The organism is Chromobacterium sp. S0633 (genome assembly GCF_024158805.1).
In the GTDB taxonomy this organism is placed as follows: domain Bacteria; phylum Pseudomonadota; class Gammaproteobacteria; order Burkholderiales; family Chromobacteriaceae; genus Chromobacterium.
Map to the genome: position 1 here is coordinate 1 of NZ_JAMZGH010000027.1, position 54,557 is coordinate 54,557.

Sequence of the window (54,557 nt, forward strand, 5' to 3'; positions counted from 1 at the left end):
GCTCAACACCCTGGCGCCGTTGCCGGCCAAGCCGGCCGCGGCCGGCGAGGCTCAGGCCGGCCGCGAAACGCCGGCGCCGGCGCAAGCCGCCGCGCCCTTATTGGCCGCCATCGCGCCGCAGCCGCAGGACAAGGCCGGCGCGCCGCTGCCGGAATGGGCGCCGATCAAGCTGCCCGCGGAACAAGCGGCCAAATGGGGCGACAAGCTCAGCGCCGCGCTGGGCGAGCGCCTGCAAGTGCAAAGCAGCCACGGCATGGACCGCGCGCTGATCCGGCTGGACCCGCCCTCGCTGGGCTCGCTGGAAATCTCCATCCGCCACGAAGCCGGCGCGCTGCAAGTGCAACTGACCGCCTCGCACGGCGAAGTGGTGCGCCAGTTGCAAGCCATCGGCGACGCGCTGCGCCAGGACCTGTCCAACCGCCAATACACCCAGGTGGCGGTGGAGGTGCGCGAAGGCGCGCCGGGGCAGGGCGGCCAGCAGCGTCAGGAACGCCAGGGGCAACAGCAGCCGCAACGCGCGCCGGGACGGGCGCTGGCGGAAGCGGGGCAGGGTGATGGACAAGGCTTCTGGCTGGGCCAGGGCTGAGCAGCGGAAGCACAAGAATGAATCGAAACATCGTAGTGATTTTGATCGTGGCCATCGTGACGGCGCTGGCCGCAGGCGGCGGCGCCTGGTGGTGGCTGAGTTCGCGCGCGCCGCAGGCCGCGGAAGCGCCCAAGCCGGCGGCGGCGCTGGACGCGCGCTTCGTCAGCATGGACAAGGTGATCGTGATGCTGCGCGGCGGGGAATCCGCCACCCGCTTCATGGCGGTGGACCTGGTGTTCCGCAGCAATGAAAAGCAGGAGGCCGAGGTCAAGTCCCAGCTGCCCTTCCTGAAGAGCATCGCCGTGCGCGCGCTGTCGGAGCTGCCGGCGGACAAGGCGCTGACGATGAGCATAGACGACTACCAGCGCTTGCTGGCCAAGGCCTATGCCGGCGGTTTTCTGCGCGAGCGACGCGACGCGCCGTTCAGCGAGGTGATGGTCAGCAAATTGATCATCGAGTAAGCCGCCATGTACGCCAGTTACGCCGAAGCCCCGGCCAGCGCCGGCGGCGAAGCCGAGGCGCTGCGTCAGTACGCCCATCTGGTCAAGCGGGTGGCGCGCCAGCTGTCGTCTCAGGCCGGCGGCGTGTTCGACCGCGAAGACATGGAGCAGGTGGGGCTGATGGCCTTGCTGGAAAGCCTGCGCCGCTACGGCGAGCCGGACGACAAGTTCGCCGGCTTCGCCATTTTGCGCATTCGCGGCGCCATCCTGGACGAATTGCGCCGGCTGGACTGGCGGCCGCGCTCGGTGCGCCAGGAAGCCCACCGCGTGCGCGACGGCCTGCGCCTGCTCAGCCGCAAGCTGGGGCGCGAACCCAGCGAAGCCGAGGCGATGCAGCTGCTGGGCCTCAGCGCCGAGGCCTATCAGGAGGCGCTGCTGGCCGACAACGCGGAAGCGCTGTCCAGCTTCGACGAACTGATGGCCCAGGGCCTGGAGCCGGCGGCGGAAGACAATCCGGAACAGCGGCTGGCGCTGAAAAGCGCCTTGACCGTGGCCTTGCAGGCGCTGAACCCGCGCGAACAGCAAGTGATCCAGCTGTATTACGAATTTGAACTGAGTCTCAAGGAGATCGCGGCGGTGCTGGCGCTGACCGAAGCGCGCGTCTGCCAGATCAACAAGAGCGCTCTCAAAAAAATGCAGGCCTGCCTACAAGCGGCCTGAGCCCGAGGAAAGAAAACATGCAGCAATTATTCGGCATTCTGATCGTGCTGGTTTGTGTCTTTGGCGGCTTCATGCTGCATGGCGGCATCCTGTCCGTGATCTGGCAGCCGGTGGAGCTGCTGATCATCTGCGGCGCCGCCGTCGGCGCCATCGTGCTGGGCAACCCGCAGCACGTGCTGACGGAAATGGGCGGCCAGATCAAGCGCGTCGGCATGCGCAAGAAGTACGACGCGGAATTTCAGCGCCAGCTGCTGCTGCTGATGTACGAACTGCTGATCACCGCCAGCCAGGGCCTGAAGGCGCTGGACGAACACGTGGAGGCCCCGCGTCAGAGCGCCTTGTTCAACCGCTACCCGCTGGTGCTGGAAGAACCCAAGCTGCTGGCCTTCATCGTCGACAACTTCCGCCTGATGGCCATGGGCAAGATCAGCGCCCATGAACTGGAGGGCGTGCTGGACCAGGAGTTGGACGCCATTCACGAAGAATTGAACCAGCCGTCCAAATCGCTGCACAAGATCGCCGAGGCGATGCCGGGCTTCGGCATTCTGGCCGCGGTGCTGGGCATCGTGATGGCGATGAACAGCGTCAGCCAGGGCGCCACCGCCGGCGAGATCAGCGAGAAAGTGGCCGCCGCCATGGTGGGCACCTTCATCGGCATCTTCTTCTGCTACGGCGTGCTGGACCCGCTGTCCAATATGATGCACCAGCTGGTCAAGCAGGAGCTGTCCAACTACGAATCGGTGAAAGTGGTGTTGACCACCCATGTGTCCGGCAAGCCGCCGCTGCTGGCCATCGACGCCGGCCGCCGCCTGGTGCAGCTGAACACCAAGCCCAGCTTCTCCCAGCTGGAAACCTGGATCAACGCGCTGGAAGGCGTGAACTGAGCGGATGGCCGGCATGGCGAATAAACCCAATCGCGAGCATGAAGCCGCGGTGATCAAGAAGGTGTCGCGTCGTCAGGATTCCGAAGGACACGGCGGCGCGTGGAAAGTGGCGTTCGCCGACTTCGTGCTGGCGCTGATGTGCTTGTTCCTGGTGCTATGGGTGCTGGCCGCGCGCGACCAGGAAAACCTGCAGCAATTGCTGACCGCCGGCGGCGGCAGCCCGCTGAAGGCCGGCGGCTCGCGCAGCATCGAGCATACCGGCACCCCGCCGGGCAGCCTGATCCCGCGCGATCCGATTCCGGGCCAGCCCACCACCACCACCAAGGCCGACTCCCTGCTGCAGGAGAGCAACAAGGTGGCCAAGAAAATCTTCGACGGACAGGGCCAGCGCAGCCTGGACAGCGTGGCGGATCTGGAAAAGCTGGCCGGCCTGCTGGCCAAGATGAGCCGCGACGCCGGCCTGGCCAGCAATCTGCAGACCGTGGTCACGCCTTACGGCTTGCGGGTGATGCTGCACGACACCGACAACCAGGGCATGTTCGAGCGCGGCAGCGCCATCGTCGAGCCGCGCTTCAAGCGGCTGTTGCACGATATGGGCGAGATGTTCGGCCATATCGACAATCAATTGCTGATTGTCGGACACACTGACGCCGCGCAATACCGGACCGCCGGCTTCGGTTCGTTTTCGAACTGGGGCCTGTCCAGCAACCGCGCGATGGCGGCGCGGCTGCATCTGCTGGAAGGCGGCATGAACGCCGCCGGCATTTTGCAAGTGGTGGGCATGGCGGACCGGGCGCCGCTGGACGCCGAGCACCCGCTGGCCGCCTACAACCGCCGCATCGAGCTCTTGGTGATGACCAGCAAGCAGGCGCAGGCGGTGGTGGCCATGTTCGGACCGCCGGGGCAGAGCGGCAATCGCGAGACCAGTGTTGTAAGTTCGCCACTACAGAAATCCGATCTGGATAGCGCGCTGCAAGATGGCCTAACTCCCCGCTGAACTTTTATTTTTTTGGGTTCAAAACAAAAGCCTGATTCGTTTCAGGCTTTTTTTATGTGTGTTTTTTCACACTTTTGTTAACCGCTAATATTATAATCCGCACCTGATTAATAAAAATCCGAGCGAAAGACTCGGATGATGTTGACAAAAAAAGACGCCAAAAGGCGGCAAACATCTGCGGGAAAGTCGATTCAATCGCAAGACTATCGGGGACGACGTGGTCATGAATGAAAACCACAATATCAAAGCCTTGTTAAGAGGCACACATCTGTTCGGACATCTGGACAACGACAAACTGGACAAAGCGCTGGAACTGGCCGAAAGCCGCCGCCTGAACAAGGGCGAGGTGCTGTACAACGAGGGCGATAGCGCCAACGAGGTCTATCTGCTGGCCAGCGGTTGCATGCAAGTCTTTGTTTCGGATGGACTCAGCAAGAAATACATTCTGCAAATCTGCGCTTCCGGGGAGCTGATCGGCATGGTCGGCTTCATCGACAGCGGCGAGCGCAGCTCCAATTGCGCGGCGGACGAGGACAGCCACCTGCTGGTGTTCAGCCGCGACAGCCTGATGCAGTTGTTCGATACCGAAGACGGCCTGCCGCACAGCCCGGAGGCCCGCACCCGCATCATGTGCCATCTGGTGCAAGTGGTGCGCCGCATGTCCACCAAGGCCAAGAACCTGGCGCTGATGGACGTGTACGGCCGCGTGCGCATCCTGATCAATCAAATGCTGGAAGAGCAGGACGGCGAGGAAATGGTGCTGAAAAAGCAGCTGACCCAGCAGGAAATCGCCGACCAGATCGGCTCCTCCCGCGAGATGGTGGCGCGCATCCTGAAGGAGCTGGTGTTCGGCCGCTATATCCGTCTGGAAAACCGGCGCATTGTCGTTCTGAAAATGTTACCGGTAAATTTTTAAGTTTTTTTTCAGACTGTCGCCTTGAAAGGGTAAGGGCGGGCCGCAGGGCCCGCTCCGAGCGGCCGCGCCGCTCGCACAGCCTAACCAGACGGATTCCAAACTATGCAAATCAATTCGACCTCGTCGCAACGCCGCGAACTGGCGGTCGGCGGCCAGAGCGCCGCCGCGGAAACGCCGGCCCGCGCGCCCGCCGCCGTCGCCGCGCCCGCCGCGAGCCAGGACATGGCGCCGGCGGTGGCGGAACTGCGCGCGCTGCCGGACATCGACATGAAGCGGGTGGAAGAAGTGCGCGCCGCCTTGGCGCGCGGCGAAGTGCGCTTCGACGCCGCCCGCCTGGCCGATCTGGTGGAGCAATACCACCGGAGCCGCTGAATGAATCGCGAGCAAGCCTTCAAACAACTGCTGGCCACCGTGCAGCAGGATCTGCAAGGCTACGGCCGCTTGGAGCAACTGCTGGAACAGCAGTTCGCCGCCGCGCTGGCGCATCAGGCCGACGAGCTGCGGCAGCTGGGGGCCGACATCGTCGCCCAATGCGACGCCTTGCAGGCCAGCCGCGACCAGCGCCTGCAACTGGCCGGCCAATTGCTGGGCCGCGGCCGCGCCGCCTCGATGGACGCGGTGCTCAAGCTTTTGCCCGCCGCTGCGGAACAAGCCTGCCGCCAGCGCTGGAACGCGCTGGTGGAGCAGATCCGTTTGTGCCAGACCCTGAACCTGCGCAATGGCCAGCTGCTGCAACAGCAGCAGGACCTGATGAACCGCGTGCTGAATGGAGACAGCGATGTTTACTGTGCGCAATGACATCGGCGCCGGGCCGGACTTCGGCGCCGACGCCGTCGCCTTGCCGTTGATCGGCCAGGGCGGCGGGGACGGCGAGCGTTTCGCCGACCAATGGAGCGGTCAGCTGCGCAGCGAAGTGCGCGACTTCATCGAAAACGGCTCGGAGAGCTGGTCCAGCCTGTCGCCGGAAGGCGCTTGGGCGCGTCAGCGCGTCCAGGACGCCACCCTGGGCGGCAGCATGCCCTACGGCGCGGACCAGCAAGCCTTTCTCGACAGCATCGCGCCCTACGCGCAACAGGCCGCCGCCAAATTGGGCGTGGCGCCGGAACTGGTGGCCGCTCACGCGGCGCTGGAGTCCGGCTGGGGCCAGCGTCCGCTGACCCGCGCCGACGGCGGCAGCAACCACAATCTGTTCGGCATCAAGGCTGGCAAGGGCTGGCAGGGCGAAGTCAGCCGCGCCTTGACCACCGAGCATGTGGACGGCCGCGACGTGAAGCGGACGGAAAGCTTCCGCGCCTACTCCGGCCTGCAAGACGCCTTCGCCGATTACGCGCAGCTGCTGGCCGGCAATCCGCGTTATCGCGGCGCGCTGGGCGTGGGCGGTAACGCCCAGGCCTTCGCTCAGGCGCTGGCGCAGGGCGGCTACGCCACCGATCCGGGCTATGCGGACAAGCTGCAAAAGGTGGCGGCGGGCATTCAGGCTCGCAGACAGCCTTGAACGCGGACTCACGCGACACAAGCCCTGAAGGCGCTGTCCGCTTCAGGGGTTTTTTATATCCGCCGCGCGCGGCCGCCGGCGCGGCGAATAAGCGTCATTGACGATATTTAATACCAATTCAATGCCAGTTTGAATTTCGGCATTTGCTCCAAACGGTTGTTTGAATTAACGCGATTAGGGCGGGCGGATTAAACCCCCTATTATCGAAGCGGTTTAGACTAGAGTATTTATGTCTAAATAAAAAAATCAAAACCAGTAATATTTAAAACCGCCAGACCCAGTTTGCCGGAGCGGCCTGTGAGCCGGCGCTTAGCGCCGAAAGACGCCGCTCACGACGGGCGCGGCGACGCCGGGTTCAACAGCGGTTTGGGGTTTTGGAGCTCAGGCCTTGCGGCCGCGGAGGCGGCTCAGAGGGCCGAAGCGGCGCTCGCCGCGCCGTCAGGAAGCGCGGCAGGCATTGAACAGGTTCTATGGTATCGCCGCAGCGCAGCAGATCGTAAACAGCTTCTAAGGGGAGGGCGGGCCTTTCAGCTCCACGACATTGCCCTCCGGGTCCTGCAAGTACAAGGAGGGGCCGTCGCCCTCGGCGCCGTAGCGCTGGGCGGTTTCCCCGGCGCTGAGGCCGTGGCTTGCGAGGTGGGCGCGTATCGCCTCCTCGTCGAAAGGCTCGACGCGGAAACAGAAGTGATCCAGATTGCGGCCTTCCGCGGCCGGCGCGCGGCCGCCGGCCCGGCCCAGCGGGCCGTCCACCGGCACCAGGTCCAGCAGCGAATGCCCGGCGCGCAACTGCAACAGCCCCAAGTCCTCTCGCCGGCGCTCCACCGTGCAGCCCAGCACCTCGCGGTAAAAGCGCTCCATCTTGGCCAGGTCGCTGACCCGCAGCACGATATGGTCGATCTCCCGAATGGCAATCATGACGTTTCCTTAGTTGCATGGCACTTTGTTTTGTATTTGTCATGATGCGTCCGACGCGCGGATTTGCAAGCCGATGCCGGAATTGTATTTCTTAATGCCAACGATAGCCTTCGAACAGCTTCTTAGGCCTGTTTGGCGTCCGCCGGCCGCAAGCCCGGCCCGAAGGGCAGCAGCAAGAGCGCGCCGGCCAGGGTCAACAGCCCGGCCGCGGCGCAGAACCAGGCCACCGGTCTTGGCTCGCTGCTCAGGCCCAGCAACAGGGCGGCGGAAAAAATGCCCAGGTTCAACAAGCTGGCGTGATAGGAATTGAGGGTGCCGCGATAGCGTTCGGACAGGGTGCTCAAGCGGGCGTGGTGCAAGGGCCCGGCGCAGCCGTAGCCGAAGGCCCACAGACAGCCGGCCAGCGCCAGTTGCCACAGCGCGCTCAGGGGCAGCAGGAAGGCCAGGATGCCCAGCGCCGCCGCCAGCGCCGCGGCCGGCAGGGCGGCCTCGCCCAGCCGCCTTTGCAACGGCGGACCGCAGAGATTGCCCGCGATGACCACCAGGCCCAAGCCGCCGGCCAGCAGGCCGCCGCCGGTGGAGCTGAGCGCCAGCTTGCGCGCGGCCACCTCGGCCACCACCGCGCCGAAGCCGGCGACCCAACCCAGCCACAGATAGCTGACGCATAGCCGGCGCCGCGCGCCGGGCGTGCGCCAGGCGCCGGCCAGGGTGGCCAGGAAGCCGCCGCCCGCCGTCAGGCGGCCGCCGTCGGCGCGGAACCAGCGCCGCACCGCGGCCCAGGCCAGCAGGCCGGCCGCCGCCAGCGCGTAATAACTGGCCTGCCAGCCGGCGGTGTCCGCCAGCCGTCCGGCCAGCGCCGGCGTCAGCACGAAGGCCAGCATCAGCCCGATGAAGACCTGGCCCAGCCTTTGGCCCAGCTGGGCGCGCGGGGCCAGGTCCGCCACCAGCGCCAGCGCATTGGGCTGGATCACCGCCGCGCACAGCCCGCTCAGCGCGGACAGCGCGACGGCCGCGTTCAGGCCGGGGGCGGAGGGCAGCAGCGCGCAGCACAGGGCGAAGCCGAGCAGGCCCAGCTGCAAGGGCGGTCTGCGGCCAAAGCGGTCGGACAGCGGGCCGGCCAGCAGCGCGAACACGCCGTAGCACAGGCCGTAAGCGGCGGGCAGATAGGCGATGGCGCTGGAGGGCACGCCGAAATGGCGGCCCATCATGGCCATCATCGGGCCGGCCGCCACTTCGGCCGATCCGATGATGAACATGCAGCAGAACAGGGCGGCCAGCTGGCGGCGGCTTATGCCGCCCATGCGCGGCCGGAAGAATCAGAAGAAATGGATCTCAAGCCGGATATCCTCGATATGTTGCCAATCTATGCCGTCCCGGCGGTAGGCGTCCGGATCGTAGACGCCGTCATCGTAAGCGTCGTCGGGGTCTATGGACAAGCCGGCGCAGATGTAGCGGCGCAGATAGTCGTGATCGCTGGGCACGATGGCGGCCTTGCCGCCGCGCGACACGTCGAGGATGTAGTTGATGTCGCCCACCTGATAGCGCTGAATCAGCGCCGCCGCCTGGCCGAAGCCGATGTCGGCCAGCAGATCGGCGGCAAAGCGGTTGGCGCCCACTTCGAAGGACACCCGGTCCTTGCGTTTCTGCTCCGTCATCGGCGGCGGCTGATCCAGGCCGCTGCCCTGGCCGGCGGTTTCGTAATAGTGCAGCGCCGTCTGCACCCCGCGCAGGTCGTAAATATAGTCATAACGCTCGATGTTCTTGCGCCTGGCCGCGCAGATGAAAAAATAATGTCCCAGGCTGTGCAGAATCATGAAGGCGCGGGAAGCCGGGGACACCCCGCGCGCAAAGCGGATGTCGCGTCCCTTGATGATGGTCTTGATATTGAAGGGATGCGCGTCGGTTTCGGAATACTCCAATTGATACAGCTGCCGCAGCTTGGCTTGCAGCTGCTGCAGGTCCCGGGCGGACATCATGGCCAGCACTTTTTCGATCTGAGCGTCGATGTCTTCGACAACGGGGCTGTCCAATACGGCTTGGTCTAGGCTCATGGCGAGACTCCTTCCAAGTTAGGGTCAATCAAAGAGCGAGCCGGACCGCCGCTCGGCCCATGGGCGCGGCGGCTTGTTGATATGGAGCGGGCATGAAGGCGGATGGCCGCCGCGGCGGCCGTCTTGAAACAGGCGACGGAATGCTTCTGCGGCGGCGGAGCGCTTATCCTTCCGTATTATGGCCAAGCCCGGCGGAGAAGGCGCCGGCCTAAAGACTAGCTTTCACGCCAGGAGAGCGAGGCAAGGCGAAGACAGCTAAGAGCGCGGAATGTACAAGGGTATATGAGCATTTCGAAGGGGTTTTCAACGCGGTATCGCTGACGCGCAGTAGGCTTTAGAACGGGTTCTAAGTGTTTTCCGGTTTTGCCGGCCCTTGGCCGCGGCGCTATATCGCTAAATAGCAGGCGGCCTGCCCGCCGGTTCAACGGGAAAGGATGGAAGATGAAGGTTTCTGAATTCTTGCAGGATGGTTTCGGCAGCTTTTCCGCCACGCGGCTGGCTTTCCTGCTGTGGGCGCTGGGCGTGCTGCTGGTCTGGGCCTACACCTCGATCCAGAAAGGCTCGCCGTCCTTGCCGATAGACAATTCGGTGATCGTGGTGCTGGGCATTCTGATGACCGGCAAAGTGACGCAAAGCTTCAGCCCCGGCGATAGCCCGCAAATCCAGGCCGCCAACGCGCAGGCCCAGGCCCCCCAGCCTGCGCCCGCCGCGCCGGCCGGCAGCCCGGCCTTGACCGCCTGATCCGCTTCTTCAGCCGTTTGCGCCTTGTCCCGCTCTTGTTCGCGAGACCTTGAGCGGGCCTAGATAGGCTTTCTATTGGCGAGCTATCTTCTAGAATGGAGTGCGGTCTCCCGCTGTACACAATAAAGCGCGGCCGGGTCCACTCGCTTGCAAGCGCGGGGGCCGGCCGCCTCATTCTGGTGCTCGTGATGAATGTGATAACCCCGCCGTCTATCGATCTGCAGGGTTTCAGCCTGCGTCCCATGGAAATGCTGGATATTCCGGACTGGTACGACTATCTGCGCCTGCCCGAGGTGGCGCAGCATCTGCGCTGGGAGCTGCAATCGGCGGCGGATCTGGCGCCGCTGGTGCAGGCCTATCGCTCCGACGAGCCGGGCGCGCCGTTGCGGCTGGCCATTGTGGACGACGAATCGGGGAATCTGGCCGGTTCGGTTGGTTTCGACGCCGTCTGGCCGGAGGATCGCAAGGCGGAGATCGATTTCGACCTGGCGCCGGCCTATTGGGGGCGCGGGCTGGGGCAGGCCGCCTGCAAGGCGGTCACGGTCTGGGCCTTTGTCGGTTGCGGCTTGTACCGGGTACAGGCGGTGGCGCGCGACGGCAACCGGCGCGCCGAGCAATTGCTGCGCGGCAGCGGTTTTCAATACGAGGGTTTGCTGCGCGGCTATCGCCAGGTGCGCGGCGAGCCGGGCAATTTCAAGATGTTCTCGCGGCTGGTCACCGATCCGGACGCTGAAGCTTGAGCGGCGCGCGAGCGCCCTGGTCACGCCGCCGCAAGGCGGCTTGTTTTTTTGCGCGCCCCGGCATTTTGGCCACCGGGGGGCGGTAGGTGTTTTTACGGTTTGACATTGGCATGGCCGGCTTTGTAAATAAAGAGTGGAAGAGGAGCGCTGACGGCAAGGACGATGACTCGAGCGGAAAGGTTGCTGCATGTTCAATATGGCGTTGAAACGCAAATTGCGGGATACGGTGGCGGAGCTGCATAAACAGCAGGGCGTGTTGCAGGCGATAGACCGCTCGATGGCGGTGATCGAGTTTTCGCCGGACGGCGTGGTGCGTTCCGCCAACGCCAATTTCGAAGAAGTGATGGGCTACCGCGCCAGCGAGGTGATAGGCCAGCATCACCGGCTGTTTTGTCCGGCCGACTACGTGAGCAGCGCCGAGTACGCCACCTTCTGGAGCCGGCTGAAGCAGGGGCATTTCGTCAGCGACCGCTTCAAGCGAGTGACCAAGGACGGCGAGATCGTGTGGCTGGAGGCCAGTTACAATCCGGTGCGCGACGAAGCCGGCCAGGTGACGGCGGTGGTCAAGTTCGCGCTGGACGTGACCAAGTCGGTGCAAGCCGAGCTGGAGGCCCGCAACACCATGAAGGCGGTCAGCCGCTCCATGGCGGTGATCGAATTCTCCATCGACGGCATTGTGCTGCGCGCCAACGGCAACTTCCTGAGCACGGTGGGCTACACCGAGCAGGAAATCATCGGCCAGCATCACCGGATCTTCTGTTCTCCCGATTATGTGCACAGCCCGGCCTACGCCGAGCTGTGGCAGCGGCTGAACCAGGGCACCTTCATCGCCGGCAAGTTCGAGCGCCGCGACAAGCAGGGCCGGCCCATCTGGCTGGAGGCCAGCTACAACCCCATCGTCAACGACGAGGGCGAGGTCTACAAAGTGATCAAGTTCGCGCTGGACATCACCGAGGAAGAAGAAGCGGCGCAGCACGACCTGCATCTGGTGAAGGAGGCGCACCGCTTGTCCGCCGCGTCCGACGCGGCCTCGTCGGACGGCCTGGCGGTGATCAAGGACACCATAGGCGAGATGAGCCTGATCGCGGACAGCGCCGAGCGTTCGGTCAAGATCATCGAGGACCTGGACTCCAAAACCCTGCGCATCACCTCCATCGTCAACACCATTCACGAGATCGCCGATCAAACCAATCTCTTGGCGCTGAACGCGGCGATCGAGGCGGCGCGGGCCGGTGAACAGGGCCGCGGCTTCGCGGTGGTGGCGGACGAGGTGCGCAAGCTGGCCGAGCGCACCAACGCCTCCACCAAGGAAGTGGCCGGCATGATAGACGACATCCGCAACGGCACCTCGTCCGCCAGCGAGAGCATCCATGAGATGCAGGTCAAGGCGCGAATGGGCGAGGAGCACGCCGGCGTGGCCAGCACCTCCATCGACCAGATCCGCAGCAGCACCGCCCAGCTGAGCGAGGTGGTTAGCCATTTTTCGGCGGTGCAGGCGCAGAAAACGCCTTAAGAACCTATTCAATGTCTGCTGCGCGTCGTCGATGCGGCGTTGAAAACGGCTTCGAAGCGCTCATGTACTACGTGTACATTCCGCTTTCTCAGCTGTTTTCGCCTTGCCTCGTCTTAGCTCGCGAGGCTTTGAACAGCTTCTAAAAACCTGCTCGAAACCGCGCGCCGCGCCCTGCGCCCATCCCCCGTCCGGAGGATGGGCGTTCGTCTTCAGGCCATGCCGCTTATTCCGCGTCGTCCGCGATGGACCACAGGAAGTCGGTTTGCAGATTGCCCTTGAACATGGGCGCATTGCGCGGGATGTAGAAATTGGTGGCGTAGCCTATCGGCTTGACCGTGCTGTCCATCTTCACCGAGGCGCCGGAGTGGCAGGTCATGCAATTGCTCTGTATGCCCAGGGTGCCCTTGAAGGTGGTCTTGGTCTTGGAGTTGTAAATGCCCACGTTCACCGGCGGCGGGGGCTGGAAGACGCTGCTGCCGAAGCTGGCCTCCAAGTAGGGGTTGTACACCGTGACCGGCGAGCCGACGCTCTTGCCGCCGTTCACTGGCTGGTTGGGCGCCACCATCTGGTAGCCGATGGACATCGCGTAATGCGCCGCCGGCCAGGGCAGTTGCGCCGGACGCGCCTGGGCCACGGCGACGGAGCTGGGCAGCGGCGGCTTGGCCGGGGCCGGGGTCCAGAAGAAGGTTTGCCAGGTCCATTCCGTCATCTCGCGCGAGGTGACGTGCATCGCCATCAGGATCAGGGTGTCGCCGGGTTCCACCGGCTGTTTCAACTGGTTTTGCGCCAGGCTGGAAAACAGGGCGGCGTTGGCGGCGGTGATCGGGATGCGGATGAAGTCGCCCAGGCCGAAGGTATTGGCGGCGCTGGGGCTGCTACAGGAAGCATCCACGCTCTGAGCCGCGGAGCGGCCCGGGTTCTTGGCGTCGATGTAGACGCAGCCGGGCCAGGCCTCCTCCGGAAAGCCGCCGCTTTGCATCGCCGGCGTCGGCTTGGGCGTGCCGGGCCAGGCCGGCATCACATACAAGGAGGTGCCCGGAATCATATTGGCCTTGTTGACCAGCTTGTATACCGGCTTGATGGTGACGGCGGTGCTTGGGAAGGCCGGAATCGACGCGTTGCCGGCCTGGTAGAGCTTGTTCAGCGCCGCCTTGGAAAACAGCTGGTTCTTGCTGGCGAAGGCGGCGGCGCTCGGATCGTAGCCCACCATTTCAAACGAGGAGGTGTCGCGCACGCCGCGGGCGGATTGGTCCTGGCTTTGGCTCAGCGCCGCCAGTCGCGCCTGCAGCTTTTCCATGAAGCCGGGAATGCGCATGAACTGGCGCGGCACGCGCAGCCGCATCTGGCGCGGAGCCGCCGCCAAGGCCGACGTCACGTTGGCGGCCGCGTCCGCGGGCAGGGCGGCCACCTCGTTCGGCGTCAGCCAGGTCAGATAGACCGGCGCGTTGGCGAGCCCGTATTCGGTCTGGCCGCTGGGCATGGTCAGCGCGGCCCACATGCCCCAGCCGTGGCGGTGGATATTGCGGGCATGGGCGGCGCTGGGCTGATTGATCCACTGCATCAGCGTGGATTCCGGTTCCGGGAACTGGTAGCCGGGGATGCCGGGATTGGGCAGCGGCACCGGCTGCGCGGCGGCGTAGCCTGTCAGCAGCAGGCCGGCGAGCAGGGACAATTCATGGCGTTTCATCACAAGATCTCCAAACGGGGTCTTCAACTGGGCGGGAAGGCCGCGGGCCTCTGCCCTGGTATTGGCGTCAATTGGGCATGCGCAAGCCGCATGCTGCCCAGTTATAGCCATACGGAATATCATGGTTAGCCGTTATTAAGGTCAGTGGAGCAGGCTGGAGGGCTTGAAAATAGTTGGTTTTCAATGCCAATGGTCTGTTTTGAAATCGTTATGATCCGGACTTGATCAAGGTCTATTAGCCGATGCTGTTAATCCCCTATAACAGCGAAAAACAATGGCTAATAGGGACAAGATCATGTGGGTTTTCTGGATACAATTCGCGCTGCTGCTGACGGCGATACTGATGGGCATACGCCGCGGCGGCGTGGCCCTGGGCATGATAGGCGGGCTGGGCGTGGCGGTGCTGTGCTTCGTGTTCCGCGTGGCGCCGGCGGAGCCGCCCATCACCGTGATGCTGATCATCCTGGCGGTGGTCACCGCCTCGGCCACGCTGCAAGTGGCCGGCGGCCTGGACTTCCTGGTGCAGCAGGCGGAGCGGCTGATGCGCCGCCATCCGCAGCAAATCACCTTCCTGGCACCGCTGTCCACCTTCCTGCTCACCATGTGCGTGGGCACCGGCCATGCGGTGTATTCGCTGCTGCCGGTGATCGCCGACGTTTCTCTGAAAACCCGCATCCGCCCGGAACGGCCGATGGCCATGGCCAGCGTGGCCTCGCAAATGGGCATCACCGCCAGCCCGGCGGCGGCGGCGGTGACCTCGCTGCTGGCGATGACCGCCCACAGCGGCCAGCCGCTGACCCTGTGGCAAATCCTGATGGTGACCGCGCCGTCCGGCCTGCTGGGCGTGCTGGCCGCCGCCTGCTGGAGCCTGCGCCGCGGCGTGGAACTGGACCGCGATCCGGAATTCCTGGCCCGGATGCAAGACCCGGACTTCCGCGCCTCGGTGGAAAAATCCGTCACCACCCTGGACAAGACCCTGCCGGCGGCGGCGCGGCAATCGGTGGCGCTGTTCTTCTCCGGCATCCTCGTCATCGTGCTGCTGGCCTTGTTTCCGCAATGGCTGCCGGTCAGCCAGGGCAAGCCGGTGCCGATGACCACGGTGGTGCAGTTCGTGATGCTGGCCTTCGGCGCCTTCATCCTGTTCCGTTCCAACGCCAAGGCCGCGGTGATCGCCCGTTCCGAGGTGTTCACCGCCGGCATGATCGCCGTGGTGTCCATCTTCGGCATCGCCTGGATGAGCGACACCTTCGTCAAGGCCAACGAGCCGCTGCTGGTGGCCAATATCAAGGCCATGGTGGCCTACGCGCCGTGGACCTTCGCGCTGGCGATGTTCGCCGTGTCCGCCTTCGTCAAGAGCCAGGCCGCCACGCTCACCATCATGGTGCCCTTCGGCCTGGCCCTGGGCCTGAGCCCGCACCAGCTGCTGGCCATCATGCCCTCTTGCTACGCCTATTTCTTCTTCGCCTTTTATCCCAGCGACCTGGCGGCCATCAATATGGACCGCAGCGGCACCACCCGCATCGGCAAATACCTGCTCAACCACAGCTTCATGATGCCGGGGCTGATAGGGGTGGGGGTGTCCACGCTGGCGGCGTACGGATTGACGCATTTGTACTTCTAAGTGAGGAAAGCTTGTGGAAACTTACCAAGCAGACATCGTGATCGTGGGAGCGGGGGGCGCGGGCTTGCGCGCCGCCATCGCCGCCGCCCAGGCGGACCCGGCCTTGCGCATCGCGCTGGTGTCCAAGGTCTACCCGATGCGCAGCCACACCGTGGCGGCCGAGGGCGGCTCCGCCGGGGTCAAGCAGGCGCACGACAGCTTTGACGCCCATTTCAACGACACCGTGTCTGGCGGCGACTGGCTGTGCGAGCAGGACGTGGTGGAATATTTCGTTAGCCAGTGCCCGGAGGAAATGGTGCAGCTGGAACGCTGGGGCTGCCCGTGGAGCCGCAAGGAGGACGGCAGCGTCAATGTGCGCGCCTTTGGCGGCATGAAGATTGAACGCACCTGGTTCGCCGCCGACAAGACCGGCTTCCACATGCTGCATACCCTGTTCCAGACCTCGATCCGCTTCCCGTCCATTCGTCGTTTCGACGAATACTTCTGCGCGGATCTGATCGTGGAAGACGGCGAGGCGCGCGGCGTGCTGGCGATAGACATCGCCAGCGGCGACAGCTTGTTGATCGAGGCCGGCGCGGTGGTGATGGCCACCGGCGGCGCCGGCCGGGTGTTCCGCGAAAACACCAACGGCGGCATCGTCACCGGCGACGGCATGGCCCTGGCTTACCGTCACGGCGTGCCGCTGCGCGATATGGAGTTCGTCCAATATCACCCCACCTGCATGCCCGGCACCGGCCTGTTGTTCACCGAGGCCTGCCGCGGCGAAGGCGGCCTGCTGGTCAACAAGGACGGCTACCGCTATCTGCAGGATTACGGCCTGGGCCCGGCCGAGGACAAGCCGCGCAATAAATTCATGGAACTGGGTCCGCGCGACCGGCTGAGCCAGGCCTTCTGGTACGAGCAGCAACAGGGCCGCACCGTGGAAGGCCCATGGGGCTCCGCGGTGTACCTGGACCTGCGCCATCTGGGCCACGCCAAGCTGCGCGAACGGCTGCCGCAAATCTGCGAGCTGGCCGAGGAATTCCTGGGCATAGACCCGGCCAAGGCGCCGATTCCGGTGCGGCCGGCGGTGCACTACACCATGGGCGGCATCCTGGTGGACGGCCGCTGCGCCGCGCCCATGCCCGGCCTGTTCGCCGCCGGCGAATGCTCCAGCGTCGGCATCCACGGCGCCAACCGCCTGGGCTCCAACTCGCTGGCGGAACTGTCGGTGTTCGGCAAAGTGGCCGGCGAAGAAGCCGCCCGCTGCGCGCGATCGCGCCGTCCGGCGCGGCGCGAGGCGCTGCAACAGCAGGCCGAGGCCGCCGAGGCGCGCCTGCACGCGCTGCGCGCGCGCGAAGGCGGCGAACGCATCGCCGAACTGCGCCGCGAAATGGCGGAAACCATGGAAGCCGGCTGCGGCATCTACCGCTTGGAAGCCTCGATGCAGGCCACCTGCGACAAGCTGGCGGAACTGAAGCAGCGCTTCCGCAATGTGCATGTGGAAGACAAATCCAGCGTCTGGAACAGCGACTGGCTGCTGGCCATCGAGCTGGGCTACCAGCTGGACGTGGCCGAGGCGATGGCGCATTCCGCGCTGCAACGCCGCGAATCGCGCGGCGCCCATCAGCGGCTGGACGGCTGCGAGCAGCGCGACGACGCCAACTTCCTCAAACACAGCCTCGCCGTCTACCAGGGCGCGGACGCGCCGCGCATAGATTACGGCGCGGTGAAGATCACCAAATCGCAGCCGGCGGTGCGCGCCTACGGCGCGGCCGGACTGGCGGCGGAAGCCGCGGCCAAGGAGGGCAAGGCATGAGCGAACAGACCAAGACCATAGCCGTGATGCGCTACCGTCCGGAGCAGGACAGCGAGCCGTGGCTGCAAAGCTTTGAAGTGCCGTACCGCGACGACATGTCGGTGCTGCAGGCGCTGCAATACATCCGCGATTATCTGGACGGCGGCCTGGCTTTCCGCTGGTCCTGTCGGCAGGCGATTTGCGGCAGCTGCGGCATGATGGTGGACGGCGTGCCCAAGCTGGCCTGCAAGACCTTCCTGCGCGATTACCCCGGCGTGGTGCGCATCGAGGCGCTGAATCACTTCCCGATAGAACGCGATCTGGTGGTGGTGCTGGACGACTTCATCGCCAAGCTGGAAAGCATCCAGCCCTATATCGTGCCCAAGGAAGACAAGCCCTTGTCCGAGGGCGAAACCCTGCAAACCCCGGCGCAGATGGACTGGTACGCCCAGTTCAGCAGCTGCATCAACTGCCTGCTGTGCTACGCCGCCTGCCCGCAGTACGGCCTGGACGACACGTTCCTGGGGCCCGGCGCCATCGCGCTGCTGCACCGCTACAATATGGACACGCGCGACAGCGCGGCCGAAGAGCGGATGGAGCTGCTGGCCGCGCAGGAAGGCGTGTTCAACTGCACCGCGGTGGGCTACTGCTCCGAGGTCTGCCCCAAAATGGTGGACCCGGCCAATGCGGTCAACCTCAACAAGACGGCGGTGGCCAGGGATTACTTCCTGCGCTTCGCCCGGCCCAAGGGGACGTGCAAATGAGCAAGCGCAAACCGTATGTCCGGCCAATGGAGGGCTGGTGGCGCAAGAACCCTTACTTCATCGAGTACATGGTGCACGAAGGCACGGCGCTGTTCGTCGCCGGCTACGCGCTGACCCTGCTGTGCGGGCTGTGGCGGCTGAGCCAGGGGGAGGCGGCCTGGAACGGTTTCATCGCCGCCTTGCAAAGCGCGCCGGCCTTGCTGCTGCACGCGGCGGCGCTGGCCATGATCGCCTACCACAGCTACACCTGGTTCAAGATCATGCCGCGCACATTGCCGCCGCTGACGCTGGCCGGGCGGCGGGTGTCCGCGCTGGCCATCACCGCCGGCGGCTTGGCCGCCGCCGCGGTGTGCAGCGCCGCGCTCTTGATGCTGGTATGGGGGATGACGGCATGAAACCGGAACTGAAACGCTCTCACGCGCCCATTTTCTGGGGCTTGTTCGGCGCGGGCGGCATGCTGGCCGCCTTGTTCGGCCCCATGCTGGTGTTCATCACCGGCATCGCCGGGCCGCTGGGCTGGCTGCCGGACGGCGCCGCCGATTACGCCACGCTGCAGGCGCTGGCGCAAAGCCTGATCGGCAAGGCGCTGCTGTTCGGCCTGATCGCCCTGCTGTTGTGGCACGCGGCGCACCGCATCTACCACAGCCTGCACGATGTCGGCGTCCGCGGCGGGCCGCTGGCCAAGGCCTGCACCTATGGGGTGGCGGCGCTGGGCACGCTGGCGGCGGGGTTGTTGCTGGCGGTGGGCTTCTGAACGGCTTGTGGCCGGGAGTGACACGATAGGCTAGGACGGCGCTTTGCGGCGCCGTCCTTTCTTTGCCCGTAGCAGGCGGATCAGCGCCCCATGCTCACCACCCACAAAAGGGGCAGCAGCAGAAACAATAGGGTGAAGCCGAACTGGGCTCCGGCCGTGTGCCGGCGCAGCTTCCAGAACACCAAGCAAGTCAGCGCCAGCCAGCCTACGATGCCAAACAGCGCCAGATTGACCATGAAGGCGCCCATGCTGCCCATATCGGCTAGACAGCATTCGGACAAGAGCAAGAGGGCGGGCAGGAGCGAGGCGGCGCGGAGATAGGACATTTGAGTGGCTTATTGGGAGTGAAGCTCACATTTTGCATCAAGGCCGCGGCTTTGCCCACCGTTCAGCGCAGGCCTGCGTGGACGCGGCGTCCGCGCCGCTGGCAATGACCGGGACAATCGCGGGCGGCCCGCTAGCCCGCCGTCTCGCGCTCGCGCAAAAAATCGATGAAGGCCCGCACCTTGGCCGGCACATGGCGGGTGCGCGGGTAGAGCGCGTGGATGCCTTGCTGCGGGAAGCCGTGATCGGGCAGCAGCCGGCAAAGCCGGCCGGCTTGCAGATCGGCCTTGACCAGCCAGTCCGGCAGCAGGGCCACGCCTAGGCCGGCCAGCGCGTAGGCGCGCAGAATGGACGCGCTGTCCGAACTCAGCCGCGGCTGGCCATGCTGGCGCCAGGCTTCTTGGCCGCCGTCCGGCGTGTCCACCAACCAGGGCTGGGCGTGCTTGAGCCGGCTGTGTCCCAGCCAGGGCAGCCGGCTCAGCGCGGCCAGGTCGCGGACGTCTCCGTCCGGCCGCTGCGCCAGCAGGGCCGGCGCCGCCACCGGGAAAATATCGAACTGGGCCAGCGGCACCGCGTGCAGATCGGTTTCCGGCAGGCGGCCCAGGCGGATGGCGACGTCGAAGCGTTCGGCGATCAGATCGGCGTGCAGCGAGGAGGTGGACAACTGCAGTTGCAGCGCCGGGTGGCGCAGGGCGAAGCGCTCGATCGCCGGCGCTATCCTGGCCAGGCCGTATTCCAGCGTGGCGGTGACGCGCAGCGCGCCGCTGAGCTCGCCGTGTTCGGCGCGGGCGTCGTCTATCGCCAGCCGCGCCTGCTCCAGCATGTCGGCGCAGCGCTGGTAAAAACGCGCGCCGGCGTCCGTCAGCGCCAGACTGCGGGTATTGCGGATCAAGAGCGCGACGCCGATTTCCTGCTCCAGGCGCTTGATGTTGAAGCTGACCACCGCGCGGGTCTGCCCCAGCGCGGCGGCGGCGGCGGTGAAGGAGCCGGCGTCCGCCACGGCCTTGAAGGTTTCAAAACGATCCAGACTGACCACGGCACCGCCTGTTATTGTCAAAAATATTTTGACAGTTTAGCCGGCGGCGGCCGCTATTTCCAGCGCCTCCCCCTGTCTATACTCGGCCGCTTTACCGTGGAGAGCGCCGATGTCGCTTCGTTCGAAACTGACCCTGGTGTACCTGCTCGGCTTTGCGCTGGACCTGATCAATATGTTCATCGCCAGCGTCGCCTATCCGGACATCGGCCACGGCCTGGGCGCGTCGCTGGCGCAGCTGGCCTGGGTGGGCAACGCCTATATGCTGGGCCTGACCTTGGTGATCCCGTTCAGCGCGTGGCTGGCCGGCGCTTACGGCGAGCGGCGGGTGCTGCTGGGATCGCTGGCGCTGTTTCTCGCCGGGGCCGCGCTGGCGGGTGCGGCCCCGTCCATCGAAGCCCTGATAGGCTGGCGCGCGCTGCAGGGCCTGGGCGGCGGCCTGCTGATCCCGGTGGGCCAGGCCATGGTTTACCGGCATTATCCGCCGGCGCTCCGCGCCCGGCTCACCGCCCTGATCATGGGCGTGGCGCTGATCGTGCCGGCGCTGTCGCCGGCGCTGGGCGGGCTGATCGTGGACGCCTTGTCCTGGCGTTGGGTCTTGCTGGCCAGCGTGCCGCTGGCCCTGCTGACGTTGTGGCTGGCGGCGCGCTGGCTGCCGGAAGACCGGACCCCGGCGCGGCGCGGCGCGCTGGACCTGTCCGGCCTGGCTTTGCTGGCCGTCGGCATGGCCTCGTTGCTGCTGGGCTTGACCTGGCTGGGCGAAAGCGGCCATCTGGCGTGGGGGCTCGCCGCGCTGTTATTGGCCGCCGCCGCGCTGGCCGGCTACGCGCGGGCGGCCGCCGGCAAGGCCGAGCCGGCGCTGAAGCTGACGCTGTTGCGCGGGCGCCTGCTGCGCACCGCCATGCTGGTGTATCTGTTCGTCCCCGGCGTGTTCATGGGCGTCAGCCTGGCGGCCATGCTCTATCTGCAAGAGGTGCTCAAGCTGAGCGCCGCCGCCGCCGGCGGCCTGATGCTGCCCTGGGCGCTGGCCTCCGCGCTGGCGATCAGCCTGACCCGCGGCCGCTTCAACCATGGCGGCCCCAAGCCCCTGCTGCTGCTGGGCATGCTGTTCCAGAGCGCCGGCATCGTTGCGCTGGCCCTCGGGGCCAGCGCGCCGGGGCCGCTGATCGCCGCTTACGCCCTGATGGGCTTCGGCGGCAGCCTGTGCAGCAGCGCGGCGCAGAGCGCGGCCTTCCTGGATATCGCCGAGGCCGAACTGCGGCAGGCCAGCGCGCTGTGGAACATCAACCGCCAGTTCAGTTTCGGCCTGGGCGTGGCTGCGATCAGCCTGCTGCTGAACGCGCTGACTCATTACAGCGGCGCGCCGGCGGCCACCGCCCAGGTCTACCAAGCCTGTTTCTTCATCGCCGCCGGCCTGACCCTGGCGCCGGCGGTTTTCGTGCTGCGCATCCACACCCCGACGGTGCTGGCCCTGCTGCGGCCCAGCCACTAACAGAGAGAAAGTCCGATGACCAAGCCCAATCCCTATTTCGACGAAGTGATCTCCGCGCATATCGCCATCCGGCAATGGTTCGCCGGCCCGGCGGACGCCGCCGCGCTGGAGGCCCTGATGGCGCGCTTCTCGCCGCGCTTCACCATGGTGGCGCCCAGCGGCGCGCAGCTGGATCTGGACGGACTGCGGCAGCTGTTCGCTCGGACCGGCGGCGGCAAGCCGGGTTTGGAGATCGCCGTGGATCAACTGGCCTTGCTGGATGAACACGCCGGCGGCGCGACGGTGGCTTATCGCGAAGCGCAATACCTGGGCGGCCGGCCGAGCAGCCTGCGGCTGGCCACCGTGGTGTTTGAGCGCGACGCGGCCGGCGCGCCGCGCTGGCGGCATTTGCAGGAAACCTTCTGCCTTGAGTGAGCTCGCGCTGCGCGGCGCCGGCCTTCAGTCCGCGGCGACAGACTGAACGAAACCGTCAACCAATGCGGAGTCCTGCTGCTTGCGCCAGATGAAGTGGATGTCGCTGATCGCCAAATCCGGCAGCGCGAAGCCGCGGTAGCCGTCTTGCGGCCGGCACAGGCTCTCCGGCACGCAGGAAAAGCCCGCGCCGGCGGCGACGCAGGCGAAGATGGCCGGATAGGATTCGATCTCCAGCACCGCGCGCGGCCGCACGCCGGAGGCTTGCAACCATTGATCCACCAGCCGGCGGTAATGGCAGGCCGCGCCGAAGGTGTACAGCTCCAGCCCGGCCAAGGCCTCCGCCGTCGCCGCGGCGGTGTCCGGCGGCGCGATCAGCGTCAGCTTCTCCCGGAAAGCCAGCCGGCTGGTCAGCAGCGGATGCTCCACCGGTCCGTCGCTGAGAATCAGATCCAGCTCACCATCCTGCAGCTGGCGCTCCAGTTCCAGCGAATGGCCGGCGCGCAGATGCAGCTCCACCTCGGCGTGCTGGCGGCGGTAGCGGGCGATGCGGGCGGGCAGATGGGTGGCCAGAGCGCCGTCCAGCGCGCCCACTCTCAGCAAGCCGCGCGCGGGCGCGCCGTCGAACAGGCCGCGCACCTCCTCGGCCTGTTGCAGCAGGCCGCGGGCGTGGCGGTAGAGCAGATGGCCTTCCGGCGTGGTCAGCAGGCGACGGTTTTCGCGGCTGAACAGCTTGACGCCCAGTTCTGCCTCCAATTCCTGCAAGCGGGCGGTGAGATTGGACGGCACCCGGTGCAATTGCTCGGCGGCGGCGGCGATGCTGCCTTGCTCCACCACCGCGCAGAAGAAATTCAGTTGCGAGAGTTTCATGTTTCGCTTTTTGTGATTGATCCGTACATTATAAGTCGCTTTTTATGGGTAATGAGCGCGGCTAAGATGACCGCGATCTAAGAAGCTGTTCAAAGTCTGCTGCGCTTCAGCGATACGGCGTTGAAACCCGTTTTGGAATGCTCATCTACCACCGGCACATTCCGCTTTTTCGCTCGCTTTCGCCTTGTCTCGTTCAGGCTCGCGAGACATTGAACAGGCTCTTCATCTCAACCATCAGGAAAAAGCGCATGAGAATTCTGCACACCATGTTGCGCGTGGCCGATCTGGACGCCGCGCTGGCCTTCTACACCCGGGCGCTGGGCATGCGCCTGCTGCGCCGCAACGACTTCCCGGACGGCCGCTTCACCCTGGCCTTTGTCGGCTATCGAGACGAAACCGAGGCCGCCGCCATCGAGCTCACCCATAACTGGGATCAGGGCGATTACCAGCTGGGCAACGGCTATGGCCATGTGGCGATAGAAGTGGACGACGCCGCCGCCGTCTGCGAGCAGGCGCGCGCGCTGGGCTACACCGTGGCGCGCGAAGCGGGGCCGATGAAGCACGGCCGCACCGTGATCGCCTTTTTGCAGGACCCGGACGGCTACAAGGTGGAATTGATCCAGAAGGGCACCCAGTACGACTGAGCGCGGGGAAGGGCGGGCCCGCGCTTGCCGGACCCGCCTCGTTTGAAACCCGTTTTTAGAGACGGAAGCGCGCGGTCACGCCCTGCAGGTTCTGCGCCAGCGCATTGAGCTGGCTGGAGGTGGTGGCCAGTTCTTCCACCGTGGCGCTGTTTTCCTCCGCCATCTGCGACACCCGTTCCATGCTCTGCGCCAGGTTCAGGCTGGCGGTGCGCTGCTCGCTCAGCGCGCTGGTGATGTTGCCGATGGATTGCACGATGGAGTGGGTGCTGCCCTCGATCTCCTGCATGGAGTCGGTGGCCTGGCCGGCGCCGTCGGACACCGTGCCCACGCTGGTCAGGCTCTGCTCCATGCTGCCCACCACCCGGTTGGCGCTGCCCTGGATGGAACCGATCATCTGAGTGATTTCCTGAGCGGAACTGGCGGTGCGTTCCGCCAGCTTGCGCACCTCGTCCGCCACCACGGCGAAGCCGCGGCCCATCTCGCCGGCGCGCGCCGCCTCAATCGCCGCGTTCAAGGCCAGCAGGTTGGTCTGGTCCGCCACGTCGCGGATCACCGTGACGATATTGCCTATCTTCTGCACTTCCTGAGTCAGGCCCTTCATCTGGTCCGAAGTGGCCGCCACCGAAGACGACACCGATTCGATATTGCCCACCGACGCCTTCACCGCATGGCCGCCGCGGCTGGCCAGATCGCCGGCCATCGCCGCTTGGCGGGAAGCCTCGTTGGAGTTGTCCGCCACGTGGTTGATGCTGACCGTCAGCTCCTCAATGGTGGCGGCGGCCTCCGAGGTGGCCTCGGACTGGCGCTGAGCGCCGTGGGCCACCTGTTCGGACATGCTGGCCAACTCATGGGCGGAGTCCGACACCTCGTTGGCGTTTTTCTGGATGCTGGCCACCACCTCGCGCAGGCCCTGGCGCATCTCCTGAATATCCTTGGCCATGGCGATGGCCTCGTCGCGCGCCTCCGGAATCGGCTCATCGTGGCCGGACAAATCGCCCTGCTTGATATTGCGCACCAGCTGCGCGGATTTCTTCAGCGGCACCGTCACCAGATTGGCGATGAACATCGCAATCGCCACCGCGGCGATCAGGGCGATCACCGCCACGGTGATCAACACCGTCACCGCCTCGCTCTGCGCGGCCTTGCTGCCCTCGATAGACTTTTGCATCAAGTCTTCCTGAAAGTCAGACATCTCTTTCAGCGCCTTTAAAAACGCATTGTTGGCCGGCGCAAAAGTCTTCATCAGAAAGGTTTTGGCTTCCTCGTTCTTGTTGGCGCGCGCCAAGGCGTACAAGGGCTCGAACTGACCGCCCAGATTGGCGCTGGCCGTCTTGAGCTTGTCGAACAGCTCCTTCCCTTTGGGCGTGGACAACAGCTTTTCCATCTGATCCATATTGACGGCGTTGGCGGCGCGGAACTCCTCCACCTTCTTGATATGGGTCTCGGTCTCCTCCGGCGTCTGCACGATGATGGCGTTGCGGATGGAGCGGCCCACGTCCAGCGTGGTGACGCTGATCTTGTTGGCCAACACGATCTTGGGATAACGGTCCTCGGTCACATCGCGGATCTTGTCCCCAATGGTGTTCAACTTCATCATCGCCACCGCCACGATGATGGCGATCAGAATGATCAGCAGGCCAAAGCCGGCCAACAGTTTTTGCTTGACGGTCAACTGGTGCAGCATGGAGCGCTCCCCCGGACAGATATTGTGCCTATAGTGCCGCGACGCGCCCTGCCAGAGCCGCGGCCTCTTGATGAAACATAGTTGCCGGATTGGGCTAGATCAAATCATGCTTATCGCGCTTATCAATTTTTTGCTGGGGAAGAATGGGGGAGGCTGCAGTGGGCGAGTGGGCGGCGACGGTATGTCATATGAATGGTGTTGGCGGAGGTTTTTGGACTACCCCCGCCGTTGAGAAATTAGCGGTTTTTTATCAAGTAAATAGGCTGAAAAACGAGGCTGATAAAAGTCAAATGCGCAATGAAATAGAACATCATTACATGACATGACGCCAAGATTGAATAAAGTATCGGATTGGTGGCGGCTATTCTAATGATATACCTGCCAGACTCAAGGTTGGAACCGTCAAAATAAGTAATGTACACCATGAAGGCAAGCATTCCGCCGATGGCGAATAGCGAAAGAGTCACTCGTTTCCAGCTGAAATGGCTTAAATCTAAGTTGCTGGAAGCAAAAGCCCGACGAAATAGAAAAATAATTGCGATAAAGTAAATTGGAATGCTGAAACGAATGTACGAGAAAGTCACGGCAGCCGTGTTTTTCAGCGTCTCAGATTGCATGCCGCCAGAATCCGTTAAATGCTTGAGAGGCAAGAAATTGAAGATTGGCGCTAGGGATGAATCCCCCATTAGCTGAGATGCGATTCCGATAAGCAGAATGGGCGTTATACTGACAAATATGAAAAAATAAAGCAAAGGAGATTTTTTTAATGTGTTTTCTATGGTTGGCATGATGGTTTTTATTGTGTGGTTTAAAAGAAGTCCTCCTGAAAGAGGGGGCTACAGGATGTTTGATTTGTTTGAGTGGATTTCATTGTTCAATTCCTGATTGTTTATTAAGTTTTGATGATTGGGCTGCTTTTGGGCGGAGGGCCAGGTTTCGTCAGAAGGAAGGCCGGCTCTTCTTGAGGGAATTAAAGTCATTGGTGTCCCCTATGCCACAACGCATGCTAGCACCATCTTACAAGTGGGTAAATGAGGGGGCTTTCAAAAGAGTTGTTGTCTGAAGGTTATATTGTTGATTTTGCCCATTCTTTCAGGGGTGAAGAAGGCGGTGGCTACAAGATCCGCAGCAATAAGAGCATCAGTGCCAGTTATTGATAAAGCAAAAGCGCCTAATGCCAACTGATACGCAAAGGTATGCAAATGCCTGTGGCAGGGGAGTGTTTATTTCAGCCGTTATTCGTGGGCTGACGCTATTTGCAATGCCTTGCCTGCAAAGCCAAACCCTTTGGATATTCTTCGCATGCTATCGCCAATGCCTTTATGGTCAATAGCATGCTGGAAGCGCGGGACGTTGAACCCGTTCTTAGGCCTTGCCACCCGCGGCTAATCGCGCCGGCCGGCCGTCGCCATGGCGGGAAGCATGACGTTTGCCGCCGCGCTCCGCCCAATCGCCCGGGCAACCAGGGCCGCGCCGGCGGCCAGCGCCAGGCCGAACAGCAGCAGGGCGGCGGGCGCGCCCAGGCGGTCCACCAGCAGGCCGGTGAAGATCACCGGCAAGCTGAAGCCGATATAGGCCAACAGAAAGAAACCGGCGCTGGCGCGCGGCTTCTCCGCACCGGCCAGCGCGTTCACCGCGGACAAACCGCCCAGATAAGTGAAGCCGTAGCAGGAGCTGCTCGCGCCCAGCGCGCCGAGCAACACCGCCGCCAGCGAACCCTGGGTCGCGCCCCAGGCCAGCAGCGCGTAGCTGGGCGGCAGCACCAGCATGCCCAGACGGGCGGCGCGGCTGGGCGGCATCGCGCGGGCCAGCGGCTGGAACAGCAGGCCGCAGCTGATCACGGTGAAGGTGGAAAACCCGGACCAGCGCGCCAGCCCATGCGCGGCCAGCACCGAGGGCAGCAGCGCGATCACCAGCCCCACCGCCGCCCAGGCCAGCAGAATGGCCAAGCCGAAGGGCAAGCTGCCGGCGGGGAAATAGGGCGGGCGCAGCATCGCCGTATGGCGGCCGCGCGGGGCCGGGTCCGGCAAGCCCGCCACCGCCAGCAGCGCCGCGCCGGCCAGCGCCAGATGCAGCCAAAAGCTGGCCGGCGTCAGCGTGCTCTGCCACAGCAGGCACACGCTGGTCAGCGCCGCGCCCAGGCCAAAGCCCAGCGAGGTGCTGGCCGTCACCCACAAAGTGGCGAGGCGGCCGTCCGGCTCCGCCATCAATTCCCCCATATAAGCGACGCCGGCGGCGGAAGCCAGCGCGGTGCCGCAGCCCAGCAGAAAGCGCGCCACGGCCAAGGCCTCCAGCCGCGGCCACAAGGCCATGACGGCGGTGGCCAGCATCGCCAGCGCCAGCGCCGCCAGGATCAAGGGCTTGCGTCCCAGCCGGTCCGGCAGGCCGCCCAGCGCCAGCAGTACCGGCAACACTCCCAGCACATAGGCGGAAAACGCGGTGGCGGTGGCCGCCGCGCCCTGGCCGGCCAACTGCGCGTAAGCGGTGTACAGCGGCGCTTGCAGATTCACCGCGCAAGTGATCAGGCACAGGCCGAAGGCCAGCCGGGCAGGGTGGCGCGTGTTCATGCCGCCTCCGGGAATAAAAGAGACACGGTGGGACAAACAGTGTGGACGGACAGTGGGACGGTCATAAGGTGAGGCCTGGCTAGGATAAAGGGTGCGGCGGGCCGCGCGACACGCCACTATCCGGCCGCTCCATGACGGCAACAAGTGACAGCGGCGGCCATTTGCGCTTAACTGTTTGCTCATTATCAGCAAACAGTGAGCCCGCCATGCGGCTAGAACTCGACCGCGCCAGCCGGCAGCCGCTGGCGCAGCAAATCGCCGATCAACTGCGCGCCTGGATACGGCGCAGCCGCGTCCGCCCCGGCACCCGGCTGCCCTCCATCCGCCAACTGGCCAAGGAGCAGCAGCTCAGCCAGTCCTGCGTGATCGACGCCTACGACCGGCTGGTGGCGCTGGGCCTGCTGGAATCGCGCCACGGCGCCGGCTTCTTCGTGGCCGCGCCGCCGGGCCGCGAAGAAAGCGAATGGCGGGAAACCATGGAACCGGCCTGGGGCCAGTTCAGCGACAGCGGCGAGCAGTTGAAGCTGGGCTGCGGCTGGGTGCCGGACAGCTGGCGCGACCAGGAAGAACTGGGCTACGCCATCCGCCACATCACCCGCTGCCAGCCGGCGGACCTGTTCGACTACAGCACCCCGCTGGGCCTGCCGGCCTTGCGCCGGCAACTGCAACAGCGGCTGCGCCAGATCGACATCCATGTGGAGCAGGAGCAAATCCTCACCACCAACGGCGGCAGCCACGCGCTGGACCTGCTGGCGCGCGCACTGCTCAAGCCCGGCGACACCGTGCTGGTGGAAAGCCCCGGCTACTACAATCTGTTCAACCTGCTGAAATTCCACGGCATAGAAATGCTGGCGGTGCCGCGCGCCGGCAACGGGCCGGACCTGGCGGCGCTGGAAGCCATCCTCGCCCGGCATCGGCCCAAATGTCTGTTCATCAACAGCCTGTTCCACAACCCCACCGGCACCTGCTTGACGCCGGCGGTGGCGCACCGCCTGCTGCAACTGGCCGAGGCCCATGACTTTCTGATCGTGGAAGACGACATCTACGCGGATTTCCAGAACCACCCCGGCGTGCGCCTGGCGGCGCTGGATTCGCTGCGGCGGGTGATCTACGTATCCAGCTTCTCCAAAACCCTCAGCTGCTCGCTGCGCGTCGGCTATGTGCTGGCCCAGCCTGAGCTGATCCGCCAACTGGCCAATATCAAGATGTACACCGGCATCGGCACCCAGCGCTTTGCGGAATGCGTGGCGGCCCAGCTCTTGTCCAGCGGCGCTTACCGCAAGCTGACGCAAAGGCTGCGGCTGCGGCTGAACCGGCAAATGGCCGCCACGCTACAAACGCTGGAAGCCAACGGCTGGCAAGTGTTTGCGGAGCCGCAGGGCGGCATGTTCGTCTGGGCGCGCACCGGTCGCCACAGCTTCGAGGACATGCAGGCGGAAGCCGCCAAGCGAGGAATCCTGTTATCGCCGGGCAGCGGCTTCATGCCTGGCGGAGAGGACAATGACTGGCTGCGGATCAATGTCGCTTATGCCGGCGATGCGCGGGCGCTAGGGTTTTTTGAGTCGTTTAAGAGTGGGTGAGGGGGCGGATCAGGTTGTGGGGAGCTTGATCGATGGATTCATGTGGTGGCTTGTGTTTACCTAGGTCTGTTCTTTCTTGTGAATTGTACGTCATTGACGTACTATTGAGCCATGTACACCCTAGCGGAAACCTCCATTTTTACTAGGTATGTTGCTGATTACTGGAGCGAAGAAGAGCGTAGCGTCTTCTTTGTCTGGTTAGTCAACAATCCCACCGCTGGTGCGGTGATTCCCGGCTCCGGTGGTTGCCGCAAGGTACGTTGGTCTTCGGAGGGGCAGGGGAAGCGTGGCGGGGTGCGAGTGATTCATTACAACTTATTGGATGATGGCACGATTTGGCTGCTTACCATCTATGGCAAGAATGTGAGGGAGGATATTCCGGCCCACATTCTCAGAGCGATCAAGGAGACTATTGATGCCGACTGACAAAGAACTGGCCGCTCGGGACGCCCAGCGCGATCTGGGGGCGGAACTGCTGGAGTCCGTGCGCCAGATGAAGGCGGACCAGGCCACCCGGCGCACCCAGGTCATGCCCACGCTGGCCACACAAGCGCGTTCGCAGATGGGTATGTCCCAGACGGAGTTCGCGGCATTGTTGGATGTCAGCAAGCGCACGCTGCAGGAATGGGAGCAAGGCCGGCGCATGCCCACTGGCGCGGCGCAGACCTTGCTGCGGGTGGCTGTACAGCACCCGGAAGTGTTGCGGGAGCTGAAATAAGCTTAATGATCAAACGACCTCTTTTTATGACATTCCTCGCCATTCTGGCTGGCTGCTCTGATCCAATGGTGGAGGCTATCGCAAGCCGTGACACCTTCGCTTACGCGGCTGTAAACGATGCAAGAGACAAGCCGGCCTTCATGATTCAAGCGGGAACATCTTGCCGAGTGGGCAAGACCTCATTCGGCAAAGCCGATGCGTACACGGCGGTGGTGTGCGGAAATAAAAAGGGGTGGGTGTTGGAGGCGGAGAACTTGAAGCCCTCGACGTTAGTTGGCGGCTAGTCGAACTACACTCCTATACCTCGTGGCGAGTTCATCTGCCAATGGAGCGAAGCTTTGATGGCAGGTCAGGGAGTGCTGTAGAGTAGCTTGATGGTTGTTGTAAGGCTATGTGTGCTGTGTTTGATTATGGATTAATGCTATTTTTATAAATGCGGTATCAGCTTGGATGTGATGATTGATGTGTCATGTAAACTGGTTGGTTGTCACTAAAGCCCTCCGTAGATGTATTCGTGCGCTAGTACTTAATGCTTGGGCTTTTGTGGTCTGGTAGCGAGTGCGAAGATCATTTTTTTGTCCATGTGGTTAATAAGTTTGCCTGGCTAATCTATGAAAAGAAATATTTTTATAATTTTGTTGTGTGCTTTGTGGTTGTTGGCTTTTGTGGCTTTTCAGGGGCAATTAATTTCGATTCCTCGCGCTTGGGCGCTTAATATGCCTGACGGGCTTTATTGTGAAAGTTACTCAGCCGTACGAAATGGTTGGGTGTGCTCTAAATTTGAAAGCGTTCTGATGCGATCGTGGATAGGGCTCCTTGCTTTGATAGGGGGAGGGCTGGCTTTTAAGTTAATGGGGCGGGTGTCTGGTATGCATTTTTCTGTGCTCTACTGCTTTTTGATATTTGTTGAGCTTGGGGCTTTTTTTGCTGGTTTGAGAGGTTATAGCTATTTTTGGAATGAGCATGCCAGTGCTGTATATGGAAATATGATGCTCATTTTGTTGGTTCTCTCTGGAGTAGGCATGGTGTGGACTTTGCTAGTGGGCGAGTATAAAAGTTATCTTCGTGGAAGAAAGGTCAAGGCAAGACAGGCTTTAGGTATTGATATCGAAATTGCAGAACGTCTGGTGGAAAAGAAGTCACGAGAAAAGGAATGATTTGTTTTGTGGTTTCATTGGGTTGTTTTGATTTAATTGCCATCATAATTGTTTGCTATTTTGCATTTTGCTGTCTCGTCAGTGTTGTCTGCGTAAGGTAGTCAGGCTGTATGGTCTTGACCCCCGTCCCCCTCTAAGCAACAATCCCTCCGTGCCGTTTCATCCCGGCACTGGGCCGTGAGAACCCATCGACTGCAGGCGAGGTGCTGTTTTCAGCACGTTTTCCAAACTTGTGTTGTGTCTGCCTGACCGGCAGCCGCTGGTTTTCACGCACTTCTAGCAAGAGGTTGCCCATGTCTGATTTCTCAAACCCCCGCCGTTCCCGCTACCGCTTCCCCTCCAGCGAAGCCAAAGACCTCCGTCTGCCCTTTGTCCGTCGCGTGCCGGGCCGCACTTATCCGCATTACTGGCAGCCGGCGGAGCCCCAGGATTATTTCGAAGCCTGCGCCATTGGCCGCCAGTACGCGGCGCACATGGCGCAGTTGTTGAAGACCAACCGTCAGCATGCGGCGCGCGGGCTGTTGTTCCGCATTGCCAGCGATATGGATTTTGCCGATAAGAGTTACCGCATCGGCCTGTGCAAGGGCTTCTTCAATTATCTGGAGATGCTGCTGAATCTGGCGGTGGAGCGGGTGGATCTGGCGCAGCATGTGGAGGCGGTACAGCAGCTTTATCTGTGCCTGGAGCAGTTGGCGGAGACGCAGCAGCAACAGCGGCGCAAGAAGCGTGGCCGGGGCCGTCAGCGCTGAGTGCGTTGGTCATGAAAAAACGGCCCTTCGGGGCCGTTTGGTTTTGTGCTGTGTTATTAGAGCCTGTTCAAAATCTCGCGCGCAAGAGCGAGACAAGGCGGAAACCGCTGAGACAGCGGAATGTACAAGTGGCACATGAGCATTTTGAGCTTGTACTCACCGTGCAAGACTTCACGACGCGCAGCAGATCGTAAACAGGTCCTTAGCGCGCGAGTTCGGAGTAGTGGTGCTCGTCGTACTGTCCGTCCAGATAGTCGTTGACGCGGTCGTTGAAGGCGATCCAGTGCGGCGTTTTCTGGTGTTCGGCCAGGCGCTCCTTGCTGTCCCACAGTTCGATCAGCGCGTAGCGCAGTGGCTCACCGGCTTGCTGCCAAAGCTGGTAGTAGTTGCAGCCGGTTTCCTTATTGGATTCCCGCACCATGGTGTTGAGCAGGGTGAGGAAGTCTTGTTGGCTTTCGGCTTTGACGTTGAAGAATACGTTCAGGGTAATCATGAGAGGGCCTCTGGTATTGGGATGAATGAATGCGAATGTTCCGCTGCCGTTGGCGCGGTGTATCCATGGCGGCCATTTTACGAAGCCCAATTGTTCGTTAAAAGTGAAATATAATTAGCTTTGTATTCGTTTTTTATGAATCACTATCGTGATGGCTCAGGCCCAGGCTGGGTGAGGGACGGGCGGCGGCAAAAGAAAAACGGCCCCGAGGGGCCGTTTCCGTTTCACTATCGTAAGTGGCTTAGAGCCTGTTCAAAGTCTCGCGAGCAAGGGCGAGACAAGGCGAAAACGAGCGAAAAAGCGGAATGTACACGTGGTACATGAGCATTTTGAGCTGGTTTTCAACGCCGTATCGCTGAAGCGCAGCAGACATTGAACAGGTTCTTAGAACGCGAAGTGCTCGTCCTGCAACTCCATCAACGGCTTGGCGCCGGCCTTGAGCTTGGCCAGCAGGCTGTGCACTTCCGGGAACAGCTTGCTCATATAGAAGCGGCCGGTCAGGATCTTGGCCTGGTAGAAGCCGTCTTCGCCGCCGCCCAGCTTGGAATGAGCCACTTCCGCCATCCGCGCCCACAGCCAGGCGTAGCTGAGGTGGCCGATCAGGCGCAGGTAGTCGGTGGCGGCCGCGCCGGCTTCGTCGCGGTTCTGCATGCCTGCCATGCCGATGCCCATGGTCACTTCGCCCACGTCTTTCAACAGCTTGGACAGCGGGGCCACGTAGTCGGCCAGCTTGTCGTTGCCTTCATTGGCCTGGCAGAACTTGTGAATTTGCTTGGTGAACTTGCGCAGCTTCTGGCCCTGGTCCATCAGCACTTTGCGGCCCAAGAGGTCGATGGCCTGGATGCCGTTGGTGCCTTCGTAGATCTGGGAGATGCGGCAGTCGCGCACCAGTTGTTCCATGCCCCATTCGCGGATGTAGCCATGGCCGCCGAATACTTGCATGCCCAGGTTGGCGGCTTCGTAGCCGTTGTCGGTCATGAAGGCCTTGGCCACCGGGGTGAGCAGGGCCACGAGGTCGGCGGCGTCCTGGCGGGCGTCGGCGTCCGGGTGTTTGTCTTCAATGTCCAGTTGCAGCGCCAGCAGGCTGGTCAGCGCGCGGCCGGCTTCGGTGTAGGCTTTCTGGGTCAGCAGCATGCGGCGCACGTCCGGGTGGACGATGATGGGGTCCGCCGGCTTGTCCGGGCATTTGTCGCCGGAGAGCGAGCGCATTTGCAGGCGTTCGCGCGCATAGGCCAGCGCGCCCTGGAAGGAGGCTTCGCCTATGCCCAGGCCTTGCATGCCGCAGCCCAGGCGGGCGGCGTTCATCATGGTGAACATGCAGGACAGGCCCTTGTTGACTTCGCCAATCAAATAGCCTTTGGCGCCGTCCAGGTTGATCACCGCGGTGGCGTTGGCCTTGATGCCCATCTTGTGTTCCAGGCTGCCGCAGGCCACGGGGTTGCGGCTGCCGTCGTCATGGAATTTGGGCACGATGAACAGGGAGATGCCTTTCACGTCCTTGGGCGAGTCCGGCAGGCGGGCCAGCACCAGGTGGATAATGTTGTCGGACATATCATGTTCACCGGCGGAGATGAAAATCTTGGTGCCGGTAATGCTGTAGCTGCCGTCGCCGTTCGGTTCGGCGCGGGTTTTGAGCAGGCCCAGGTCGGTGCCGCAGTGCGGTTCGGTCAGGCACATGGTGCCGGTCCAGCTGCCGTCCACCAGTTTGGGCAGGTAGGCCGCTTTTTGCGCTTCGGTTCCGTGGGCATGAATGGCAGAATACGCGCCGTGGGACAGGCCGGGGTACATGGACCAGGCCACGTTGCTGGAGCACTGCATTTCCATGATGGGGAAGCCCAGCGCCTTGGGCATGCCCTGGCCGCCGTAGGCCGGGTCGCAGTCCAGCGCCGGGAAGCCCAGTTCACAGTATTGCTGGTAGGCTTCCTTGAAGCCGGGTGGGGTGGTGACGGATTTGGTGGAGCTGTCGTAGTGACAGCCTTCTTCGTCGCCCTGGCGGTTCAGCGGCGCCAGTTCGCTTTCACAGAACTGGGCGGCGGCCTCCAGATAGGAGCGGAAAATGTCCTGGGTGGCTTCTTCGTAGCCGGGCAGGGTGGGGATGATGTCCTGTACCTTGATCAGCTCGTGGAGCACGAAATCGAAATCCCGCAGCGGGGCTTGGTATGCAGGCATGGGTCTCTCCTGTTGGTTTGCGCGGCCTGGACGATCCGGCCCAGGTCTGTCGTGTTTGGGGTCGCCCTGCGCTTGGGTGAATAATTCAAACGCTTGTTTAAATTATCGACGTGGCTTTGACAAGCTTTTCGCGTTTTACCCGTCGCCGAGTGTGGTTTAACGGCAACGCGCGCGCACAAGGATCAAAACATTCCAGATGACTTGGTTTAGACGCAAGGTACGCAAATGGGTTGCCTATCGGCACCATTGGTTTCAGAAGCCGGGCCTGCGCCGGCTGGCGCCCTATCTGGACCGGCCGGCGTATTGGTCGCTGAACCGCCGCAAGGTGGCGATGGGGGTGGGGGTGGGTTTGTTCGCCGGCCTGATGCCCGGCCCCACGCAAAAGGTGACGGCGGTGGCGCTGGCTTTGCTGATGCGGGTGAATCTGCCGGTGGCGGTGTTGTTCACGCTGTACACTAACCCTTTGACCGTATTGCCGCTGTACTTTCTGGCTTATGCTTATGGCAAGCTTTTACTGGGCAATCCGGCTGCGGGTACAATGACGCCGCCGCCCAATTGGGACCGGATGAGCTTGCCGGATTGGTGGCACGCCTGCCTGAATTGGCTGGCGGAGCTGGGCTGGCCCTTGCTGGTGGGATTGCCGGCGCTGGGCCTGACCTTTGCCGTGATCGGCTACGCGTTGACGCGGCTGCTGTGGCGCTGGGCGGTGATCAGCGCCTGGAAAAGCAGGCATTGCAGAACACTTTAAGGGGTGATTGTGGATCTGGTTGAAAAGCAGTTGTCGTCGGAGGTGGTGTATCAGGGCGGTTTTCTCAAGGTTCATAAAGACGAGGTGGCGCTGCCGGACGGCGCGGCGTCCACGCGCGAATACATTCTGCACCCCGGCGCGGTGGCGGTGCTGGCGCTGACGCCGGACGGCAAGCTGGTGCTGGAGCGCCAGTACCGTTATCCGACCGGCCGCGAGTTCGTGGAGATTCCCGCCGGCAAGATAGACCCGGACGAGGACCCGGCGGCCACGGCCAGGCGGGAGCTGTTGGAGGAAACCGGCTACGCGGCGGAGCGCTGGACGTATCTGGGCACCGCTTATCCCTGCATTGGCTATTCCAACGAGCGCATCAGTTATTACCTGGCGGAAGGGCTGAGCCAGCAGGGCAGCCGGCTGGACGAGGGCGAATTCCTGGAGGTGCTGACGGTGCCTGTAGCGCAGGCGATGGAGATGACGCTGAGCGGGGCGATCTGCGACAGCAAGTCCATCGTGGGCCTGCACTGGCTGGCGGCGCACCAGGCCGGGAGGATGCCGGGTGTCGCCGTTTGATCCTTACCGGGATCGACGGCGCGGGCGCCGCATCAGCATGGGCTGCAAGGCCCGCATCCGTTCTTTGATCAGCGGCGAAACCCATTACGGCGAGTGCGTGGATCTGTCGGTGGACGGCATGGCCTTGCGCTCGTCCTTTGTGCCGCAGTTTGGCGAGCGTCTGTCCGTGATCGTGCTGGCCCCGGGCGTGGGCGGCATGCCGGGCAAGCCCTTGGAGGCGGTGGTGGAGGTGAAGCGCTGCAATGAGGTGCAGCGCGGCCGCATCTATGAAATCGGCGTGCGCATTGTGCAGCGCAAAGGCTGAGCGCCGCAGTCCGCGCGGACGCGGCGCATTCTTTATATTCCCTTCTCTTTTTCCGCCGCGCTGCGCGGCGTGAATGTTTCAATCGCCGCGATGGAAACGTTTGATTCTCAAAGCGTTTTTTTAGGGCCGATTTCCGTTTACTCCCGCTTACACGCCGCTCGTCTTCCGTTACAAAAAAAAGCTGGCGGAATTCACCATCCATTTCAAATACTTGTATTGAATCTGGCTCACGATCTCATATTTTGTGTGCAGGCGCGGTTTTGCCCTGCCAGGCTGTGCGTTATGCTATACCCAGAAAAAGAAAGCCGGAAACAATGTGAATACTCTAATTCAGCAAGGGGAGCAGCGGATGCCGCGTGCATATCGTTTGCGCCTCTGCTACCTGCCAGGAGAGAGCCATGCACCCGGATATCTTCAGTCACTACGCTGCTCGTTACGACAAGACTCGTGAGGAGGAGTACACCATCCAGGAGTACCTGGAGCTCTGCAAGAAAGACCCCGGCGCTTACGCCACCGCCGCAGAGCGCATGCTGGCCGCCATAGGCGAGCCGGAGCTGGTGGACACTCGGCACGATTCGCGTCTGTCCCGCATCTTTTCCAACAAAGTCATCAAGGTCTATCCCGCGTTCCGTGATTTTTACGGCACCGAGGAGGTGATCGAACAGGTGGTGTCCTACTTCCGCCACGCCGCGCAAGGCCTGGAAGAGAAGAAGCAGATCCTCTATTTGCTGGGCCCGGTGGGTGGCGGCAAATCGTCTATCGCCGAGAAGCTGAAAGAGCTGATGGAGCTGGTGCCGTTCTATTGCCTGAAAGGCAGCCCGGTCAACGAGTCTCCGCTGGCGCTGTTCAACTACGACGAGGACGGGGCGCTGCTGGAAGAGGAATACGGCATTCCGCGCCGTTATCTGAAGAGCATCCCCAGCCCGTGGGCGGTGAAGCGGCTGCATGAGTTCAACGGCGACATCGGCCAGTTCCGCGTGGTCAAACGCTATCCGTCCGTGCTCAAGCAGATCGCGGTGGCCAAGACCGAGCCGGGCGACGAGAACAATCAGGACATCTCGTCCCTGGTGGGCAAGGTGGATATCCGCAAGCTGGAGAAATACGCGCAGGACGATCCGGACGCTTACAGCTACTCCGGCGGCTTGTGCCTGGCCAACCAGGGCTTGCTGGAATTCGTGGAGATGTTCAAGGCGCCGATCAAGGTCTTGCACCCGCTGCTGACGGCCACCCAGGAAGGCAACTTCAAGGGCACCGAGGGCTTTGGCGCGATTCCGTTTGAAGGCGTGATCCTGGCCCACTCCAACGAATCCGAGTGGAAGCAGTTCCGCAACAACAAGAACAACGAGGCTTTCCTGGATCGGATCTACATCGTCAAGGTGCCGTATTGCCTGCGCGTGTCCGACGAGATCAAGATCTACGACAAGCTGATTCGCAACTCTTCGCTGGGCCGCGCGCCGTGCGCGCCGGGCACGCTGAAGATGATGTCGCAGTTCGCGGTGCTGTCGCGGCTGAAAGAGCCGGAAAACTCCAGCCTGTTCAGCAAGATGCAGGTGTACGACGGGGACAATCTGAAGGATACGGATCCCAAGGCCAAATCCATCCAGGAATACCGCGATTACGCCGGGGTGGACGAGGGCATGAGCGGCTTATCCACGCGCTTCGCCTACAAGATTCTGTCCAAGGTGTTCAACTTCGACCACAGTGAAGTGGCGGCCAACCCGGTGCACTTGCTGTACGTGATCGAGCAGCAGGTTGAGCGCGAGCAGTTCCCGGCGGAAATCGAGCAGAAGTATCTGACCTTCCTGAAGGAGTATCTGGCGCCCAAGTACGTGGAGTTCATCGGCAAGGAGATTCAAACCGCTTATCTGGAAAGCTACTCCGAATACGGCCAGAACATCTTCGACCGCTACGTCAGCTTCGCGGACTTCTGGATTCAGGATCAGGAGTACCGCGATCAGGACACCGGCGAGATCTTCGACCGAACCTCCTTGAACGCGGAGCTGGAGAAGATAGAGAAGCCGGCCGGGATTTCCAACCCCAAAGACTTCCGCAACGAGATCGTCAACTTCGTGTTGCGGGCGCGGGCCAACAACGGCGGCAAGAATCCCACCTGGACCAGCTACGAGAAGCTGCGCACGGTCATAGAGAAGAAGATGTTCTCCAACACCGAGGAGCTGTTGCCGGTGATCTCCTTCAACGCCAAGGCCAGCGCCGAGGATGCGAAGAAGCACGAGGACTTCGTCAACCGCATGGTGGAAAAAGGCTACACCGCCAAGCAAGTGCGTCTGTTGTGCGAATGGTATCTGCGAGTGCGCAAGTCCTCGTAAGCCGTCGCTGATCCGGCGCCGCCTGGGGCGGCGCCGGAAATCGCCCGCGTGGCCGCTGTCGCCGCCGGGCGGTGAAGAATATAACAACAGCAAGCCAGGCGATGGCCGCCCGCGGGCGGCCGCCGCCGGCACAGGCAAAGCGAGGTGCTTATGTCCCACATCATCGATCGGCGCCTCAACGGCAAGAACAAGTCCGCGGTCAACCGCGAACGGTTTCTGCGCCGTTTCAAGGCCCAAATCAAGGAGGCCGTCGCCAAGGCGGTCAAGGGGCGCAGCATTACCGATATCGAGAGCGGGGAGAAGGTCTCGATTCCGGTAAAGGATATTTCCGAACCCGTGTTTCATCACGGCAAGGGCGGCATGACGGAAAACGTGCACCCGGGCAATGAGGAGTTCGTCAAGGGCGACCGCCTGCCGCGGCCGCAGGGCGGCGGGGGCGGAGGCGGCAGCAAGGCCAGCCAGGACGGCGAGGGCGAGGACGATTTCGTGTTCCAGCTGTCGCGCGAAGAGTTCATGAATGTGTTCTTCGACGACCTGGCCCTGCCCAATCTGATCAAGACCCAGCTGATGGGCATTGAGGAGATGAAGACGGTGCGCGCCGGTTACACCAACGACGGCACGCCGGCCAACATCAATATCGTGCGTTCGCTGCGCGGCGCGCTGGCGCGGCGGGTGGCGATGGCCGCGCCCACCATGGCCACGCTGGGCGACGCGGAGGAGGAACTCGACACCCTGATGGAGGATGACGAGGACAACACCTCGGAAATCCGCGAAAAACGGCAAAGCATTCACCGGCTGCGCGAACGCATCGCCAGCATTCCGTGGATAGACCCGTTCGACCTGCGCTACAACAACCGGGTCAAGCAGCCCAAGCCCACCAGTCAGGCGGTGATGTTCTGCATCATGGACGTGTCCGGCTCCATGGACGAGCAGAAAAAGGACATGGCCAAGCGTTTCTTCATCCTGCTTTACCTGTTCCTGCAGCGCAATTACGAGAAGATCGAGGTGGTGTTCATCCGCCATCACACCAGTGCGGTGGAGGTGAGCGAGGAGGATTTCTTCCACTCGCGCGAATCCGGCGGCACCGTGGTGTCCTCGGCGCTCAATCTGATGGCGGAGATCGTCAAGAAACGCTACGCCGGCAGCGAATGGAATATCTACGCCGCTCAGGCGTCCGACGGCGACAACTGGGACAGCGATTCCGCCAACTGCGGCCGCATCATGGAGGAGGACCTGCTGCCTTACTGCCAGTACTTCGCCTACATCGAGATCACCGAAGGAGAGCCGCAAAACCTCTGGTACGAATACTTGAAGGTGCAGGAACGCAACCGCCAGTTCGCCATGCAGAAAATTCGTTCGGCTTCCGACATCTACCCGGTCTTCCGGGAACTGTTCAAGCGCCAGCCGGCCAATGGCCGTGCCGCCACCGCCTGAGAACGTGTTTATGATCTCGCGAGACAAGGCGGAAACGAGCGAAAAAGCGGAATGTACACGTGGTACATGAGCATTTTGAGCTCGGTTTCGACGCCGTATCGCCGACGCGCAGCAGATCGTAAACAGGTTCTGAGCGGTCTTGCCAAGGGGGGAGCAACATGACACCGATTTCTACCGGGTCCGAATGGACCTTCGACCTGGTCGACGAGTACGACCGGCAGATACGCACCATCGCGGTGGATGAGTTCAAGCTGGATGTCTATCCCAATCAGCTGGAAGTCATCACCGCCGAGCAGATGATGGATGCCTACGCCTCGGTGGGCATGCCGGTCAACTACCATCACTGGAGCTACGGCAAGCATTTCGTCGCCACCGAAAAGAGCTATAAGCGCGGCCAGATGGGGCTGGCCTATGAGATTGTGATCAACTCCAACCCCTGCATCGCCTATCTGATGGAGGAAAACTCCATGACGATGCAGGCGCTGGTGATCGCCCACGCCGCTTACGGCCACAACAGCTTTTTCAAGGGCAACTACCTGTTCCGCGCCTGGACCGACGCCTCGGCCATCATCGACTATCTGGTGTTCGCCAAGAGCTATATCACCAAGTGCGAGGAGCGCTACGGCATAGACGCGGTGGAGGACTTGCTGGACAGTTGCCACGCGCTGATGAATTACGGCGTGGACCGCTACAAGCGGCCGCAGAAGCTGTCGCTGGCCAAGGAGCAGGCGCGTCAGGAAGAGCGCGAGCAATACCTGCAAACCCAGGTCAACGACCTGTGGCGCACCATTCCCAAGCGCGACAAGGACGGCAGCGACAAGGCGCCGCCGCGTTTTCCGCCGGAGCCGCAGGAAAACCTGCTGTACTTCATCGAGAAATCCGCGCCGCTGCTGGAGCCTTGGCAGCGCGAGGTGGTGCGCATCGTGCGCAAGGTGGCGCAGTATTTCTACCCGCAGCGGCAGACCCAGGTGATGAACGAGGGCTGGGCCACGTTCTGGCACTACACCATCCTCAATCGCCTGTACGACAAGGGCATGGTCACCGACGGCTTCATGATGGAGTTTTTGCAGAGCCACACCAATGTGGTGTACCAGCCGCCGGTGACGGCGCGTTGGTACAACGGCATCAACCCGTACGCGCTGGGCTTCTCCATGTATCAGGACATCAAGCGCATTTGCGAAGCCCCCACCGACGAGGACCGTGCCTGGTTCCCGGACCTGGCCGGCACGCCGTGGCGGGAGTCCCTGGAGTTCGCGATGAAGAACTTCAAGGACGAGAGCTTTATCTCGCAGTATCTGTCGCCCAAGCTGATTCGCGATTTCCGCCTGTTCTCGATTCGCGACGACGACCACGACGACAAGCTGGAGGTGTCCGCCATTCATGACGACATGGGCTACCGCGACATCCGCGGCAAGCTGGCCGAGCAGTACAATCTGGGTTCGCGCGAGCCCAATATCCAGGTGTGGTCGGTCAATGTGCGCGGCGACCGCAGCCTGGTGCTGCGCCACACCATGCACAACCGGCGGCCGCTGGACGACAACAGCGCCAACGAGGTGCTCAAGCACGTGTGTCGGCTGTGGGGCTTCGACGTGAGGCTGGAAAGCGTGGACGGCAATGGCGACGTCAAGCAGAGCTACGAGATGAAATCCAACCTGGATGGTGCGCGCGTGTAGCCGCGGCGGCCTGTGATATAGTCGAAAACCCGGGGCCGGCGGTCGTCGCCCCCGGGTTTTTCATGCCGCCGGCGGATGCAACTTTCCCTCCGGGCCGCTCTCGAATTCCTATTTCGATTGCGCGTCGCCGCCGCAAAGCCTGTTTCGCTTCACGCGAGGCGGCCCCGGCCGCGCTCTGCCTCGCCGGCGCGCGGCGGACTTTGAACCAGCGCTCATAAGGGAGACGATATGGACCACCAGCATTGCGATCATCCAGCGCCGGAGCGCGCGCCCAAGGTGGGCGTGGAACGCTTGCGGCCCTTCGACAAGGAGGCGTTTGAGCGCGCGGTGACCGATTTGCTGACCGCCTGCGGCTTTCAGCCGCAAGGCGACCCGCATCTGGGCAGGACCGCGGAACGTGTCGGCGCGTTTTGGCGCGACCGCTTGCTGGACGGCTACGCCGCCGATCCGAGCGAGGTGCTGGGCTGCGGTTTTGAAGACGATTCCCGCGAGATGGTCATCATCAGCAATATCTCCATCCACAGCCTGTGTCCGCACCATCTGGTGCCCTTCGAAGGTATTGCCCACGTCGCCTACATTCCGGGCGGACGGCTGCACGGCTTCGGCCGCATCGCGCGGCTGATCGACGTGATCTCGCACCGCTTGAATTACCAGGAATGGATTTGTCAGGAAGTGGCGGACGCGCTGGTGCGGCACGGCATGGCCAAGGGCGCGGCCTGTGTGATCCAGGCCAAGCAGATGTGTTTGCAACTGGGGGAAAACCGGCGCGGCGCGGAGGCGGTGATCACCCAGGGCTTCGCCGGAGAAGTGGGCGAGGCGGACCGCGCGCGCTTCCTCAGCGAGTGCAAGCAGGCCTCGCACCGCTGAGCGTTTACTCTTGGTGCGGGTGGGGCAAGGGCACGAAAGCGCGCAAGGCGTGCTCCCGGCTGCTCAGCTCCGCCAGCCGCACGCCGTAAACCGCCTCTAGCGTTTCCCGCCGCATGATTTCGGGCGTGGGTCCGAAGCCGGCGGCGCGTCCTTCGTTCAGCAGCAGCACATTGTCGGCGTGGCGCAGCGCCAGGTTCAGATCGTGCACCACGGCCAGCGCGCCGATATTCAGCTCGCGGCAGATGCGGGCCACCTGCGCCAGCAGCGCGTCGGCCATGGCGAAGTCCAGCGCGGCGGTGGGTTCGTCCAGCAATAGATAGCGTTCCGCGTCCGCCGAGGCTAGCAACTGGCACAGCGCGCGCGCCAGGTGGACGCGTTGCTGTTCGCCGCCGGACAGGGTGCGCGCCTGGCGTTGCGCCAGCTCCGCGGTGCAGGTGAGTTCCAGCGCCTGGCGGCAGGCCTCGCCGGCGTCGCCCAGCAGATAAGCGCCGGACTGGATCAGCTCCATCGTGCTCCAGCCGGCCGGCGTCAGCGGATTTTGCTCCACCACCGCGCGCTGGCGCGCCAGTTGCGCGGCGGATTGGCCGCGTAGCGGCCGTCCGGCCATCCACGCCTCGCCGGCGCTGGGCGCGTGCAGACCGGCCAGCATGCCCAGCAAGCTGCTTTTGCCGGCCCCGTTGGGGCCTAGCACGATATTGAGTTCGCCCGGCGCCACGCGCAGGGACACCGCCTCCACCAAGAGGCGGCCCTGGCGGGAAAGGCTGAGGGCGCGCGCTTCAAGCATGGGCGTCCTTTTCCGCGCTTTGCCGCAGCAGCCACAGGAAGAAGGGCGCGCCTATCAGGCTGGTGATCACGCCCACCGGCAGTTCGCTGGGCGCCAGCAGGCTGCGCGCCAGCCAGTCCGAGGCGATGGCCAGCAGCGCGCCCAGCATGGGCGCGATCCACAGCAGCCGTCGCGCGTTGCCGCCCACCAGTTGGCGCGCCAGGTGCGGGCCCATCAGGCCGATGAAACCGATCATGCCGCAGGCGGACACCACCAGGCCGGCGGCCAGGGCCGCCAGGATCACCACCTGCCATTCGCGGCGACGCACTTCAAAGCCCAGGTGAAAGGCGGCGGTTTCGCCCAATTGCAGCGCGTTGAGAAAGCGCCATTGCCGGTGCAGCGCCAGCCAGACCAGCGGCGCGGCCGCGCACAGCAAGACGGTTTGCGGCCAGTCCACGCTGGCGAAGCTGCCCATCAGCCAGAAAATTACCACGCGCAAGGAGCCGTCGGGCAGGGTGGTGATCAGCAGGGTCAGCAGGCTGCCCAGCAAGGAACTGATGGCGAGACCGCTGAGGATCAGCCGGCTGCCGCCTTGTTGGGTCTGGCCCAGCAGGCGGATCAGCAATAAGGAGAACAGGCCGCCGGCGAAGGCGGACGCGGACACCGCGTAGAGGCCGGCGCCCAAGCTCAGCGCGGCGGCGGCGGCCAGCGCCGCGCCGCTGTTGATGCCGATCAGGCCGGGTTCGGCCAGCGGGTTGCGGAAACGCGCCTGCACCGCCGCGCCGGCGCTGGCCAACAAGGCGCCGGCGCTGGCGCTGGCCAGCAGGCGCGGCAGCCGCAGCTGCCACAGCAATTGCCATTCCAGTTCCGGCAAGGGCTGGCCGGCCAGCAAACGGGACGCGTCCATGCCGCTGCCGTGCAGCAGCGAGGCGAGAGAGAGGAGAATCAGGCCGGCTGCGAGGGCCAGGGTCAGCGGGAAGAGGCGCATGGAAAGGGGGGCGGGGAGGAGGCTCCCCGCCGGCGCTTAGCGCAGGCCCAGCACGTCCTGCATATCGAACAGGCCGCGCGGTTTGCCGGCCAGCCAGCGCGCGGCGCGCACCGCGCCGTTGGCGAAGGTGGCGCGGCTGGAGGCCTTGTGGCTGATTTCCACGCGTTCGCCGATGGCGGCGAACAAGGCGGTGTGATCGCCGACCACGTCGCCGCCGCGCACGGTGGCGAAGCCTATGGTGTGCGGATCGCGCTCGCCGGTCACGCCTTCGCGGCCGTAAACCGCGCATTCTTTCAAGTCGCGGCCCAGCGCGTCGGCGATGACTTCGCCCATGCGCAGCGCGGTGCCGGACGGCGCGTCCACTTTATGACGGTGGTGGGCTTCGATGATTTCGATGTCGTAGCCGTCGTCCAGCACTCGCGCCGCCATGTCCAGCAGCTTGAAGGTGAGGTTGACGCCAACGCTGAAATTGGAGGCGAACACGATGCCGATCCGGTCGCCGGCGGCGCGGATCGCCGCCTTGCCGGCCTCGTCGAAGCCGGTGGTGCCGATGATCATCTGCACGCCGCGCTCGGCGCAGGCGGCCAGGTGTTCCAGCGTGCCTTCCGGGCGGGTGAAGTCGATGACGGCGTCGGCGCCTTCCAGCGCCTGGAGGAAGTCGCCGCCTATCTTGACGCCGGTGTGCTTGCCGATGAACAGGCCGGCGTCCTGGCCGATGAATTCCGAGCCGGGGCGGTCCACCGCGGCGTGCAGCGCCACGCCGGGCGCGGCCAGCGCCGCTTCAATCAGGGCCTTGCCCATGCGGCCGCCGGCGCCGACCACCACCAGTTTCAGCGGGGAGGCGCTCATGGCTTGGCTTCCTGGGCCGGCGCGGAGGCGGTCAGCGGCGGGCGTTCGGCCGGCTGCGCCTGGCCTTCCACGCGCTCCAGCACGTCGCCGTTGAAGTGGACGGTCAACAGGCGGTTGCTGTTTTTATCCAGCTTGCCCTGCTTGATGTCGCTATAGGTGTAATCCCAGCGATTGGCGTGAAACGCGTCGGCCAGTAGCGGAGAACCCAACAGGAAACGCACTTGCGAGCGCGTCATGCCCGGTTTAAGTTTGGCGACGGCATCCTCTGTGACATAATTGCCCTGCTGGATTTCCATCTTGTGCGGGCTGAGCCAGTTCAGAGGGTTCATTGAGCTGCAGCCGGAGAGGGCAAGGACGGCGACAAAAATCAGGGCGCGCATGATACTCCGTGACCTAAAAGTTATGAGGCGGTAATTAGGCAAAGCCGTGAAAAGGCTTTATCATGATCTGAAATCGACCCACTTTATATCACGATGAGCAAAGCCAGTCACCTTAAAGATATCGGCCTCAAGGCCACCGGCCCGCGTTTGAAAATCCTCGATCTGTTCGAGGAGGAGCACGCCGGCCACATGTCGGCGGAAGATGTCTACCGCAAGCTGCTCGCGGAAAATATCGACATCGGCCTTGCCACCATTTACCGCGTGCTGACGCAGTTCGAGCAGGCGGGCATTCTGGTGCGCCACCATTTCGAAACCGGCAAAGCGGTGTACGAGCTGAACCAGGGCGGTCATCACGATCACATGGTGTGCGTCAGCTGCGGCAAGGTGGTCGAGTTCTTCGATCCGGAGATCGAGGCTTTGCAAGACCGCATCGCCGAGCAGCATGGTTTCCGCATCGTCGATCACGCGCTGTACATGTACGGCGAGTGCCCGGACTGCCTTAACGCCAAGAAGGCATGATTCCCTGGCTCGGTCCTGAGCCGGTCTTCCCTCCGGTGCGGCTGGCTCTGCGCGAACCCAATGGTTTGCTGGCCGCCGGAGGCGATTTGTCCCCGCAGCGCATCCTGGCTGCTTACTCCCAAGGTATTTTCCCCTGGTTTTCCGAAGGCGAGCCCATTCTGTGGTGGTCGCCGGCGCCGCGCATGGTGCTGAGTCCGGACGAGCTCAAAGTCAGCCGTTCCATGGACAAAGTGCTGCGCAACCAACCTTATGAAATCCGCGTGGACACTGCGTTTCGCGAGGTGATATCGGCCTGCGCCGCACCCAGAACCCAGCAGCAGGGCACCTGGATCGTGCCGGAGATGGTGGACGCCTATTGCCGTCTGCACCGGCTGGGCTACGCGCATTCTTTCGAGACCTGGATGGACGGCGAGCTGGTCGGCGGTCTGTACGGCATCGGCCTGGGCTTGATGTTCTACGGCGAATCCATGTTTTCCCGGCGCAGCAACGCGTCCAAGCTGGCTTTCATCCACATGGTGCGCCATTTGCGGACGCAGGGGGTGACGATGATAGATTGTCAGATGCACACCCGCCATTTGCAGAGCTTGGGCGCCAAGTTGGTTTCGCGTCAGACATTTCTTGCTACTCTGAAAGAGAATGCCCGACGGGCGCAGCCCGCCGCGATGTGGAACTACCGGTATACCAATGAGCCATCGTGATCCCGGCCCGACAGTGGCCATCCATTTCTACGCCACCGCGCCCTATCCCTGCAGTTATCTGGCCGGGCGTCAGGCGCGTTCGCAGGTGGCGATCCCGGCGGAGGCGATCGATGGCGAGGTTTACAGCCAGTTGGTGAAGCTGGGCTTCCGCCGCAGCGGCCTGTATACCTACCGGCCGTATTGCGACAGTTGCCAGGCTTGCGTGCCGGTGCGGATTCCGGTGGAGCGCTTCGCGCCCAGCCGCACTCAGCGCAAGGTGGCGCGGCGGCTGGAGGCGATGCAGGTGCGCCTGCTGCCGCTGGAGTTCGACGCCGAACACTATGCGCTGTACCGCTGGTATCAGCAGTCGCGGCACGCCGGCGGCGGCATGTCGGACGACGATCCGCAGCAGTATTCGGAGTTCATCCTGAAAAGCGGGGTGGACAGCATGCTGGCGGAGTTCCGCCTGGACGGCGAATTGAAGATGGTCAGTCTGATCGACCGCCTGGCCGACGGCCTGTCCGCGGTGTACACCTTTTACGATCCGGAAGACGCCAAATCCAGCCTGGGCGTGTTCAATGTGTTGTGGCAGGCGGAGCTGACGCGGCGGCTGGGGCTGCCGCACCTGTATCTGGGCTATTGGATACGCGAATGCCAGAAGATGTCCTACAAGGCGATGTATCAGCCCCTGCAGGCCTTGATGGACGGGCGTTGGGTGGAGCTGTCCAGGCCGCGGGACGAGTGAGCGGCACCCAATGAAAAAGCCGGCGCGAGCGCCGGCTTTTTCATTGCTGACGCGGTCCGCGTCAGAGCCTGTTCAAGGCCTGCGAGTCGAAGACGTGCGACGGCGGGCCTTGAGCGGATGCTTAGAACGGCACCACGCGGTCGTTGCCGCCGCCGGTCAGCACGCGCACGCGCTGGTTGGCGGAGAACGGAATGTCGGCTTCCTGCACGATGGAGATCATGCGGCCGGAACCATCCAGCTTGACGGTGATTTCCAGCGCGTTCTTGCTCAGGCCGCGTTGAGCGGCCTGGGCGCCGAAGCCGCCGGCCAGCGCGCCTACGATGCCGCCGGCGATCTGGCCCTTGCCGCCGCCGATATTGCTGCCGGCCAGGCCGCCCAGCGCGGCGCCGCCCAGAGTCAGCAGCTCATTATTGCTGCCTTCCATTTTCACGTTCTGCACCGACACCACGGTGCCCAGCTGCACGGTCTGCGCCTGGCGCATCTGGCCTTTGGAGTAGACGGCGGCGGAGTCGGAGGTGGCGCAGCCGGTGAGCACGCCGGCGCTCAGCAGCGCGACGGCGGAAAGACGAATCAGTTGTTTTGCGTTCATATGAGTGAGTCCCATGTTATATAAGCGAGCCGGTTTGCCCCGGGATGGTCGCCGCGGGCCTGTCGCCGGGCTTCCTGAGGGAGGGCCCGTGCGCGGCCGCGCGTGCTGTTGTTCAGGGTTTGGCGCGCGCTGCGATCGCATTCGCGCATTCGGCCACCAGCGCCGGGCCTCGGTAGATCAGGCCGCTGTAGACTTGCACCAGGCTGGCGCCGGCGTCCAGTTTTTCCACGGCGTCCCGCCCGGACAGGATGCCGCCAACTCCTATGATAGGCAGAGCGCCGTCAAGTTCCTTGGCTAATTTGCGAATAACTGTTGTGGAACGGTCTTTGACCGGCGCGCCGGACAGGCCGCCGGCCTGCTCCGCCAACGGGTGGCCGGCCACCGCCTCGCGAGAGAGCGTGGTGTTGGTGGCGATGACGCCGTCGATGCGGTGTTCGGTCAGCAGGCGGGCGATGGCGACGATCTGATCGTCGTCCAGATCCGGCGCGATCTTCAGCGCCAGCGGCACGTGGCGGCCGTGCTTGTCGGCCAGCGCCTGCTGGCGCTGCTTCAATTGCGCCAACAGGCGGCCCAGTTCGTCGCCCTCCTGCAACTGGCGCAGGTTCTTGGTGTTGGGCGAGGAAATGTTGACGGCGACATAGCTGGCGTAGGCGTAGACCTTGTCCAGGCAGGCCAGGTAGTCGTCGGCGGCGTTTTCTATCGGGGTGGCGGCGTTCTTGCCGATATTGATGCCGAGCACGCCCTGGAATTTGCAGCGGCGGACATTGTCCAGCAGGGTGTCCACGCCCAGATTGTTGAAGCCCATGCGGTTGATGATGGCCTGGTGCTCCGGCAGGCGGAACAGCCGCGGCTTGGGATTGCCCGGCTGGGGCCGCGGGGTGACGGTGCCGATTTCGATGAAGCCGAAACCCAGCGCGGCCAAGGCGTCGATATGCGCTCCATTCTTGTCCAGCCCGGCGGCGAGTCCCACTGCGTTGGGGAAGGTCAGGCCCATGGCTTGCACCGGCTTGCGCGCGGCGCTGTGGCAGGTCAGCGTGCTCAGGCGCAGCTTGTGCGCCTGGTCCAGCATGGCCAGCGTCTGTTCGTGGGCGGTCTCTGCGTCAAAGCGGAACAGCAGCGGGCGCAGAAGCGAATAGAGCATCTTGTTTCTCCAGGCAGCAAAATGCCCGGCATTATAACCGGGCATCGGGCGGGGGGATTAAAGAATCTGGCAGGCGTCGTCAAACTCGAAGCGCGGCGAGCGCGGGTAGAGCTTGTCCGCTGCGCCGTAGCCCAGGTTGACCAGGAAGTTGGATTTGAAGCGGCCGTCCGGGAAGAAGGCCTGGTCCACCGCGGCGTTGTCGAAGCCGGACATCGGACCGCAGTCCAGCCCCAGCGAGCGTGCGGCCAGCAACAGGTAGCCGCCTTGCAGGCTGCTGTTGCGCGAGGCGGTGGCCTGGATCGCCGCGTCGTTGCCTTCGAACCAGCTTCTGGCGTCGGCGTGCGGGTAGAGCTTGGGCAGGTGCTCGTAGAAGCGCATGTCCTGGGCCACGATCACGCAGACCGGCGCGGCCATGGTTTTTTCGACGTTGCCTTCGGCCAGGCAGGGCTTGAGCTTGGCCTTGGCGGCGTCGCTTTGCACGAAGATGAAGCGCGCCGGCGAGCAGTTGGCGCTGGTGGGCGCCATTTTCAGCAGGTCGAACAGCTGGTGCAGCGTTTCGGCGCTGACCGGGCGGTCCTGCCAGTGGCTGTGGGTGCGGGCGTTGAGGAACAGCTGTTCCAGCGCGGAATGATGAATCGGGGTGCTCATATCGTGCTCCTCTTGAGAAACAGGGGTGTTAGCGGCCATTGGCCATGGATGCGTCTTGCGGCGACAGCACTTCGGCGTCGCTCAGCCCGCTCGCCAGCACGGTGATGGCGACGCGGCGGTTGCTGGCGCGGCCGTCGGCGGTGGCGTTGTCGCCCACCGGCAGGTTGGCGCCTCGGCCCACCGCCACCAGCCGTTCCGGCTTGATGCCGTTTTCCTGGAACAGGCGCACCACGCTGCCGGCGCGCGAGGCGGACAGTTCCCAGTTGGACGGGAAGTAGGAATTGCGGATGGGCACGGTGTCGGTGAAGCCTTCCACCCGGATCGGATTGTCCACCTTGGCCAGCTGCAGCGCCATATTGGCCATCAGCTGGCGCGACTGTTCGTTGGGCTGCGCCTGTCCGGTGGGGAAGAGCGCGGTGTCGCGGATGTCGATGGTGACGCCCTTGCTGCTGTGGGTGATGGTGACCTGGCCGCTCTTGACCAGCGGGTCCATCACTTTGGCCAGATCCTGGGTCAGGTTGGCGAGCCGGGTTTTTTCGTCGCCCTGGGCGGAGCCGGTGTTGGCTTTTTTCTCGGCCTGGTGTTCTCCCTTGACCGCCTTGGCGATGGGTTTGGTCTCGGGGATCTCTATCATGGTGTTGGCCCCGCCGCTGGGCGGGGTGGTGTTGACGCTGATGGTGGAGCCGGAGCGGAAGGCGTCCACGATGGCGGAGGAGAGCACGCGGTACTTGCCCTCGTTGACCGAGGAGATCGCGTACATCACCACGAAGAAAGCGAACAGCAGGGTGATGAAGTCGGCGTAGGAAACCAGCCAACGTTCATGGTTCTCGTGTTCTTCTTCCTGTCGTTTTCTTCTGCGCGCCATGGTGTGCCTTGCCGGTTGGTCAGAACAGCTTGGTGTCGAACAGACTCTTCACGCCGCCGGCGAACTCCACGCCGATCTTGCGCGCCACGCGGCTGGACAGATCGTCTTGCTGAGTATAGTCGACGGTTTTCTCCGCCTTGATCACGTCGCGCGCCACCGAGCGCACCGTGCCCAGGCCGTCGGCCAGGCCCAGCGGGATGCTCTTGTCGCCCAGCCACACCATGCCGGAGAACAGTTGCGGGTCCTTGGCCAGGCGCTGGCCGCGGCCAGCCTGGACCGCCGCGATGAATTGCTGGTGGATGTCGTCCAGCAATTGCTGGCGGATGGCTTCTTGCTTGGGGTTGACCGGGGAGAAGGGGTCGCCCATCGCCTTGTTCTCGCCGGAGGTGCGCAGGCGGCGGTCCACGCCCAGTTTTTCCATGGCGCCGGTGAAGCCGAAGCCGTCGGACAATACGCCGATGGAGCCGATGATGCTGGCCTTGTCGACGAAGATCTTGTCGGCGGCGGAGGCGATGTAATAGCAGCCGGACGCGCAGACCTCGCTGACCACTACGTAAACCGGCACCGACGGGTGCAGCTTCTTCTGGCGGCGGATTTCGTCATAGGCCATGCCGGACAGCGCCGGGCTGCCGCCCGGGCTGTTGGCGTCGATGATGATGCCCTTGGTGCTCTTGTCGCCGTAGGCGTCGGTCAGGGCCTGGCTCAGCTTGTTGGCGGTGTCGCTCTGGCTGTCGATCACGCCTTCCAGCGTGATGACGGCGGTGTGCCCGGAGCCGACGATGCCGGCGGTGGCCTTGTCCTCGTTGCGCATGAACAGGCTGAACAGGATGAAGCCGATGATGATCAGCCAGATCATGCGGAAGAAAATTTTCCACTGGCGGGCGCGGCGTTGTTCCACCAACGCGGCGCTGGCCAGTTTTTCCAGCAATTGGCGTTCCCAATGGTTGGAGGTGTCGCTCATGTGTGGGTGCTCCCTGAATAATTCCAGGAGTCTAGCAAAGTTCACGACGGCATGACATTGATGCAGATGTTGCCGTCCTGTTCGAAGACGGGCACGGCGATCAGTCGCTGGCCGCGGCAGGGGCCGGAGACGCAATAGCCGGTGTGCGCTTCGTAGCAGGCGCCGTGCATGCTGCACACCAGATAATGGCCGCTGAGGTCGAAGACTTCGCCGTCGCGCAAATCCAGTTCCACCGGAATGTGGCGGCAGGCGTTGACGTAGGCGTAGACCTTGCCGCGGTAGCGCACGGCGAAGGCGGGCAGCGGCGGGGCGCCGTCCGCCTGTGCGATCTCGAAGCGCCAGGCGCGGCCGCCGTCCTGCAGCTCGGCCGCGGCGCAGATTATCCGAGTTTCGGCAGCAGCCATGTCTGCAGCTCGGGGTAGGAATGGAACAAGGCCAGCGGTCCGCAGCTTTCCAGATGCTCGCTGTCGTGGGCACCGAAGCCGACGCCTACGCTGTGGCAGCCGGCGTTGCCGGCCATCAGCAGGTCGTGGCTGGTGTCGCCTATCATCAGCGTGCGGCGCGGGTCCGCGCCCAGCATCTCGGTCAGCGACAACAGCATGTCCGGATGAGGCTTGGAATGGCATTCGTCCACGGTGCGGGTGGCGTGGAACAGCGGGCCGAGCCCGGTCTGCTCCAGCAAGCGGTTGAGGCCGGCGCGGCTGTTGCCGGTGGCCACCGCCAGGAAAACGCCGCTGGCGGCGATGGCGTTCAGGCAGTCCACGGCGCCGTCGAACAGCGTCACTTGGTGCTGATTGGCGTGATAGTGATGGCGGAAGGCTTCGGTCAGCCGCGGCAGTTGCTCCGGGGCGGCGGCTGGACAGGCCTGTTGCAGCGCCTCGGCCAGGCGCAGGCCGATGACGTGGCTGGCCTGCTCGCGGCTGGGGACGGGCAGGGACAGGTCGGCGCAAGCCTGCTGGATGGACTGGCTGATGTGAGCGGTGGAGTCCATCAGGGTGCCGTCCCAGTCGAAAACGACCAGATCGAAGCGAGTGTTCATCTCAAGACCTCAGGCTTTTCAGGAAGCGCTCCAGCTCCGGCGGCAGCGGCGCTTCCAGTTTCAGCGGCTCGCCGGTCAGCGGATGGGGCAGGGACAGGCTGCGCGCGTGCAGGAACATGCGTTTCAGGCCGCGTTTGGCCAGTTCCTTGTTCAGCGCGAAGTCGCCGTATTTCTCGTCGCCGGCGATCGCGCAGCCGTTGGCCTGCATGTGCACGCGGATCTGGTGGGTGCGGCCGGTGCGCAGGTGGGCTTCCACCAGCGTGAACTCGGCAAAACGTTCCTTGACCGCGAAATTGGTGTGCGCGTACTGGCCGTTTTCGGCGTCGCTGACTTTCACGCGGCGCTCGCCGTCCGGGGTGTGGAACTTGAACAGCGGCAGTTTGACCTGGCGCGCGTCGTCCGGCCACTGGCCTAGGCCCAGCGCCAGATAGCGCTTGTCCGGCACATTGGCGCGCATCATGTCGTGCAGCTTGGTCAGCGCCGAGCGCTTCTTGGCCAGCATCAGGAGGCCGGAGGTTTCGCGGTCCAGCCGGTGCACCAGCTCAAGATAGCGCCAGTCCGGATGCGCCTGGCGCAGTTGTTCGATCACGCCGAAGGACACGCCGCTGCCGCCGTGCACCGCCACGCCGGCCGGTTTGTCTATCACCAGCAGCGCGTTGTCTTCGTACACCACCGGGAAGGTGGCGGCCGGCACGTTCTTTTCCGCGCGCTCGGCCACGCGTATGGGCGGAATGCGCAGCTCGTCGCCCGCCTGCACGCGGTAGGCGGCGTCGATGCGGCCCTTGTTCACCCTCACCTCGCCGGAGCGCAGGATGCGGTAGATGTGGCTCTTGGGCACGCCCTTGAGCAAACGCACCAGGTAGTTGTCGATGCGTTGGCCGGCGTCGCCGTCGTCCACTTGGACGAAGGAGACGGAATCTTTGCGAATGTCTGTCATATTGCTTATACTTCTGGCGCTGTCCCAAGGTGTGTTGCACCAAGATGACGGCGAAATGTCAAGCCAAGGTCACGGCATGTTGCGTGGCGCTGCTGCAAGAGGTTAGAGACGGCCGGCAGGGATTTACAGACCCTGACCTGATGCCGCTCGCGACGTTTGCAGCCAAGGTTAACTCGCTCACCGAAAAGCAGCGATGGTAATGCATTTGTACGCATAACGCACTCACGAGTATTCCATTTCCTGATGCTAAGCCAGTCAGGAAATTTTGCAGCGAAGTTTGACCCGGCATGCTAGCCCCCCTGCACTGTATGTCCTGCCCTTTGAGGCAGGCCGGCGATCCCGGAGCGCCAATTGCGCACATGAGTCAGGTCTGCGTGTGATCGATTTTCAGGAAGTAGGCTTGTCAAAACTGTTTTTTTCGATCTTTACATCGACACTTCTTTCGGAAAGCGCCCATCAATAGTCACTGGGCCGTCAAATACTGGCTGCATCCCTTGCGTGAGTGCCGCGCAAGGAATGTAAATGAAACGCATGTTGTTCAACGCAACGCAAGCTGAAGAGCTGCGCGTTGCTATCGTCGACGGACAAAAGCTCGTCGACCTCGATATCGAGACTGTAGGCAAGGAGCAGCGCAAGGGGAATATCTATAAGGGTGTGATTACCCGTATCGAGCCCTCCCTTGAGGCTTGTTTTGTCGATTACGGCACCGAACGCCACGGCTTCCTGCCGTTCAAAGAGGTGTCCCGTTCCTATTTCCAGGGCTATGACGGCGGCCGTCCGCGCATTCAGGATGTGCTGCGCGAAGGCATGGAAGTCATCGTGCAGGTGGAGAAGGACGAGCGCGGCAACAAAGGCGCCGCGCTGACCACCTATATCAGCCTGGCCGGTCGTTATCTGGTGCTGATGCCCAACAACCCGCGCGGCGGCGGCGTATCGCGCCGCATCGAGGGCGAGGAGCGTCAGGAGCTGAAGGACCTCTTGTCTCAGCTGGAAGTGCCGCACGGCATGAGCCTGATCGCCCGTACCGCCGGCATCGGCCGCAAT

At 63.3% G+C, this 54,557-nt stretch carries 61 protein-coding genes (1 of these 61 running past the window's edge); 37 read left to right on the forward strand and 24 right to left on the reverse strand.

Annotated features, from left to right (window positions below):
- The 9 genes from NK214_RS16215 to NK214_RS16255 all read left to right on the forward strand — a co-directional run.
- Positions 1–586: flagellar hook-length control protein FliK (locus NK214_RS16215; RefSeq protein ID WP_253314993.1), on the forward strand; the 586-nt coding region annotated here is incomplete at its 5' end.
- Between the two features lie 17 nt (positions 587–603).
- Positions 604–1,047, forward strand: a complete 444-nt coding sequence (fliL, locus tag NK214_RS16220; RefSeq protein ID WP_107799889.1) for a flagellar basal body-associated protein FliL — start codon at positions 604–606, stop codon at positions 1,045–1,047.
- Between the two features lie 6 nt (positions 1,048–1,053).
- Positions 1,054–1,746 carry an RNA polymerase sigma factor FliA gene (locus NK214_RS16225; protein ID WP_107799888.1) on the forward strand — a complete coding sequence of 231 codons (693 nt, stop codon included), beginning with the start codon at positions 1,054–1,056 and terminating at the stop codon, positions 1,744–1,746.
- A gap of 17 nt (positions 1,747–1,763) precedes the next feature.
- Positions 1,764–2,630 (forward strand): flagellar motor stator protein MotA, encoded by an 867-nt coding sequence (gene motA / locus NK214_RS16230; protein ID WP_107799887.1) that lies wholly within the window; start codon positions 1,764–1,766, stop codon positions 2,628–2,630.
- 13 nt (positions 2,631–2,643) lie between these two features.
- The gene (locus NK214_RS16235; RefSeq protein WP_253314994.1) at positions 2,644–3,627 is read left to right on the forward strand and encodes a flagellar motor protein MotB; all 984 of its coding nucleotides are present in this window, start codon (positions 2,644–2,646) and stop codon (positions 3,625–3,627) included.
- 223 nt (positions 3,628–3,850) lie between these two features.
- On the forward strand, positions 3,851–4,543 hold the full coding sequence (locus NK214_RS16240; RefSeq protein WP_107799885.1) for a Crp/Fnr family transcriptional regulator: 693 nt from the start codon (positions 3,851–3,853) through the stop codon (positions 4,541–4,543).
- A gap of 102 nt (positions 4,544–4,645) precedes the next feature.
- Positions 4,646–4,915, forward strand: coding sequence for a flagellar biosynthesis anti-sigma factor FlgM (gene flgM, locus NK214_RS16245; RefSeq protein ID WP_048415766.1), 270 nt, complete (start codon positions 4,646–4,648; stop codon positions 4,913–4,915).
- A complete protein-coding gene (gene flgN, locus NK214_RS16250; RefSeq protein WP_107799884.1) occupies positions 4,916–5,341 on the forward strand; it encodes a flagellar export chaperone FlgN in 426 nt (141 codons plus the stop codon).
- Positions 5,322–6,038 carry a glucosaminidase domain-containing protein gene (locus tag NK214_RS16255; RefSeq protein ID WP_235087539.1) on the forward strand — a complete coding sequence of 239 codons (717 nt, stop codon included), beginning with the start codon at positions 5,322–5,324 and terminating at the stop codon, positions 6,036–6,038. Before flgN ends, NK214_RS16255 begins: the two co-directional genes overlap by 20 nt.
- Positions 6,039–6,545: 507 nt before the next feature.
- On the opposite strand, the gene NK214_RS16260 is transcribed toward NK214_RS16255, so the two are convergent.
- The 3 genes from NK214_RS16260 to NK214_RS16270 all read right to left on the reverse strand — a co-directional run bounded on the left by NK214_RS16260 (position 6,546) and on the right by NK214_RS16270 (position 9,004).
- A complete protein-coding gene (locus tag NK214_RS16260) occupies positions 6,546–6,953 on the reverse strand; it encodes a VOC family protein (protein WP_107799882.1) in 408 nt (135 codons plus the stop codon).
- 122 nt (positions 6,954–7,075) lie between these two features.
- Complete coding sequence (locus tag NK214_RS16265) at positions 7,076–8,254, reverse strand: MFS transporter (RefSeq protein WP_227104198.1); 1,179 nt, start codon at positions 8,252–8,254, stop codon at positions 7,076–7,078.
- A 15-nt stretch (positions 8,255–8,269) separates the two neighbouring features.
- The gene (locus NK214_RS16270) at positions 8,270–9,004 is read right to left on the reverse strand and encodes a hypothetical protein (protein WP_107799881.1); all 735 of its coding nucleotides are present in this window, start codon (positions 9,002–9,004) and stop codon (positions 8,270–8,272) included.
- A 441-nt stretch (positions 9,005–9,445) separates the two neighbouring features.
- On the opposite strand from NK214_RS16270, the gene NK214_RS16275 reads away from it, so the two are divergent.
- The 3 genes from NK214_RS16275 (at position 9,446) to NK214_RS16285 (ending at position 11,998) form a co-directional block, all read left to right on the forward strand.
- Complete coding sequence (locus tag NK214_RS16275) at positions 9,446–9,745, forward strand: hypothetical protein (protein WP_107799880.1); 300 nt, start codon at positions 9,446–9,448, stop codon at positions 9,743–9,745.
- A 188-nt stretch (positions 9,746–9,933) separates the two neighbouring features.
- Positions 9,934–10,485: a GNAT family N-acetyltransferase gene (locus NK214_RS16280; protein WP_107799879.1), complete on the forward strand. Its 552-nt coding sequence runs from the start codon at positions 9,934–9,936 to the stop codon at positions 10,483–10,485.
- A 187-nt stretch (positions 10,486–10,672) separates the two neighbouring features.
- Positions 10,673–11,998, forward strand: coding sequence for a PAS domain-containing methyl-accepting chemotaxis protein (locus tag NK214_RS16285; protein WP_107799878.1), 1,326 nt, complete (start codon positions 10,673–10,675; stop codon positions 11,996–11,998).
- A 223-nt stretch (positions 11,999–12,221) separates the two neighbouring features.
- Here the strand turns inward: NK214_RS16285 and NK214_RS16290 are convergent, their stop codons facing one another.
- On the reverse strand, positions 12,222–13,685 hold the full coding sequence (locus NK214_RS16290; protein WP_253314995.1) for a hypothetical protein: 1,464 nt from the start codon (positions 13,683–13,685) through the stop codon (positions 12,222–12,224).
- Between the two features lie 295 nt (positions 13,686–13,980).
- On the opposite strand from NK214_RS16290, the gene NK214_RS16295 reads away from it, so the two are divergent.
- From NK214_RS16295 to frdD, 5 genes are read left to right on the forward strand one after another with little or no spacing between them, the layout of a single operon-like run.
- Entirely contained in the window at positions 13,981–15,306 is a 1,326-nt protein-coding gene (locus NK214_RS16295) for an anaerobic C4-dicarboxylate transporter (RefSeq protein WP_107799876.1), read from the forward strand.
- A 13-nt stretch (positions 15,307–15,319) separates the two neighbouring features.
- Positions 15,320–17,104 carry a fumarate reductase (quinol) flavoprotein subunit gene (frdA, locus tag NK214_RS16300; protein WP_235087543.1) on the forward strand — a complete coding sequence of 595 codons (1,785 nt, stop codon included), beginning with the start codon at positions 15,320–15,322 and terminating at the stop codon, positions 17,102–17,104.
- Positions 17,101–17,847, forward strand: coding sequence for a succinate dehydrogenase/fumarate reductase iron-sulfur subunit (locus NK214_RS16305; RefSeq protein ID WP_107799874.1), 747 nt, complete (start codon positions 17,101–17,103; stop codon positions 17,845–17,847). Before frdA ends, NK214_RS16305 begins: the two co-directional genes overlap by 4 nt.
- Positions 17,844–18,242 carry a fumarate reductase subunit C gene (locus tag NK214_RS16310; RefSeq protein ID WP_235087548.1) on the forward strand — a complete coding sequence of 133 codons (399 nt, stop codon included), beginning with the start codon at positions 17,844–17,846 and terminating at the stop codon, positions 18,240–18,242. Before NK214_RS16305 ends, NK214_RS16310 begins: the two co-directional genes overlap by 4 nt.
- The gene (gene frdD / locus NK214_RS16315; protein ID WP_253314996.1) at positions 18,239–18,601 is read left to right on the forward strand and encodes a fumarate reductase subunit FrdD; all 363 of its coding nucleotides are present in this window, start codon (positions 18,239–18,241) and stop codon (positions 18,599–18,601) included. The genes NK214_RS16310 and frdD overlap by 4 nt, the downstream gene beginning before the upstream one ends.
- Before the next feature lie 80 nt (positions 18,602–18,681).
- Here the strand turns inward: frdD and NK214_RS16320 are convergent, their stop codons facing one another.
- Positions 18,682–18,927, reverse strand: a complete 246-nt coding sequence (locus NK214_RS16320) for a hypothetical protein (RefSeq protein ID WP_253314997.1) — start codon at positions 18,925–18,927, stop codon at positions 18,682–18,684.
- Positions 18,928–19,058: 131 nt separating this feature from the next.
- Entirely contained in the window at positions 19,059–19,961 is a 903-nt protein-coding gene (locus NK214_RS16325) for a LysR substrate-binding domain-containing protein (protein ID WP_253314998.1), read from the reverse strand.
- Positions 19,962–20,070: 109 nt separating this feature from the next.
- On the opposite strand from NK214_RS16325, the gene NK214_RS16330 reads away from it, so the two are divergent.
- Positions 20,071–21,450, forward strand: coding sequence for an MFS transporter (locus tag NK214_RS16330; protein WP_253314999.1), 1,380 nt, complete (start codon positions 20,071–20,073; stop codon positions 21,448–21,450).
- Between the two features lie 15 nt (positions 21,451–21,465).
- Positions 21,466–21,864: a hypothetical protein gene (locus NK214_RS16335; RefSeq protein ID WP_235087558.1), complete on the forward strand. Its 399-nt coding sequence runs from the start codon at positions 21,466–21,468 to the stop codon at positions 21,862–21,864.
- Between the two features lie 24 nt (positions 21,865–21,888).
- On the opposite strand, the gene NK214_RS16340 is transcribed toward NK214_RS16335, so the two are convergent.
- Positions 21,889–22,731 carry a LysR family transcriptional regulator gene (locus NK214_RS16340; protein WP_107801846.1) on the reverse strand — a complete coding sequence of 281 codons (843 nt, stop codon included), beginning with the start codon at positions 22,729–22,731 and terminating at the stop codon, positions 21,889–21,891.
- 248 nt (positions 22,732–22,979) lie between these two features.
- Here NK214_RS16340 and gloA point away from each other — a divergent pair, with 248 nt between their 5' ends.
- Entirely contained in the window at positions 22,980–23,375 is a 396-nt protein-coding gene (gene gloA, locus NK214_RS16345; protein WP_107799868.1) for a lactoylglutathione lyase, read from the forward strand.
- Between the two features lie 55 nt (positions 23,376–23,430).
- On the opposite strand, the gene NK214_RS16350 is transcribed toward gloA, so the two are convergent.
- The 3 genes from NK214_RS16350 to NK214_RS16360 all read right to left on the reverse strand — a co-directional run bounded on the left by NK214_RS16350 (position 23,431) and on the right by NK214_RS16360 (position 27,626).
- Positions 23,431–25,059, reverse strand: coding sequence for a methyl-accepting chemotaxis protein (locus NK214_RS16350; protein ID WP_227104188.1), 1,629 nt, complete (start codon positions 25,057–25,059; stop codon positions 23,431–23,433).
- 236 nt (positions 25,060–25,295) lie between these two features.
- Complete coding sequence (locus NK214_RS16355; RefSeq protein WP_253315000.1) at positions 25,296–25,847, reverse strand: hypothetical protein; 552 nt, start codon at positions 25,845–25,847, stop codon at positions 25,296–25,298.
- Between the two features lie 597 nt (positions 25,848–26,444).
- Entirely contained in the window at positions 26,445–27,626 is a 1,182-nt protein-coding gene (locus tag NK214_RS16360) for an MFS transporter (protein WP_253315001.1), read from the reverse strand.
- A gap of 206 nt (positions 27,627–27,832) precedes the next feature.
- Between NK214_RS16360 and NK214_RS16365 the strand changes: the two genes are divergently transcribed.
- The 6 genes from NK214_RS16365 (at position 27,833) to NK214_RS16390 (ending at position 31,830) form a co-directional block, all read left to right on the forward strand.
- Positions 27,833–29,206 (forward strand): PLP-dependent aminotransferase family protein, encoded by a 1,374-nt coding sequence (locus tag NK214_RS16365; RefSeq protein ID WP_253315002.1) that lies wholly within the window; start codon positions 27,833–27,835, stop codon positions 29,204–29,206.
- A 111-nt stretch (positions 29,207–29,317) separates the two neighbouring features.
- Positions 29,318–29,632 carry a DNA-binding protein gene (locus NK214_RS16370; protein WP_253315003.1) on the forward strand — a complete coding sequence of 105 codons (315 nt, stop codon included), beginning with the start codon at positions 29,318–29,320 and terminating at the stop codon, positions 29,630–29,632.
- The gene (locus NK214_RS16375; RefSeq protein ID WP_253315004.1) at positions 29,622–29,924 is read left to right on the forward strand and encodes a DNA-binding transcriptional regulator; all 303 of its coding nucleotides are present in this window, start codon (positions 29,622–29,624) and stop codon (positions 29,922–29,924) included. Before NK214_RS16370 ends, NK214_RS16375 begins: the two co-directional genes overlap by 11 nt.
- Positions 29,925–29,929: 5 nt before the next feature.
- A complete protein-coding gene (locus NK214_RS16380) occupies positions 29,930–30,208 on the forward strand; it encodes a hypothetical protein (protein WP_253315005.1) in 279 nt (92 codons plus the stop codon).
- 327 nt (positions 30,209–30,535) lie between these two features.
- Entirely contained in the window at positions 30,536–31,081 is a 546-nt protein-coding gene (locus tag NK214_RS16385) for a hypothetical protein (protein ID WP_253315006.1), read from the forward strand.
- A 293-nt stretch (positions 31,082–31,374) separates the two neighbouring features.
- Entirely contained in the window at positions 31,375–31,830 is a 456-nt protein-coding gene (locus tag NK214_RS16390; protein WP_253315007.1) for a hypothetical protein, read from the forward strand.
- 202 nt (positions 31,831–32,032) lie between these two features.
- On the opposite strand, the gene NK214_RS16395 is transcribed toward NK214_RS16390, so the two are convergent.
- Complete coding sequence (locus NK214_RS16395; RefSeq protein WP_107799859.1) at positions 32,033–32,323, reverse strand: putative quinol monooxygenase; 291 nt, start codon at positions 32,321–32,323, stop codon at positions 32,033–32,035.
- Positions 32,324–32,707: 384 nt separating this feature from the next.
- A complete protein-coding gene (locus tag NK214_RS16400; protein WP_253315008.1) occupies positions 32,708–34,492 on the reverse strand; it encodes an acyl-CoA dehydrogenase C-terminal domain-containing protein in 1,785 nt (594 codons plus the stop codon).
- 196 nt (positions 34,493–34,688) lie between these two features.
- On the opposite strand from NK214_RS16400, the gene NK214_RS16405 reads away from it, so the two are divergent.
- The 7 genes from NK214_RS16405 to folE all read left to right on the forward strand — a co-directional run bounded on the left by NK214_RS16405 (position 34,689) and on the right by folE (position 42,412).
- Entirely contained in the window at positions 34,689–35,240 is a 552-nt protein-coding gene (locus NK214_RS16405; RefSeq protein WP_019100393.1) for a DUF2062 domain-containing protein, read from the forward strand.
- Positions 35,241–35,249: 9 nt separating this feature from the next.
- Positions 35,250–35,807: an NUDIX domain-containing protein gene (locus NK214_RS16410; protein WP_253315009.1), complete on the forward strand. Its 558-nt coding sequence runs from the start codon at positions 35,250–35,252 to the stop codon at positions 35,805–35,807.
- The gene (locus NK214_RS16415) at positions 35,794–36,111 is read left to right on the forward strand and encodes a PilZ domain-containing protein (RefSeq protein ID WP_081545720.1); all 318 of its coding nucleotides are present in this window, start codon (positions 35,794–35,796) and stop codon (positions 36,109–36,111) included. Before NK214_RS16410 ends, NK214_RS16415 begins: the two co-directional genes overlap by 14 nt.
- Before the next feature lie 398 nt (positions 36,112–36,509).
- Positions 36,510–38,438: a PrkA family serine protein kinase gene (locus NK214_RS16420; protein WP_081545718.1), complete on the forward strand. Its 1,929-nt coding sequence runs from the start codon at positions 36,510–36,512 to the stop codon at positions 38,436–38,438.
- Between the two features lie 150 nt (positions 38,439–38,588).
- The gene (locus NK214_RS16425; RefSeq protein WP_107799857.1) at positions 38,589–39,872 is read left to right on the forward strand and encodes a YeaH/YhbH family protein; all 1,284 of its coding nucleotides are present in this window, start codon (positions 38,589–38,591) and stop codon (positions 39,870–39,872) included.
- Between the two features lie 158 nt (positions 39,873–40,030).
- Positions 40,031–41,545, forward strand: a complete 1,515-nt coding sequence (locus tag NK214_RS16430; protein ID WP_107799856.1) for a SpoVR family protein — start codon at positions 40,031–40,033, stop codon at positions 41,543–41,545.
- Positions 41,546–41,773: 228 nt separating this feature from the next.
- Entirely contained in the window at positions 41,774–42,412 is a 639-nt protein-coding gene (gene folE, locus NK214_RS16435; protein ID WP_107799855.1) for a GTP cyclohydrolase I FolE, read from the forward strand.
- A 4-nt stretch (positions 42,413–42,416) separates the two neighbouring features.
- On the opposite strand, the gene NK214_RS16440 is transcribed toward folE, so the two are convergent.
- Genes NK214_RS16440 through NK214_RS16455 form a run of 4 tightly spaced genes read right to left on the reverse strand, consistent with a single transcriptional unit; the run spans position 42,417 to position 45,341 of the window.
- Entirely contained in the window at positions 42,417–43,196 is a 780-nt protein-coding gene (locus tag NK214_RS16440) for an ABC transporter ATP-binding protein (RefSeq protein ID WP_253315010.1), read from the reverse strand.
- A complete protein-coding gene (locus NK214_RS16445) occupies positions 43,189–44,163 on the reverse strand; it encodes an iron ABC transporter permease (protein ID WP_107799853.1) in 975 nt (324 codons plus the stop codon). Before NK214_RS16445 ends, NK214_RS16440 begins: the two co-directional genes overlap by 8 nt.
- A gap of 36 nt (positions 44,164–44,199) precedes the next feature.
- The gene (dapB, locus tag NK214_RS16450; RefSeq protein ID WP_235087591.1) at positions 44,200–45,012 is read right to left on the reverse strand and encodes a 4-hydroxy-tetrahydrodipicolinate reductase; all 813 of its coding nucleotides are present in this window, start codon (positions 45,010–45,012) and stop codon (positions 44,200–44,202) included.
- Positions 45,009–45,341 (reverse strand): outer membrane protein assembly factor BamE, encoded by a 333-nt coding sequence (locus NK214_RS16455; protein ID WP_233246701.1) that lies wholly within the window; start codon positions 45,339–45,341, stop codon positions 45,009–45,011. The genes dapB and NK214_RS16455 overlap by 4 nt, the downstream gene beginning before the upstream one ends.
- A 144-nt stretch (positions 45,342–45,485) precedes the next feature.
- Here NK214_RS16455 and fur point away from each other — a divergent pair, with 144 nt between their 5' ends.
- From fur to NK214_RS16470, 3 genes are read left to right on the forward strand one after another with little or no spacing between them, the layout of a single operon-like run.
- Positions 45,486–45,911 carry a ferric iron uptake transcriptional regulator gene (gene fur / locus NK214_RS16460; protein WP_019101530.1) on the forward strand — a complete coding sequence of 142 codons (426 nt, stop codon included), beginning with the start codon at positions 45,486–45,488 and terminating at the stop codon, positions 45,909–45,911.
- Entirely contained in the window at positions 45,908–46,609 is a 702-nt protein-coding gene (gene aat / locus NK214_RS16465; protein WP_253315011.1) for a leucyl/phenylalanyl-tRNA--protein transferase, read from the forward strand. The genes fur and aat overlap by 4 nt, the downstream gene beginning before the upstream one ends.
- The gene (locus NK214_RS16470; RefSeq protein WP_107799849.1) at positions 46,596–47,333 is read left to right on the forward strand and encodes an arginyltransferase; all 738 of its coding nucleotides are present in this window, start codon (positions 46,596–46,598) and stop codon (positions 47,331–47,333) included. Before aat ends, NK214_RS16470 begins: the two co-directional genes overlap by 14 nt.
- A gap of 121 nt (positions 47,334–47,454) precedes the next feature.
- Here NK214_RS16470 and NK214_RS16475 read toward each other — a convergent pair whose 3' ends face one another.
- The 8 genes from NK214_RS16475 to NK214_RS16510 all read right to left on the reverse strand — a co-directional run bounded on the left by NK214_RS16475 (position 47,455) and on the right by NK214_RS16510 (position 53,513).
- The gene (locus NK214_RS16475; RefSeq protein WP_048415794.1) at positions 47,455–47,922 is read right to left on the reverse strand and encodes a glycine zipper 2TM domain-containing protein; all 468 of its coding nucleotides are present in this window, start codon (positions 47,920–47,922) and stop codon (positions 47,455–47,457) included.
- Between the two features lie 112 nt (positions 47,923–48,034).
- Positions 48,035–49,063: a quinone-dependent dihydroorotate dehydrogenase gene (locus tag NK214_RS16480; protein WP_227104168.1), complete on the reverse strand. Its 1,029-nt coding sequence runs from the start codon at positions 49,061–49,063 to the stop codon at positions 48,035–48,037.
- A gap of 57 nt (positions 49,064–49,120) precedes the next feature.
- Positions 49,121–49,711, reverse strand: coding sequence for a malonic semialdehyde reductase (locus NK214_RS16485; RefSeq protein WP_235087599.1), 591 nt, complete (start codon positions 49,709–49,711; stop codon positions 49,121–49,123).
- 28 nt (positions 49,712–49,739) lie between these two features.
- Entirely contained in the window at positions 49,740–50,576 is an 837-nt protein-coding gene (motD, locus tag NK214_RS16490) for a flagellar motor protein MotD (protein WP_019101524.1), read from the reverse strand.
- Between the two features lie 19 nt (positions 50,577–50,595).
- On the reverse strand, positions 50,596–51,537 hold the full coding sequence (locus tag NK214_RS16495; protein ID WP_107799845.1) for a S49 family peptidase: 942 nt from the start codon (positions 51,535–51,537) through the stop codon (positions 50,596–50,598).
- Positions 51,538–51,578: 41 nt separating this feature from the next.
- A complete protein-coding gene (locus NK214_RS16500) occupies positions 51,579–51,941 on the reverse strand; it encodes a Rieske 2Fe-2S domain-containing protein (protein WP_235087601.1) in 363 nt (120 codons plus the stop codon).
- A complete protein-coding gene (locus NK214_RS16505; protein ID WP_253315012.1) occupies positions 51,917–52,576 on the reverse strand; it encodes an HAD-IA family hydrolase in 660 nt (219 codons plus the stop codon). Before NK214_RS16505 ends, NK214_RS16500 begins: the two co-directional genes overlap by 25 nt.
- Position 52,577: 1 nt before the next feature.
- A complete protein-coding gene (locus tag NK214_RS16510; protein ID WP_107799842.1) occupies positions 52,578–53,513 on the reverse strand; it encodes an RluA family pseudouridine synthase in 936 nt (311 codons plus the stop codon).
- Positions 53,514–54,035: 522 nt separating this feature from the next.
- Here NK214_RS16510 and NK214_RS16515 point away from each other — a divergent pair.
- A protein-coding gene (locus tag NK214_RS16515) for an Rne/Rng family ribonuclease (protein WP_253315013.1) crosses the window boundary here: on the forward strand, positions 54,036–54,557 show its 5' portion. Its footprint extends 2,424 nt past the window's final position; 522 of the gene's 2,946 nt are visible here — the first part of the coding sequence; the start codon lies at positions 54,036–54,038; the stop codon falls past the right edge of the window.

Coding starts and splice junctions, on each gene's coding strand:
- fliL (WP_107799889.1), top strand. CDS start 604: ATGAATCGAAACATCGTAGTGATTTTGATCGTGGCCATCGTGACGGCG.
- NK214_RS16225 (WP_107799888.1), top strand. CDS start 1,054: ATGTACGCCAGTTACGCCGAAGCCCCGGCCAGCGCCGGCGGCGAAGCC.
- motA (WP_107799887.1), top strand. CDS start 1,764: ATGCAGCAATTATTCGGCATTCTGATCGTGCTGGTTTGTGTCTTTGGC.
- NK214_RS16235 (WP_253314994.1), top strand. CDS start 2,644: ATGGCGAATAAACCCAATCGCGAGCATGAAGCCGCGGTGATCAAGAAG.
- NK214_RS16240 (WP_107799885.1), top strand. CDS start 3,851: ATGAATGAAAACCACAATATCAAAGCCTTGTTAAGAGGCACACATCTG.
- flgM (WP_048415766.1), top strand. CDS start 4,646: ATGCAAATCAATTCGACCTCGTCGCAACGCCGCGAACTGGCGGTCGGC.
- flgN (WP_107799884.1), top strand. CDS start 4,916: ATGAATCGCGAGCAAGCCTTCAAACAACTGCTGGCCACCGTGCAGCAG.
- NK214_RS16255 (WP_235087539.1), top strand. CDS start 5,322: ATGTTTACTGTGCGCAATGACATCGGCGCCGGGCCGGACTTCGGCGCC.
- NK214_RS16260 (WP_107799882.1), bottom strand. CDS start 6,953: ATGATTGCCATTCGGGAGATCGACCATATCGTGCTGCGGGTCAGCGAC.
- NK214_RS16265 (WP_227104198.1), bottom strand. CDS start 8,254: ATGGGCGGCATAAGCCGCCGCCAGCTGGCCGCCCTGTTCTGCTGCATG.
- NK214_RS16270 (WP_107799881.1), bottom strand. CDS start 9,004: ATGAGCCTAGACCAAGCCGTATTGGACAGCCCCGTTGTCGAAGACATC.
- NK214_RS16275 (WP_107799880.1), top strand. CDS start 9,446: ATGAAGGTTTCTGAATTCTTGCAGGATGGTTTCGGCAGCTTTTCCGCC.
- NK214_RS16280 (WP_107799879.1), top strand. CDS start 9,934: ATGAATGTGATAACCCCGCCGTCTATCGATCTGCAGGGTTTCAGCCTG.
- NK214_RS16285 (WP_107799878.1), top strand. CDS start 10,673: ATGTTCAATATGGCGTTGAAACGCAAATTGCGGGATACGGTGGCGGAG.
- NK214_RS16290 (WP_253314995.1), bottom strand. CDS start 13,685: ATGAAACGCCATGAATTGTCCCTGCTCGCCGGCCTGCTGCTGACAGGC.
- NK214_RS16295 (WP_107799876.1), top strand. CDS start 13,981: ATGTGGGTTTTCTGGATACAATTCGCGCTGCTGCTGACGGCGATACTG.
- NK214_RS16305 (WP_107799874.1), top strand. CDS start 17,101: ATGAGCGAACAGACCAAGACCATAGCCGTGATGCGCTACCGTCCGGAG.
- NK214_RS16310 (WP_235087548.1), top strand. CDS start 17,844: ATGAGCAAGCGCAAACCGTATGTCCGGCCAATGGAGGGCTGGTGGCGC.
- frdD (WP_253314996.1), top strand. CDS start 18,239: ATGAAACCGGAACTGAAACGCTCTCACGCGCCCATTTTCTGGGGCTTG.
- NK214_RS16320 (WP_253314997.1), bottom strand. CDS start 18,927: ATGTCCTATCTCCGCGCCGCCTCGCTCCTGCCCGCCCTCTTGCTCTTG.
- NK214_RS16330 (WP_253314999.1), top strand. CDS start 20,071: ATGTCGCTTCGTTCGAAACTGACCCTGGTGTACCTGCTCGGCTTTGCG.
- NK214_RS16335 (WP_235087558.1), top strand. CDS start 21,466: ATGACCAAGCCCAATCCCTATTTCGACGAAGTGATCTCCGCGCATATC.
- NK214_RS16340 (WP_107801846.1), bottom strand. CDS start 22,731: ATGAAACTCTCGCAACTGAATTTCTTCTGCGCGGTGGTGGAGCAAGGC.
- gloA (WP_107799868.1), top strand. CDS start 22,980: ATGAGAATTCTGCACACCATGTTGCGCGTGGCCGATCTGGACGCCGCG.
- NK214_RS16350 (WP_227104188.1), bottom strand. CDS start 25,059: ATGCTGCACCAGTTGACCGTCAAGCAAAAACTGTTGGCCGGCTTTGGC.
- NK214_RS16355 (WP_253315000.1), bottom strand. CDS start 25,847: ATGCCAACCATAGAAAACACATTAAAAAAATCTCCTTTGCTTTATTTT.
- NK214_RS16360 (WP_253315001.1), bottom strand. CDS start 27,626: ATGAACACGCGCCACCCTGCCCGGCTGGCCTTCGGCCTGTGCCTGATC.
- NK214_RS16365 (WP_253315002.1), top strand. CDS start 27,833: ATGCGGCTAGAACTCGACCGCGCCAGCCGGCAGCCGCTGGCGCAGCAA.
- NK214_RS16370 (WP_253315003.1), top strand. CDS start 29,318: ATGTACACCCTAGCGGAAACCTCCATTTTTACTAGGTATGTTGCTGAT.
- NK214_RS16375 (WP_253315004.1), top strand. CDS start 29,622: ATGCCGACTGACAAAGAACTGGCCGCTCGGGACGCCCAGCGCGATCTG.
- NK214_RS16380 (WP_253315005.1), top strand. CDS start 29,930: ATGATCAAACGACCTCTTTTTATGACATTCCTCGCCATTCTGGCTGGC.
- NK214_RS16385 (WP_253315006.1), top strand. CDS start 30,536: ATGAAAAGAAATATTTTTATAATTTTGTTGTGTGCTTTGTGGTTGTTG.
- NK214_RS16390 (WP_253315007.1), top strand. CDS start 31,375: ATGTCTGATTTCTCAAACCCCCGCCGTTCCCGCTACCGCTTCCCCTCC.
- NK214_RS16395 (WP_107799859.1), bottom strand. CDS start 32,323: ATGATTACCCTGAACGTATTCTTCAACGTCAAAGCCGAAAGCCAACAA.
- NK214_RS16400 (WP_253315008.1), bottom strand. CDS start 34,492: ATGCCTGCATACCAAGCCCCGCTGCGGGATTTCGATTTCGTGCTCCAC.
- NK214_RS16405 (WP_019100393.1), top strand. CDS start 34,689: ATGACTTGGTTTAGACGCAAGGTACGCAAATGGGTTGCCTATCGGCAC.
- NK214_RS16420 (WP_081545718.1), top strand. CDS start 36,510: ATGCACCCGGATATCTTCAGTCACTACGCTGCTCGTTACGACAAGACT.
- NK214_RS16425 (WP_107799857.1), top strand. CDS start 38,589: ATGTCCCACATCATCGATCGGCGCCTCAACGGCAAGAACAAGTCCGCG.
- NK214_RS16430 (WP_107799856.1), top strand. CDS start 40,031: ATGACACCGATTTCTACCGGGTCCGAATGGACCTTCGACCTGGTCGAC.
- folE (WP_107799855.1), top strand. CDS start 41,774: ATGGACCACCAGCATTGCGATCATCCAGCGCCGGAGCGCGCGCCCAAG.
- NK214_RS16440 (WP_253315010.1), bottom strand. CDS start 43,196: ATGCTTGAAGCGCGCGCCCTCAGCCTTTCCCGCCAGGGCCGCCTCTTG.
- NK214_RS16445 (WP_107799853.1), bottom strand. CDS start 44,163: ATGCGCCTCTTCCCGCTGACCCTGGCCCTCGCAGCCGGCCTGATTCTC.
- dapB (WP_235087591.1), bottom strand. CDS start 45,012: ATGAGCGCCTCCCCGCTGAAACTGGTGGTGGTCGGCGCCGGCGGCCGC.
- NK214_RS16455 (WP_233246701.1), bottom strand. CDS start 45,341: ATGAACCCTCTGAACTGGCTCAGCCCGCACAAGATGGAAATCCAGCAG.
- fur (WP_019101530.1), top strand. CDS start 45,486: ATGAGCAAAGCCAGTCACCTTAAAGATATCGGCCTCAAGGCCACCGGC.
- aat (WP_253315011.1), top strand. CDS start 45,908: ATGATTCCCTGGCTCGGTCCTGAGCCGGTCTTCCCTCCGGTGCGGCTG.
- NK214_RS16470 (WP_107799849.1), top strand. CDS start 46,596: ATGAGCCATCGTGATCCCGGCCCGACAGTGGCCATCCATTTCTACGCC.
- NK214_RS16475 (WP_048415794.1), bottom strand. CDS start 47,922: ATGAACGCAAAACAACTGATTCGTCTTTCCGCCGTCGCGCTGCTGAGC.
- NK214_RS16480 (WP_227104168.1), bottom strand. CDS start 49,063: ATGCTCTATTCGCTTCTGCGCCCGCTGCTGTTCCGCTTTGACGCAGAG.
- NK214_RS16485 (WP_235087599.1), bottom strand. CDS start 49,711: ATGAGCACCCCGATTCATCATTCCGCGCTGGAACAGCTGTTCCTCAAC.
- motD (WP_019101524.1), bottom strand. CDS start 50,576: ATGGCGCGCAGAAGAAAACGACAGGAAGAAGAACACGAGAACCATGAA.
- NK214_RS16495 (WP_107799845.1), bottom strand. CDS start 51,537: ATGAGCGACACCTCCAACCATTGGGAACGCCAATTGCTGGAAAAACTG.
- NK214_RS16500 (WP_235087601.1), bottom strand. CDS start 51,941: ATGGCTGCTGCCGAAACTCGGATAATCTGCGCCGCGGCCGAGCTGCAG.
- NK214_RS16505 (WP_253315012.1), bottom strand. CDS start 52,576: ATGAACACTCGCTTCGATCTGGTCGTTTTCGACTGGGACGGCACCCTG.
- NK214_RS16510 (WP_107799842.1), bottom strand. CDS start 53,513: ATGACAGACATTCGCAAAGATTCCGTCTCCTTCGTCCAAGTGGACGAC.